Here is a 53,429-nt window from a genome sequence, read left to right as displayed (position 1 = left end):
GGTCGCTCTGGGCGGCAACGGGCCGGTGTTCGCGCAAGAGGCAACCCCCGCGACCGCGACGGCCTCGGGGATCGATTACGAGGCGTGGGAGTCCGAGGCGACCCGCATCGAGAACCTGCTCGAGGCCGGGACGGCCTCGACCTCGTTCTTCGAGAACCTGCGCGAGACGCTCGTCAATTGGCGCGCCCGCTTTCTTGACGCGGAAAGCGCGAATTCGACGCGGATCAACACCTTGCAGGCACAGATCGATGCCCTGGGCGCACCGCCGGCCGAAGGCGAAACCGAACCTGATGCCATTGCCGAACGGCGCGCGACGCTGAACACGCAACTCCAGGAAGCGCAGGTGCCCCGCGTCGAGGCCAGCCAGGCCTATACCCGTGCCGACGGGCTGATCACCGAGATCGACAACCTGCTGAGCGCACGCCAGCAGCAACAGTTGCTCGAGCTTGCGCCGAGCCCGGCAAACCCGGTGAACTGGCCACCGACCCTGACGGGATTGACCGCGCTGGCCGGGTCTTTGCAATCGGATTTCATGGGCCGCTTGAACAACCCGGCGCAGCGCGAGCAATTCCTGCAAAGCGCGCCGGTGCTGGTGGTGATGCTGCTGGTGGCGCTGGTGGCCCTGCTGCGCGGTCGGCTATGGACGCATCGCCTGACCGACCGGCTGGAGGCGCACACGCGCGAGCGCGGACGACCGACGCTGGTCTTCTTCGTGTCGCTCTTGCAGATGCTGATCCCCCTGGTCGGCCTGATCCTCGTGCTCGGGGCCTTTGTCGCCTCGGGGCTGATCGGCCCATCGGCGCAATCGCTCCTGGAGGCGCTCGCGGCGCTGATGACCGCGTCCTATTTCGCGCTCTGGCTGGGGGGGCGGCTGTTCCCGGACGGCGATCTGCCGATGGGGGTGCTTGAGCTGGATGGCACTCAGCGTGCCCGAGCGCGGCGCATTTTCTTCATCATCGGCTTCTTCGTTGGCCTTGCAGTGGTGATGCAAACCATCGCCGCGATGGACGAGGTGCCGCCCGCGGCGCAAGGCGTGCTGCAACTGCCCGTCTATGCCGGCCTTGCGCTGTTTTTCTGGCGCGCCTCGCGTCTGCTGCAAAGCGGGCGCACCGAAACGGGCGAGGACGAGTCGCCCGGGTTCATGCGGCGTATCCTCAGCCTTGTGCAGCGGCTGCTGATCCTCGTGGCGGTCGCGGGCCCGGCGCTGGCGGTCGTGGGCTACGTGAACATGGCAGAGTCGCTGATGGTGCCCACGGCGCTCAGCCTTGCGATCTTCGGCGTTCTGGTGGCCTTGCAGCCGGTGGTGCGCGATCTCTACGCGATCGCTTTCCGCACGACCCACGATTCCGCCTCCGAGGCGCTGCTGCCGATCGTCGTCAATTTCCTGCTCGCCTTCGGAGCCTTTCCGTTCTTCGCGCTGACCTGGGGCGTCCGCCCCGAGCAACTGGCCGAGGTCTATGCCCGGTTCTGGGAAGGCTTCACCATTGGCGAGGCGCGCATCACGCCGGGCAATATCTTTGCCGTCGTCCTGTTCTTCGCCCTGGGCTATGTGGCGACGCGGCTTTTGCAGGGCGCCCTGCGGTCGACCGTTCTGCCGCGCACCAAGCTCGACACCGGCGCGCGCAATGCCGTGACCTCGGGCGTGGGCTACGTGGGGATCGGCCTTGCGGCCGTGATCGCCATCACCGCGGGCGGCATCGACCTGACGGCGCTTGGCTTCGTTCTGGGTGCGCTGTCGGTCGGGATCGGCTTTGGCCTTCAGAACGTGGTCAACAACTTCGTCTCGGGCATCATCCTGCTGATCGAGCGCCCGATCTCCGAAGGCGACTGGATCGAGGTCGGCTCTTACATGGGCATCGTCAAGCGCATCTCGGTGCGCTCGACCCGGATCGAGACCTTCGACAAGACCGACGTGATCGTGCCCAACGCCGATTTCATCGCCGGTACGGTGACGAACTGGACACGGGGCAACACGATCGGGCGGGCGGTCATCACCGTGGGCGTGGCCTATGGCACCGACACCCGCAAGGTCGAGAAGATCCTGATGGAGATCGTGCGCGAAAACCCTGTCGTCGCGGCCTTTCCCGAACCCGGCGTGGACTTTCTCGGCTTCGGGGCGGATTCGCTCGATTTCCGCATCCGCGCGATCCTGCGTGACGTGAACCAGATGCTGTCGGTCAAGACCGAGATCCACCATCGCATCGCGGAACGCTTTGCCGAGGAAGGCATCGAGATCCCCTTCGCGCAGCGCGATATCTGGTTGCGCAATCCCGAGGCTTTGCGCCCGACCCCCAGGACGGTCGGGCAGGATGACGAGGAGATCGACCTGGAAGCCGAGCAGCCCCAGATCGAAGAGGCCATGACGCAGGACGACGCCACACCCGATGGCCCCGAGGACACCTGACCATGACAGAGATGTTGTTTCGCACCGACCCCTACCGGAAATCGGCCACCGCCACGGTGACCGGCCTGACGGACGAGGGGGGCATCCTTCTTGACCGCACCGTGTTCTACCCGCGCGGCGGCGGCCAGCCGGGGGATTCCGGGCGACTGGTCTGGGAGGGCGGCAAGCTGACCATCGCCACCGCCGTGAAGGGCGAGGGCGAGGACATCATCCTTGTCCCCTCCGAGCCCGGCGCCTTGCCGCCCGTCGGCGCCGAGATCGACCAGCACCTCGATTGGGAGCGCCGTCACGGCCACATGCGCATCCACACCGCCCTGCATCTTCTGTCGGTCGTGATCCCGCTGCCCGTGACCGGGGGGGCCATCGGCGCCGACAAGGGGCGGCTGGATTTCGACATGCCCGACGCGCCGGGTGACAAGGCCATTCTGGAAGGCCAGCTGAATACGCTCGTCACCCGCGACCTGCCCGTGACCGAGGACTGGATCACCGAGGCGGAGCTCGACGCCAACCCGGCGCTGGTCAAGACGCTGTCTGTGCAACCACCGCGCGGGGCAGGGCGCATCCGCCTCGTGCGGATCGGCGAGGGCAAGGACCAGATCGACCTGCAACCCTGCGGCGGCACCCATGTCGGGCGCACGGGCGAGATCGGCAAACTGACCATCACGAAGATCGAGAAAAAGGGGCGACAGAACCGCCGCGTGACGCTCGCGCTCACCTGACCGGGACAGCGCGTTCGTTTGCTTGCAACGCCTGCTTTCTTGCGGCGGTCTTTGCGGGTTGTTGCGCGGCAAACACCGGTCCAGCGCGCTTTCTCCGGCTGGTTCCCGGCCTTCTGCCAGGGCGCGTGATTTTCCATCCTTCTAAGGCTTGCACAGACCGCGCTCGGGCGCTATCCCGGCGCGCACGGAGAGGTGGCCGAGTGGTCGAAGGCGCACGCCTGGAACGCGTGTAGGCGGGAAACCGTCTCCAGGGTTCGAATCCCTGTCTCTCCGCCACTTTACTCCAATATTATTGTGTTATTTTAATGATCTAAGCGGCACTTCGTTCGGGGCGATTTTTCGCTACCCACAGTCTGTCCACAGGCGGCTTTAGTTCATTTGCCTTTCGCGGCCTTCTGCCCGGCCTTGAACGCCCATTCCATCGCCCGTGCGATTTCACCGTTCGTGTCGGAGTTGAAGCCATACTTCGTTCGCTCTGCACGACCGCCCATGATGTGCTTTGCGACCCGACGAAACGCGGCCCTGCGGTCCTTGTCTTCGGCTTTCTCTACTGGCGTGTCGCCCAAGACCCATGCTGCAACCTCTTTCGGCGGCAGTTGCTTCATACGGATGTAAAACGGGTGATCTTTGATGCTGACCATGTACTGTTGTTCCCTCGCGCTGCGACACCATATATAGTGCAATGCGACCGGGTATGCGACAGTGAGTTTCGATGGACATAACCAAATACTTAGCAATATATGCCGCCGTCCTTTCTACAGCCGTTTTCGTTTGGAACGTCGCCCGTGCTAGGCCCAAGTTTGACGTCAAGCTAGTGCTTGGCTTGGATGAAACAGACGGCGAATACACTTCGGGCGTCTACGTCTCTTTGCAGAATCCGTCTGCCCACACCGTGCATATCTCGAACGTTTCGTTCCTCTATCGCTACGAAGAAACCGGCTTGATTGACCGTGTGAAACACGCTTGGGAGTTCAAACGTCTAATGCGGCGTGTAGGTTGGGTACACAATTCGATGATCTTTGACGGAATCGAAACTGGCTTGCCCGTTTCCCTAGAGCCGGGAAAATCTCATATGATTTTCGTGCCCTACGACACGATCGACGACATGCTTGAGCGTGGGATTGATCGCAAGATAATTGCGGGTGCGCAGGATGCGCTATGGCGAAACAAATACTCTGCGGTCTTCGACTTTCCGGTGATGCGTGACCCGGACCAGGACGAAGACGACGGCGGCGAAGACAACGGCGTGTACATTGCCCGCCCTGAAACCAAACAGATCGAACAAAAAGAGGCCGCGCCCGAAAACGCGGCCTAATCGGCGCTGGTCCATGCCAGCGCCTATGCGGTGGGGCGTTGCCGCAGAGAGCGCCGCGCCACCACAATGCGGAGAACGCTACGGATACCGGCACAGTTCCGCGATGGTCGCGCGGTCTTCGGCGGGAAGCGTCCAGATCGGCACGGCCAAGATCGCAACGGCGTCGAGGTCAAGCCCGACCAAGCCTTCGGCGGCAGGCACGTCGCTAATCGAGGTTGCCGGATTGGCGATTGCGAGGGTCCAGACGTCGGGCAGATCGCCGCCAAACTTGAACGTGAACACGTGCCGGATACGTTCGACCAAGACCGGGTGGCCTTCGGGCTTCATGTCCAAGTGCGGCACCGAAACTTTGACGAGCTGCGATGTGGGCACGAAAAACACCGCGCCCCCTTCTGCGAGGTCCGCGACGTCGGGATAGTCCGTCGTATACGGGTCGGTTGGCAAGATCGTAGCATACGGCCCAAACGCGATTTCACCGGACATGGGCGCTTTCTTGAAACGCGACGCTTGGGCCAGCCAACCGGCAATGGCGGCGATATCGGTCTGCGGACCCGAGCCGACCTTGCGACTTGGTACATGAACGCCCGCTTTCGGATTTCGAGGTCAACTCTTCGAACCAGCCGCGCCAAGCAAATGGGGACCGGACCCAAGCTCAGACAGCCGGTCGCCCGCATTGGCCAATGGGCATTCATCGACGCTTAGGCAGCCGCAGCCGATGCACCCGGTCAACTCGTCCCTTAAGCTGGTCAGTAGCGCGATACGTGCGGTCAAATCATCCCGCCAAACGGTAGAAACCCGAGCCCAATCCTTGGCCGAGATCGCACGATCGTCGGGAAGGGTGTCAAGCGCACGCGCAATCTCGGCCAGTGAAAGGCCTGCGCGTTGTGCGATCTGAATAACCGTGACTCGGCGGATGATATTGCGCGGGTAGACCCGGTGATTTGAGGCGGTCCGCTTCGGTTTAATGAGGTTCTTTCGCTCATAAAAATGAAGGGCGGATACAGACACTCCCGTTCTTTTGGCGACTTCGCCTACCGATAGCTCACTCATCTCGGAACCTCTTCATTCGACCCTTGACCTCAACTTAAGTTGAGGGGGTATCACATCAGGAAAGACGTCGATTTGGAAGGGCAACAATGTGAGCGAGACGGCCAAAACAGGCACAGGGCCGAGCCGGCAAAGTGGGCGCTTCGTGCGCTTTGGGTCTGCTGTGGGACTTGCCAATCTTGGGGACGGGATTGCCGTGGTCGCCTGGGCATGGACGGCCTCCCTGTTGACGCGCGACCCGCTTTGGATTGCCCTTCTCCCGGCTGCGTTCCGTGTGCCATGGGTGCTCTTCGCGTTGCCGTCCGGCATTATGGCGGACCGTGCAGATCGCAAGCGACTGATAGTGCTGTGTGATGTCATCCGCGCTTGTGCCTACGCAGTCGCTGGCCTGCTCATACTGATGAGCCTGCCGCTTTCAGACCCTTCACAGAATGGCGTGGAAAACATGTCGCTCTATGCGGCGCTGCTCTGTCTCGGCTTTGCCATTGGCTGTGCGGAGGTCGCGCGAGACAATGCCGCTCAAGCCATGCTTCCGGCAATCGTGCCTCCTGAAGGACTGGAACGGGCGAATGGTATCCTCGGCAGCATCGAGACAGTCGGAAACGAGATGGCGGGCCCTGCGGTAGGAGCGTTCCTGATCGCGTTTTTTCTGCCGTCGCCTTTTCTTGTCATTGCTCTCGCCCTGTCCGGCGCAGCACTTCTCACAGCTTCCCTTTCCGGGTCATTCAAAGCCGCAGCAAGGCAGGAACGGGCCAAGAGCTGGCGCGTCGAATTGGCAGAAGGCCTGCGGTTTGTCATCGGCCACCCGATGCTGCGTGTGTTGGTCCTGGTCACCGGTTTCTGGAACCTCTTCGCCGAAATGGCGATTATCGCGCTTGTTCTGCACGTTCAGGAAAATCTCAATTCCGGCGCAACGTCCTATGGGCTGATACTGGCGGTTGGAGCTGTCGGGGGGGTGGTCGGTGGGATGGTCGTGACCCCACTGCTGAAAGTATTCTCCAAAGGCACCCTGGCCAAGTGGATGAATCTGGCGGCAGCGCCGCTGTTTCTGCTCATTGCCCTGGCGCCTGGGCCAATCTTGGTCGCAGGGGCGATGTTCTTTTTCTACCTCACAGGTATCGTATGGGACACGGTCTCGGTCTCCTATCGCCAGCGCGTCGTACCAGACGGGATCAGAGGTCGCGTGAACAGCGTCTATCGGCTGTTTGCATGGGGCATGATGCCCCTTGGGCTTGTCGCATCTGGTGCCATCGTAAACCTGACGACGGACATGCTCGGGCGCCCGACCGCCTTGACCACGCCGTTCTTCATTGCAGCTGCCGGAGTTTTCATTGTGGCTTGCTTGTCGTGGCGACCGCTGAGCAGAGGATTTCAGTAAAGGCGCGGATCGTCAAAGCTGGCTTTCGTCGATCGTGCAGCATCAATCAAGGTGAGCCCACCGTGGCTATGAAGCCGTTGCACCCCCCTGACGCATGGAGGGGGCCATCACAATGGGACTGGCGGGACCAGGCGTGCACGACAGAAGGAACCCGGTCAGTGCGAACAGGGCTATGTTATCAAAGCTCGCGACGGGGTTCGGGACGAAGCAACCCCAGGAAGCGGAATGGACCGTTCCAGGACAAGCGTCTTTTCAGCCAACTTTAAGCAGACGCCGCCAATCCCCACCCGCGTCCGCGCATCATGTCGTCTGTCAGACACTCGCAGAAGCGTTCCAGGTTTCCTCCCGGATCATGGTCGGGATTGACCTCTGTCACCGTGAGGGCCGCAAGCTTCGGGGCCGACAGGAGCAATCCGAGTGCCGTCATGGCGGCATCAAAGGTCAATGCCTGTTTCCGCCGTAGGTTCTCCGATAGCGGGAAGTCCTCGAAATCGATCAGGTCGACGTCGAAGTGCAGAACCAGGGCATCAAATCCAAGCGCCCAGTCCAGAGCTTCGCGAGCGGCGGCTTCTGGATTCTGCGCCACCCGCTCGCTGCCGATAGTCCGGAGCTGCAGCGACCTGATCCGTTCGTGCTCGGCTGGCGTGATGTTGCCCGCACCGAACAGCAGCACATCCGAAGGCCGTAGCAAGGGTCGTCGCGATCCAAGTGCGGCCAACGCGTCGTCGCTGTTCGCCAGATCGAGCATGTGCGCAACACCCATCCAATCCAGCGCACCATCGTCCGTCGTATCGGGCGTCTGAAGGTCGGTGTCATAATCAGCGTAGATAAGCCCGAGCCTTCGCTCCACCTGAGCCAGTCCAGCGACGGTTCCAATACCAACCGTACAGTCACCTCCGAGCACGACGGCGAAGCGACCCTCGCTCGCTGCGGACGCGACGGAGGAGGCGACACGCGACGCGGTGTGAATAACTGCTTGAGCATTCATCGCATTGGGACGTTGGCGATCGGGGCGCCAGCGAAAAGTTTCAATGTCGGTGATCTCGTCATAGTCGCTCACCGCAGCGCGCAAGCGCTCGTGGAACCCCGCCTCACGCATGGCCATCGGTGCCTTCTCTTGGCCAGGCGCGTAAGCGCCGGCGCTCGACGGTGCGTCAACGATTGTAAGCGGCGTCATGGGTTGGTCTCGATTGCTGTAACCACTATTGGCGTATAGGGCGTTGCACCCGGATCAATCTGTAGGGTCCGATGGTCACGCGGAAGCGAGACATCCGTTTCGGCGGACAAGAGATCGAAGGAGTCTTCCGGTTCGAATTGACCGGCGGCGCGCTGACGCCCGATTTCGTCAAAACGCCGGATAAACCCAGGGGCTTCTCGACGCGAGTCGAGGCGCGAACCGCCGCGACATGTTCGTGGGCGGAAGCCGAGCCACGGTGCACCGACAGGGAGCCAGGTAACCGATCTCATCCGACTTTGCCGATCAGTGAGCATTCTCGCCGACACTCCCCGCACTCAGAATGGAAGCCGTCAGCGCGAAGACCGCCGCGAGCGCGAACATGACCTGCCAAGAAACACCCGCCGCCATCCCGGCCAAAACTGCGCCAAGGGCTCCAACCCCATCCATCAGAACAAAAGCCAGGCCCAGGATCGTACCTTCGCTCCGTTCTGAGTGATCGACAGCGCTGGCCAGCATCGCCGCCCGGATCGCATCGAGCGACGCAACGCCGATAGCCATCGCCGGGATCACAAACCAAAAGGGCGGATTGACGGCCAGGAGAGCTACAAAAAGCGCCGCGATACCGTTGCCGACTACGAGGACCGGACTGCGCCCTGCGCGATCAGACATCGCTCCGACCCACGGCTGTGCGAGCGCCCCGGTGATCAGCAAGGCCGCGAAGATGATGCCGATGCTGGCTGGCTTGAGGTCGTGGACCGTCGCGAGGTAGAGCGGGATCATGCTGAGGAGCGCGACCAACGCCATGTTGTAGAGGCAGATCATCGCGACTATGCGCAGACCGCGACCTGTCCGCCATGCACGGATCAAGCCTTTGAGGTCGTCCCGGTTCGCCTTCCTGGCTTCGATTGCCGGGACAGAACGCGCCACCCACAGAAAACACAGCCCACACAGGATCGTGGGAACAACGGAGATGGCCAAAGCACCGCGCCAGTCGACGACCGAGAGAAGAAACCCGACCGATAAGGGGGCCAGCACCTCGGCGAAAGACCCGCCTATGGCGTGAATGCCCAAAGCCTTGGCGCGACCGTCTTTGTTGTCGCGGGTCAGCACGCCGGTCGCAATCGGATGCCAGGCTGCGTTGCCCATTCCGGCAACGGCCAGGAGTACGGCGAGGCTCCAGAACCCGGGTGCAAGGGCGGCCAACCCATACCCGATCGCCACCCACCAGAAGGTGACGACCAGCAGACCCCCGCGGTTCGAGACATGATCCGCCATACGCCCGGCCGGAATGTAGGCCAACGCGCCGCCCAGGTTGAACAAGGTGAAGAGCAGGCCAACCTCTACGGGCGACAAGCCCATGGAATGCCCGGCGGCAGGCGCAATCAACCAAAGCGCGGCAATCGGCCAGTCATTGGCGAGATGGCCCACAGCGAACCATGTCATGAGCGCGCGTTTGTTCATCTTTCGCTGCCAACCGAAGCAAGGAACCGGACCCGCCGTCCGGTCTTCTGGCGGACGTTACTCTTTCACGGTATGTCTTTCAGTCGAAGGTCGGACAAATAGTATCGAGAATTCGTCACCCATGAACATCAACCAATATCGAACGAAGCGCCCACGGTACCTTGGGGACATCGAAAGCCAGGAAGCGGGAGAAAATTCCGATTGGCATTCGCACGAGTTCGGCCAGCTCATCTCGGCTGATTCAGGTTCGATGTATGTCGGAACGCCTGACCGCATTCTGCTCCTGAGCCCGGCCATGGCAGTCTGGATTCCGCCAAATGCGCAGCACTGGTTGCGCTTCGGGTCCGAGAACGTGATGCGCTACGTCGATGTCAGTCGGGATGAGGCAGAACGGCTTGGGAGTACCTGCCGTGTCTTCGCCATGACGCCGCTTCTGGGCGCGCTGTTCAGGGCGACCATGCCCGACGGGCTCACGGCCCGAACGACGAGACATATCAGCGCTCTATATGCGCTCCTTCGCCTCGAGATCCAATCGGCGCAGGATGTCCCGCTGTCCCTGGTAATGCCGCAAGACAAACGCATTCGGGGTTTCGCCGAAGCAGCGCTTGATGATCCGGGGAATATTCGCTCGGTCAATGCATGGCTCTCGGACGCCCCCGCGAGCCGGAAGACAATCGAACGACTGTTTATCTCCGAAACAGGAATGCCGCCGTCACGATGGCTGCGTCATGCCCGCGTCTTTCATGCGGTATCGCTGTTGGCGAGCGGTCAGAAGGTGACGACCGTTGCCTTGGACATGGGATACGAGTCGACCAGTGCGTTCAGTTATATGTTTCGCCAAACCCTCGGCGTGAGCCCACGCGAGTTCGTCGCGAAGCCGGCTTTCGCTACACTCTGACGAATGTACAAGCCGGGCTCGGAGCACCAGTTCGACGCGCCGAGTAAGAAGCCGGACGTGATGGACCGGCGTCGTCGACAGCAGGCGCAGCGGCACTCCGCCCCTCGACGCCAGTCGCGACATTCAGGCGAGGTCGAGAATGGCTTTGGCAAAGGCGTCGGGGGCCTCCTGAGGCGGATTGTGTCCCGCCGCCTCGACGATCCGTCGCTCGTAGAAGTTCGTGAAATGGACAGCGTCAGCGTCATCGGAAGCAGGCGGGTCTACACCATCGTCTGCGCCTTGCAGCACAATAGCCGGTACGCCGATGTCGGGCTGCCTGGCCAGTGTTCGCTCGATCTGGTCAAGCGCAGGATCGCCGGGGGTTTCACCGAAACGGTGACGGTAGGAGTGGACGACAATGTCGACGAAATCGGGGTTCTCGAAGGACACGGCCGTGCGAGCGAAAGTGTCTTCATCGAAGGCCCAACTCGGCGACCAGAGAGACCAGATGTGGCGACATAAATCGTTTCGGTTCTCCGCCAGACCAGCGCGGCCTCGCTCCATGTTGAAATAGAACATGTACCAGTAGCGGGCTTCTTCTATGGCCGGTGCGGGCCGCCGGGCGCTGGCGATGTCCTGAATGTTGTAGCCTTGCCCGCAGCTTACGAGACCGAGAACGCGTTCGGGCCAGAGTGCGGCGACGATGCATGCAGCCCGACCGCCCCAATCGAAACCGCCGAGAAAAGCTCGATCGATATGCAAGGCATCCATCAGCGCGATCAGGTCAGCACCAAGCGCAGCCTGTTGACCGGACCGTATTGTAGCCGAGGAGAGAAATCGCGTTGCACCAAAGCCCCTGAGATAAGGGACGATGCACCTGAAACCACGGGCAGACAGTCTGGTGGAGACCGCATCGAAGGCAAGGGCGTCGTAGGGAAAACCGTGAAGCATGATGACGGGTTTGCCGTCTTCCGGACCGCTCTCTTCGTAGCAAATTTCGAGTGCTCCGGCTCTCGTGGCCTTCACTTGAACAGGTCCTCCTTTTTCAGGCTTGCCAGCCGGCTGCATTCACGCATCGGCATAGCGCCTCAAGCGGTCTTCGAGAGTGCCGCTGTGCAATTCAAACAGGTGATTGTCGTGATCATGGAAATAGATCGAGTGGCCCTCGCCCGCGACGCGTGACCGGCCTTCCCGAACGTCGAGACCAAGGGATACGATCCGTTGCAGCCTGTCGTCGTAGTCGTCCGGCGACATCTTGAAGGCGACGTGGTTGTAGGTCCTGGTCGGGAGCGGGTCGCCCTCCATCGTCGCGACCCAGATGCCGCCAATGTCGAAAAAGCGCTCCTTCGACAGCGAAAAGGTCTTCTCGCCGCTGTCGTAGATCTTCCTCGCATCGAGAACCTGCGTGAGCACCTCTTCCATCTTGTCGAGGTCTCTCACAATGAAAGTCATATGGCTCAATCCCTGGATCACGGTGTCTCCTCTTCAGAATTCAGTGGCGCCGGCAAAACCTGTCCAGGCATAGACCGGCGGATCTTTCGCTCTTGGCGTTTCGATTGGATATCGGGCGCTGTGGGGCTCATGGGGCGGCGTTCGTGTCGGGGTGTGGCTTCGAGATGGCCGCTGCAGCGCCCGAGAGCGAGACGAGGGAGCCGCCAAAGAAGACGATGAGACCGGCCGAGGTCAGCAGCGATACATCGACCCGGCCCTCGATCATCTGCAGGACGAAGATCAGAAGGGGGGCCGTCGATGCGACGGCGGCAATCGTCAGGGAGGTCGTCAGCGAGATGGCCTTCTGAACGGCGTAGATCGGGAAGGCAAGAAGCAGCATGCCAAAGGCATAGGCGACGAGCAGGTCCTGCCAGGTGACAGGCCCCTTGGCGTCGAGTCCCAGCATGTACCCCACGAAGGTCGCCCCGAGGAAAAGCGGAAAGCGAAGCCCGAACTGCGTCGTGGGGCCGAGGCCCTTGCGATGCAGTCGCTGCCCATAGAGCAGCATGCCGGTGATGAACACGCCGCCGACGAAGGACGCGATCAGACCCGAGATCGCGGCCGTCTCTTCGCCGCGGACAAAACCGCTGAACCCGAGCAACGTTATGCCCGCGAGAAACACGAGAGCCGACGTGATGATGCCCAGCCCGACCCACTCGGACCTGTTTCGCGGTGCCTCGGCTTCGGCCACCCCGAGGTAGGACAGCGCGACCGTCGCGACGGGGATGGCGCCGGAGAAGAGCGTAAAGGCCACGGCCGGCTCGATAAGCTGGACGCCGAAGAAGTAGAGGAGCCAGCCGAAGGTAACGGTAAGATTGAGCCCGAGGACGTCCTGCCACTCGGCGCACGCAAGCCTCAGCTGGTGTGGGGTACGGATCGCGGACCAGCACAGGCAGAACACCGCCGCCGAGCCGAAGACGAGGCCCCCAAGAAGGAAGCTGTCGATCTCCTGCAGATACGCGCCGAGATAGACCGCCTGACAGGCGTCGAGAACGACGAAGATCAGGCACCAGATGATCCCCTCATATGCATTGGACCCTCGCAGTGCTCTCATCCCGCAGCGACCGTGGTGATCGCAGTTACCGCGACGATGCAAGCCATAGCGAGTGAAATCAGGCGTGCGTGCGCGCCATTCAACATCAGCCGCTTGACGGCGTTTCCGGCGAGCAGCCACGGTGCGATGCAGATGGGCGCTACAGCCAGAAAGGTGAGCGTCATCACTGCCGCCCGCTGCACGGGCTCCGACGACAGGCCGGAAAACGCGGCGCTGGCGCCGACGATCATCGTCCAGGCCTTCGGGTTCACCCACTGAAACAGCGCCGCCTGCATGGCGGTCATCGGTCGTGCGTCTGCGGGTGGCTCCGCTACCGATGCGGCCCGCGACGGCCTCTGCAGCGCCGGTTGCGCGAGCCGCCAGGCAAGCCAGAGTAGCCAAGCCGCACCTGCGTAGCGCATGACGTCCAGCGCGTTCGGGTTTTGCCCCAGAAGCGTGCCCAGACCGAGCGTTACCGCCGCAACCATGATGGTGAAGCCCAGCAGCGTGCCGACGATATGCGGGAGCGTTCGCTGCCAGCCGAAGGCGGCGCCCGACGCGAGGATCATAAGGTTGTTGGGCCCGGGCGTGATCGAACTGACGAAGGCGAAGGTCAGGAAGGCAGCATAGGTGGCAGATGTCTCGGGCACGTCGGCCGGCCCTCCATGGCGTGATGTTGCAGGACTGGCGGATGGCGCAATCGCGCCCGCACACTCGACCGAAGACTAACGAGCTTTCAAACCTGCCTGAACGCGGTATCGTGCAGGAAGAAACTGCACCGATGCCGAAATGAACCGTGAGCGACTGCCTTGGGACGATCTGAAACTGCTGCTTGCGGCGGATCGAGCCGGTTCGCTCAATGCGCTGGCCGACCTACTCGCCATGGACCCGACAACAGCCAGTCGCCGGATGAAAGCGCTGGAAAAATCGGTCGGCCTGTCCTTGTTCGTGCGGGCGCATGGCGCGCTCAGGCTGACCGGAGAGGGTCTGCAGTTGCTGGACCATGCGCGCGCGATGGAAGACGCGGAGCGCGCCTTCCGGATATCGGTCGAAGCTCTCAAGGACACTCCCGGCGGCGTCGTCCGGATCAGTGCGCCGCCAACCATCGCCCGCTTCGTGATCGCGCCCGGCATCGGCGCCTTGCAGGCGACGGCGCCGAACATTGCGATCGAGATGGACACCGAGCCGGCAAATGTGCGGCTCGAGAACTGGGAGACCGACATCGCCGTCCGGCTCGGCGCACCGCAGAATGTCACGGACATGCTTCTCGTCCGCCGGGTCGGGGTCGCTCCTTATGCCGTGTTCGAGCCCAGGCAGGCTCGGCCCGAACTTGGCTGGGTCACCTATTCCAAACGGTTTTCACATGTCCCGGAGGCCGCCTACGTCGAAGAGGCGCTCGCGGGGGCTGAGCCGGTTCTGCGGTCGAACGATCCGATGGCCATGGCGCTGGCGGTCGCGGCCGGGGCCGGCCGCGCCGTTCTTCCAGTCGAACTGGGGAAATCGGTTGCAGGGATCGTCCAGTCCGGGGCGCCGGTCCTGAAGCGCGAGATCTGGGTGCTCCGCCACCCTGAAACCGGAGAGACATCCGCGGTTCGCACCGCATACGAATGGCTCGTCGGCCTGTTCGACGCACACTCGTAGAGACGAATTCCGGCTCATCACGTCGCCCGTCTCGTCGTTGCAAGGATCCCTGCGAGAGCGATCAACACACCACCACAGCAGCGCTCGAGGAGCATCACACGGGCGGGCGCGAGAAACTTCACTATCCCCACACCGACGCTTGCATAGGTCGCCATCACCAGCAGATCGATGCACACGAAGATGATCGCCAACGTCACGTACTGCGGTGCGAGCGGCGCCGCCTGGTCGATGAATTGGGGCAGCAGCGCGGCGACGAACAAGTATCCTTTGGGATTGGTGACGGCCACTAGAAAGCTCTTGCGAAAGAGAGCATGTGGCGCGGCGACCGTCGCCGGTTTCCCCTGCGCCGCGCCATGCAATTCGACCCCGAGTTCCCCTCGTGCCCTGAGCAACTGGAACCCAAGCCAAGCGAGATAGCCAACACCAACCCACTTCACGACATTGAACCAGAAAGCCGATGCGGCAAGCACTGCTCCGAGCCCCAGGGCTGCGGCGGAAATAAGCACGAGATCCGAAGCGGCGGCACCAAGCATGCCAAAGGCGGCGCGCGGAACCCCGAAGCGCGACCCGTTGGTCAGAGCAAGCAGGACCGTTGGACCTGGCGTCGCCGCAGTGACGAAGACGACGAGCGCAAATGATAGGTAGAGCAGTTCCATTACGTGGTCTTCTTTTTGCCTGGTGGTGTGGAGAGAGCGGTCGTATGTCGCGGGCGGGCGACGCCCCTTGTCGGCAAGTCGCCCGCAGTTCGGGTGGCGCAGTTGCCTGTTTCAGCTTTCGCCTGCGCCGAGATCATCGGCGACAAAGTCGATATTCGTGATGCTCCCGGTCCAGAACGGATATCGGACACCATCCGCCATCCGCGAGACTTCGAAGCTTATCGGGATCCGGACACCATCCACGAGGCGATAATCGCCGCGTGATACGTGTTCGCCTGACCCGTGATAGGGGGTGGTGAGGTCTCCGTCCTGCTCGGCATGCAAACTCACGAGCGCGCCGCGTGCGTCGAATGTTGCAACGAGACTTGCGCTGTAGCCATGGGCTTCGACGACCGCGCGCGCCTCATCGTCATTCATCGCCTCCCAGCGCACGAGGCCGCCTGGCAGAAGCGTATAAGGATTCACCGGCGTTTCCAGAAGCCATCGGCGCAGCGATATGCGGTCGAGCTCCGGTGAACTCGTTTCGTGCATGACGGAGACAGTCGAGAGGAGCCGAGCCCCCATCTCCATCTGGCCGCCAATGAAAGCGTCATAGGCCGTTGCCCAGATCGGCCCCCAGAGTGGAGTGTCAGCAGAAAAAACGAGGTCCGGAGCCGCGGTGGCGATCACCTGCCTTGCAGTTGTGGGTTGAAAGCCCTCCGTCCGCGGTCGCCGGAAATCGCCCGCCTGCTCGAAAGTCACCCACCTCGGCGCCGCTCCGATCCCGTCGGGAAACACGAAAGCGAAATACCGCTGCACCGGCGCAGGCAGTTCAGCGAGCGCATTGTCAGAAATCCCGGCGACGGCCGGTGGCGCTGCCTCCATCACGGCAGCCTCCAATTCGCGGATCTCGGCCTCGGTGGCGCGCGTCGAGTAAGCCACGTATCCAGCGGTCGCCAGAACGACCGCTGCCGTTGCGACAAGCGTCTTCTTCAACTTCATCTTTCGGGTCCCTCGGTTTTGTTGATCTCGGATATCGAACGGCCGAGGCTTCCCGTGTCCTCGCTTCTGATCAGAGCCATGGCGAGATCCACGCATCTGTGGGCGTCGCGCCAGGCATCGGCTTTCTGCCCTTCGGCGCTGTCGAGAGCGAGCAGCGCTGCGCCATGAACCATTGACCACAGCAGGCGTGCCATTTCTTCTGGCGCATGCTTCGTGGCATAGCCCTCGGCCTGACAGGCCGCTACACCGCGCGCGAGCGCGGTCAATGCCGGACGGGAGGCTGCTTCGGTCGCCTTTTCGGGCTTCGGCGTCCGGCAATAGATCAACCGATAAATCGCCGGCGCGCGCGCCGCGTTGTCGAGATACGCATGGCCGCCGTCGGCGAGGTTCTCGAGGGCGCTTTTCGTCGGGCTTTCGTAGCGTCGCTTTTTTTCGGCGGTTTGCCGCTCCAGCACTGCTTGTCGAACAGTGTCGAGCAAGTCGTCCTTGTCTGCGAAATGCGCATAAAGCGCCGGCGCCGAACAGCCGATCATCCGTGCCACTTCTGCCATCGATAGATCCGGCGACTGCCGCTCTGTCAGCAACGAGATCGCGGCATCGATCGCTAGCAGCCTGAGATCCCTGGCGTCTTGCTTCCTGGGGCGCGCCATCAGGTCAACTTTCCTCGATGCACCAGAGGGCTGGTGGCGAAGGCGCTGGATCGGATGTGTTCCGTCATACTGGCTCCATAACTTATGATCAATAAATTAATGGCATTAAATTAATGAGTCAAGGAGGATGAAGGTCGCTCAGGCGGGGCCGACGACCCGCGCCGACCCGCAGCAGCGCTCGATGATCCGAGGAGACGAGTGCTTTGAAGACACAGGCGCCGACGTCGCGTCTCATCGGCGGGGCGGTCGCCTGAATGTCAGCCGAATTCTGCGCAAATGCAGTTTTATTCTGCGAAGAACGGTATTTCGGGGCAGCGGCGCAAAGCGCTTATCGGGCTGATGCGTTTGTCAGGCCAAGTCCAAGCCATTGGAACTCCGAGGTCCGTCAATGCTCGGCACGATTGAAGACCGGATCGATACAGCCTTGGGGCGCGGCTTCGTACCCGATGTGGGGCTCAGAACCACGTCGCCTGCAAGCCTGCCCGCGTGGTTTGCGGTCTCCGGCCTTGCCGTTGCGAGCGTGGGCGCCGCAGCCCCCTGAGCCTTCGTGGATCGTGCCTCAGGCCGCGCTGCGCAGTCCGAGGATCTCGCGCGCCTCGGCGGGGGTGGCCACGCTGCGGCCGACCTTTTCGACGATCTCCACCGCGCGCTTGACCAGCGCCGCGTTCGACGGTGCCAGCGTGTCGCGGTCGAGGCGGATATTGTCTTCAAGCCCGGTGCGCAGATGGCCCCCGGCCTCGGCCGCCCATTCGTTCAGATCGGCCTGGTGCCGCCCGATCCCGGCGGCGCACCACGGGGCGTCGTCACCGAACAGGCGATGGACCGTTTCGACATAGAAATCGAAGACGCGCCGGTCGACGGGCATCGCGTTTTTCACGCCCATGACGAATTGCACGTAAGGGGTGCCTTCCAGCTCGCCACGCTCCTGCATCAGCTTGGCCTGAAAGATGTGGCTGAGGTCGAAGGCCTCGATCTCGGGCTTCACGCCGTATTTGCGCATCTCGGAGGCCAACCATTGCACCAGCGCGGGGTCGTTTTCATAGACGCGCGTCGGGAAGTTGTTCGACCCCACCGAGAGCGACGCCATGTCGGGCGCCAGCGGGAGCATGCCCCCCCGGTCGCGCCCCGCGCCCGAGCGGCCACCGGTGGAGAGTTGCACGATCATGCCGGGGCAATGCGCCTCGATCCCTTCCTTGAGCTTGGCGAAACGCTCCGGGTCCGAGGTGGGTTTGCCCGCGTCGTCGCGCACGTGGCAATGGGCGATGGACGCGCCGGCCTCGAACGCCGCGTGGGTGGATTCAACCTGCTCGGCGATGGTGACCGGGACCGCCGGGTTGTCTGCCTTGGTGGGCACCGAGCCAGTGATCGCGACACAGATGATGGCTGGGTTGGTCATGGTTTCCTCCCGCATTTTTTTCCGGAGATACCCGGTTCAGCCCTGCAACAACAGGGGCAATCCAAGGGTGAGCCACGGGAAGGCAATCAGGATGCCCACCCGCACGATCTCGGAGGCGAAGAACGGGGCCACGCCCCGGAACGTGGTCGACATCGGCACATCGCGCGCCAGCGAGGAGATGACGAAGACGTTCATCCCAACCGGCGGCGTGATCAGGCCCAGTTCCACCACGACCAGCGCCAATATCCCGAACCAGATCTTCAGGTGCTCGGTCGACATGCCATAGCCCGCGCCCTCGGCAGGCTGGTAATCGCCGCCGTTCATCGCCACCAGCACCGGCCAGAAGAAGGGCAGCACCAGAAGGATCATCGACAGCGAGTCCATCAGGCAGCCCAGCAGGATCAGCGCTAGAAGAAGGATCAGCAGCACCATCATCGGCGTGAGCCCCGAGTTCACCGCCCAATCGGCGGCGAATTGCGGAACGCCCGCGCGCGACATGAAGATCTTGAGCAGTTCCGCACCCAGCAGGATCAGGAAGATCATGCCGGTGGTCGAGGCCGTTTCGCGCAGCGAATCGAGGATGCTGCGCCAGCTGAGTTGCTTCTTGACCATCCCGAAGACGAACACGACGAAGACGCCGATCGCCGCCGCCGGGGTCGGGGTGTAGAGGCCGGCATAGATGCCGCCGATGACGATGCCGAAAACGATCAGGACAGGGATCATGCCGCGCGTCGCGGCCATGAACTCCGCCCGGCTGCCCGCGCCATGGGCGGGGCCCGCGTCGGGCCGGATCCGCACGTAGATGGCGATGGTCAGCAGGAACAGGATCACGGCGAGGATGCCGGGGATCAGCGCCGCCATGAACATGGTGACGACATTGGCCTCGACGATGATGGCGTAGATCACCAGCACGACGGAGGGCGGGATCAGGATGCCCAGTACACCGCCCGCCGCGATGGAGCCGGTGGCGAGGGCAGGGGAGTAGTTGTAGCGCCGCAACTCGGGAAGGGCGACCTTGCCCATGGTCGAGGCGGTGGCCAGCGACGAGCCGCAGACCGCGCCAAAGCCCGCACAGGCCGCGATCGAGGCCATGGCCGTGCCGCCGCGCATCCAGCCGAACCACGCGTTCGCGGCGCGGAAAAGGTCCTTGCTCAGTCCCGTTTTCACCGCCAGCGCGCCCATCAGGACGAACATCGGCACGACCGACAGGTCGTAGATCGAGAACTGCCCATAGGCCAGTGTCTTGAGCTGCGCGAGCAGGATGTTCGGCCCGCTCAGCATCGTGGTGCCGATCGCGCCGACAAGGATCATCGCGTAGGCGATGGGGATGCGCAGGACGAGCAGAAGGATAAGGGCGGCGAGGCCCAACGCGCCAAGCGTGATCGGGTCCATCACTGTTCCCCTTGAATATCTTCGAAAAGGGTCATGGCCGCGGCCAGGATCAACAGGCCGAGCGAGACGAGGATCGGAACATAGACCCACCACATCGGAATTTGCAGGATGGTGCTGGAGTAGCTGTAGGTCATCTGGTCCACGAGGCCGAAATACATCCGCCAGAGCAGCAGCGCCGCAAAGCCGAGCGCGATGGCGGAGCCGATGCTGTCGAGCGTCCGGCGCAGGCCCGGTCCGGCCTTCTCGGTGAAGAGGTCCGCGCGCACGTTCTGCCGGTGCAACTGGCAGAAGGGGAGAAAGGCGAAGGCGGCGGCCGCCACGCCCATTTCCGTCAGTTCCACGTCACCGGCAAAGGCGATGCCCAAGGCGCCGCCCAAGACCGACCAGACGTTCACGAAAACGAGGACGACGAGCACGAGCCCGCCGAGCAGGGCCCAGGTGTCGATGGCGCGTGCCAGCCCCCGCCAGAGCGGTGTACCCGTCGTCCCCATCGGTTCAGTTCCCCGCCGCGTCGATGGCGGCGCGGGCGGCCTCGACCAAGGCGGCGCCGTCCACGCCGGAACCCGAGACTTCCTCGATCCAGCGGTCGACGACGCCGGCCAGCGGCGCCATCATGGCCTCGGTTTCTTCCTCGGACAGCACGATATGCGTGTTGCCGGCCTCGGTCGCCATGTTGATGCCGAAGTCATCGGCCGCGCGCCAGATATCGCCGACCTCTTGCAGCCATGCCTCGTTCGACGCCTCGCGGAAGGCGGCCTGGATATCCTCGGGCAGGCCGTCCCAGGTGGCCTGGTTCATCGAGACCTGGAAGATCGAGGTGCCGAACCGCGCCATGTCGGCCCCTTCGACCTGGTACTCGGTCTGCTCCTGCAGCCGCAGCGGCGGGATGATTTCCCACGGGATCAGGGCGCCATCGACCGTGCCGCGCGACAGCGCCTGCGGCAGTTCCGGCACCGGCATGGCGACGGGGTTGGCCCCAAGGGCTTCGATCACCCATGCGCCGCTGCGCGACGGGGTGCGCAGGTTCATGCCCTCGAGATCCGCGGGGCTGCGCACCTCGTCATCGACCATGTGAAAGGCGTTGCCGGCATGGGCGTGCAGGAACATGACTTCGAGGCCTGCATAATCCTCGGCGAGGTAGTCGTCGAACATCGCGCGCATGGCGAAGTTGGCCGCCGCCGGATCGTTCAGGAACACGGTCGGCAGCTCGAACACCTCGGTGCGCGGGAAAAGGCCCGGCGTGTAGCCGTTCAGGGTCCAGATCATGTCCACCACGCCATCACGGGCCTGCGCGGCCAGTTCCGGCGGACGGCCGCCGAGCGTCATCGAGGGATAGACCTCGATATCGACGGCGCCGCCGCTGAGTTCCTCGACCCGTTCTGCCCAGGGCACAAGCATCTGACGATGGGCGGGCGAGCGTTCGCCGAGGAAATGGTGGAGCGTCAGGGTATAGTCCTGCGCGGCGGCCGGGCTGGCCATCGCGGCGGCCAGTGCCAGGGCCGAAAGCGTCGTCTTGGTCTTCATGTCATCCTCCCTTGGATTCTCAGACGTCTGCCGGGCCTAGAAAGGCAGCCCGATGTAGTTTTCCGCAAGTCCCTTTCGGGCGGTTTCCGAGCGCACAAGGTCGTCGAACTCGGCCTTTTGCATCCGCTTCTCGAAAGGGCCGAGTTGCGGGAAATCATGCATCATCTGGGTCAACGACCACGAGAACCGTTCACTCTTCCAGACGCGGGCAAGCGCCGTCTCGGAATAGCTGTCGATGCCATCTGCCGCACCGGTGTTGAAGAACCGGTCCAATGCCCGGTGCAGGTAATACACGTCCGAGACCGCGAGGTTGAGGCCCTTGGCCCCGGTTGGCGGCACGATATGGGCCGCGTCGCCCGCCAGAAACAGCGATCCGTGGCGCATCGGTTCGGACACGAAGGACCGCAGCGGCGCGACGGACATTTCCAGCACCTCGCCCTCGGTCACCATGCCGTCGGCCACGTCGGCGGGGATACGGCGGCGCAATTCGTCCCAGAAACGGTCGGGCGTCCAATCCTCGACCTTTTCCTCGACCGGCACCTGCACGTAGTAGCGGCTGACCTCGTCGGAGCGCATGGAGCACAGGGCAAAGCCGCGCTCATGGGCGGCATAGATCAATTCGGGTGCGGCGGGCGGTGTCTTTGACAGCAGGCCCAGCCAGCCGAACGGGTAGGCGCGTTCGAATTCCTGCCGCACACCATCCGGCATGGCCTTGCGCGACGGGCCGTGGAAGCCGTCACACCCCGCGACGAAGCGCGCCTCAAGCCGGTGTTCCGCGCCGTTCTGCCGGTACACCACGACGGGCGCATCCGTCTCGACCCCTTCGATGCGCAGCACCTCGGCCTCGTGGATCACCTCTGCCCCGCGGGCATCCAGCGCGGCATAAAGGTCGCGCGTCACTTCGGTCTGGCCGTAGACGGTGACGGTGGTCCCGGTCAGCGCCGCGAGGTCGATGCGCAGGCGTTCGTCATGCCAGCTGAATTCGACCCCGTCATGCGGCTGACCCTCGGCGGCAAGGCGGTCGCCCACGCCCGCCTCGGTCAGAACCTTCACGCTGCCCGATTCCAGCACGCCTGCGCGGATACGGCCCAGCACGTAGTCCCGCGAGCGGCGTTCCAGAACGACCGAGTCGATCCCGCTGAGGTGCAGAAGTTGCGACAGCAGCAGCCCGGCCGGACCGCCGCCGATGATGGCGACCTGTGTCTTCACGTCGTTGGTCCTCTTGATGTGGAGAAAGCTCGGGCCAGCCGCGGCGCGTGGCCTGCGGCGGCCAACGGGTCCATCGCGTCGGTCCAGTTGAGTTCGGGATACGCGGCGCGCAGCGCTGCGACGGGGTCATCGGTGGCCAGCGCCCGGGCCATTGCGTCGCGCGCATCGCTGCGTGGCATTTGGGCGGCAAGCAGGTAGCTCAGCCGTTCCGAGAACGGGCCGATGCCGGCGTTGGCGAGGTTTTGCGCCATCGCCGCGCGGTTCGGCTGCAACCCGTCGAGCGCGCGGGCGATGTTGTCGAGGGCCGCCGCCGAGGCCCCGCAGAGCGGCCGCAGCGAGAGCCATTCGAGCCCCCAGGCCGCGCCGTCGCGCTGGCTGACATGGAGCGCGGCCTCGGTCACCGCGCCCTGAAGATGCGCCGCGAAACGGGCAAGCGACTGCGCCGCTTCGGCGCGCACCGGGTTCACCTTGTGCGGCATGGCCGACGATCCGCCACCCGAGAGGCGCAGTTCCGCGATGCCCGTTGCCGCGAGAAGGGCGAGGTCGGCCCCGATCCGTCCGGCCTGCATCGCGATGGCGGCGGATGCGGCAGCGAAATCGGAGATGCGGGTGCGCTGACGGTGCCACGGGGTCGGGTTGGCCTTCAGTCCAAGCCGTCCAGCCATATCATCGCGGATCGCGTCGGCCCGGGCCCCGAGGGCGCCATCGGTTCCGGCGGCCCCATGCAGGGACAGGTCGCACAGGCGCGCGGCGGCTTCGGTCAGACGTTCCTTGGCGTCGGCCAATCCCATCCCCCAATCGGCGACCACGGCGCCGAAGGTGGTGGGCACGGCCCCTTGTGTCCGGGTGCGGGCCAGCATCACCGTCTCCGCCTCGGCGCCGGCAAGCTCGGCGAGACGGTCCAGCACGGCGTCGGCCTCGGTGCCCATCCGGGCCGCGAAGTCGCGCAGGCAGAGCACGGTCGCGCTGTCCACGATATCCTGAGACGTAGCACCCCAATGGAGCGCGTCGGCCGCCTGCGCGTCGAGCCGCGCGCGCAGCGCGGCCAAAAGGGCAGGGATCGGCACACCGTCCCGCGCGGCCCCCTCGGCCAGGTCGGCGGGCGAAAGGGGGGCGTCCGACAGCGCCGAGGCGATCCGTGCGCCGCTTCCCTCCGGTGTGAGGCCTTGCGCCTCACAGGCCTCGGCCAAGGCCACCTCGACACGGATCATGGCGGCGACGAGCGCGTCGTCGCCGAGGCAGTCGCGGGCCATCGCGCTGCCGAACAGATCCTGCCACATCGGGCTGTCGAGGGGGGAAAGGGACATCGCGCCAGGTCGCCTTACATGTCCAGGAACACGGTTTCGGCCGGCCCTTGCAGGCGAATGTCGAACCGATAGCGGCCATCGCCCTGCGGCTTGGCGATCAGGGTCTCGACCCGGTCGCGCTGTTCGATCCGCGACAGGACCGGGTCGGCATCGCGGTCGGCATCCTCGAAATAGATGCGGGTCTGAAGGCCCATGTTGATCCCGCGCGCCACGATCCAGAGCGCGATATGGGGCGATTGAACCCGGCCATCGGGCAGGCTGACCGCGCCGGGCTTGACCGTGCGCAGGGTGAATTCCGCGCTCTCGGGGTCGATGGCGAAGCGGCAGAAGCCGCTGACAGCCGGATCGGCCCCGTCGGTTCCGGGGAAGCGGCCCTCTGCGTCGGCCTGCCAGCTTTCGATCAGCGCGTCACGCAGCGGCCAGCCGGTGCCGTCCAGCACCTGACCGGCGATCTCGATGATCTCGCCCTTTGCGCCCTCGGCAATCGGGCTTTGGCCGAGTTCCTTTTCATACGCCCCGGCATTGCCCGCCCAGGTCGGCATCAGGCCAAGATGGACGTAGGGACCAGCGGTCTGCGACGGCGTTTCGCGCCATTGGGTCAGTTTCTGCACCATGTCACATCCCCTCCGGACGGTTTTCGAACCACGCCTGACGCCGCCCGCGCAGGACAATGTCGAAGCGATAGGCGAGGTGATCGAGCGGGCGCGCCTGGCTCATGTCCAGCGGCGCCACGAGGCTGTCGAGTTGCCCGCGGTCCTTGACCGTGGCCGCGATGGGGCAGCGATGGATCAGCGGGTCTCCCTCGAAATACATCTGGGTGATCAGACGCTGGCCGAAACACGGGCCCGACAGCGCGAAATGGATATGCGCAGGCCGCCAGTCATTGCCACGGTTGGGCCAGGGGTAGGCGCCCGGTTTGATCGTGAAGAAGGCATAGGCGCCCGTCTCGTCGGACAGGCAGCGTCCGGCGCCGCCGAAATTCGGGTCGAGCGGCGCGAGGTAGCCGTCCTTCTTGTGGCGGTAGCGGCCGCCCGCATTGGCCTGCCAGACCTCGACCAATGCGCCGGGAATGCCGCGCCCGGTTTCATCCGTCACGCGGCCATGCACGAGAATGCGCTCGCCGATGGCTTCGGCCTTGCCCTTTGTCCAGTTGCGGATCAGGTCGTGGTCCAGCGCGCCGAGATCGGAATGGCCGAAGCGCGGGCCGGTTTCCTCGGTCGGCGTGGACTCCAGCGACAACAGGGGCAGGGAGGGCGAGCGGGTGACGCTCGTCTTGTATTGGGGATCGTAGGCGACCGGATGCGCCGAGCGGTCCCGCGGGATCAGTCTTCCTTGCGACATTCGGCTGCCTCCATGTCATCGTAGGTTGCCTTGGCGAGTTTCAGGGCGTGGTTCGCGCGGGGCACGCCGGCATAGATCGCAACATGCTGGAGCGCCTCGGCGATATCGCGCGGCGTGGCGCCGGTGCGGGCCGTGGCGCGCACATGCATCGGGATCTCTTCGAAATTCCCCATTGCCGCCAGAAGCGCGATGGTCAGCATCGAGCGTTCGCGGTCGCTGATCCCGTCCGATGCCCAGACATGGCCCCAAGCGGCCTCGGTGATCAGGCTCTGGAACTGGGCGTCGAACGCACTGGTGCGCGCCTCGGCGCGGTCGACATGATCGTCGCCGAGCACGCGCCGCCGCACCTTCATTCCGGTGTCGTGTCTTTGGTTCATCGGCGCGGTCTCCGGTGTTGTCCCTCGGCGCAGAGGTCGCACAAAGCTTTGCGACAGGTCTTGCGCGCCGCTGCGCTCGTCACTGCTTGCATGCGTGAAAATCCTTCCAAGGGCAGGTATGACGTGACCAATTCGTGATTGAAAATAGAAATATCGGCGCTACCCATAACAAATGGTTATACCTCACGCCTTGAGCCTGCGTCATGTCCGCGTCTTTCTCGCAATCGCCGAGGCGGGAACGGTCAGCGCCGCCGCGCGCCGGCTGCATGTGTCGCAGCCTGCCTTGTCCAAGACGCTCGCCGATATCGAGCGCATCGTCGGCCACCCGCTGTTCGACCGCACGGGGCGCAAGATGACCCTGACCGTGCCGGGCACCCTGTTTCGACGCCACGCGCTTGACGCGGTGCACAGTCTTGAAAGCGGCCTTCAGGCGATTTCGGGCGACGGGGCGACCGAGACATTGTCCGTTGGGCTTCTGCCCACGGTCGCGGCGAGCCTTTTTCCCGATGTCGCGCGGCGCTATGCGCATGATCGCCCTGCCAGCGTGATCTCGGTCACCACCGGGCCGCATGGTTACCTGCTGGATCGGCTGAGGCGGGGGGATATAGACCTGATGGTGGGGCGCATGCCCGAACCCTCCGAGATGGCGGGATTGCGCTTTGCGTTTCTCTACGAGGATTCCATCGAGCTGGTGGCCAGGGCGGGACATCCCGGCCTGAAGACCGACGTGGCCGAGGCCGTTCGCGCCAACCCGGTCATTCTGCCGACGCGCGAGTCGATCATCCGCAAGATCGTGGACGGGTTCCTTGCGGCGCAAGGCCTCGCCGATCTGCGCCCGATCCTTGAAACCGTGTCGCCGAACCTGGCGCTGCCCTTGCTGCTGGATACGGACATGCTGTGGTTCATCTCGCGCGGCGTGGTGGCGCGTGAACTGTCTTCGGGCAACCTTTCCACCTTCGACCTTGGCGCGGGGTACATGTCCGGCGCGGTGGGCATCACCTTGCGGCAGGGGGCCGAGACGACCGCCAATGCCGACTATCTGATCGAACTGCTCCACGCGGCCGCATCAAACTAAACCGGCCTAACAGCAGCGCCGCGGCCCAAGCGTGTCGCAGGCGCAGTCGTAATCCAACGCGCGCTCGTCCACGTTGACGAGATCGGCCAGAAGCGGATTTCCGGTCATCTCGCGCTGCACGAAGGCGAAGATATCGGCCTCGCGCCGCGCGCCCGGCGTGCCTTCGGGGGTCAGTGCGCCGATGATCCCGTCGCCCTTGCGGTCCAGCACGGCGATGCGGTCGGCGACCCGCGCCGCCTCGGACAGGTCGTGGGTGATGAACAGCCCGCCAAAGCCGAAACGCGCGCTCAGGTCGATCACGAGGTCCTGCATCCGCCGTCGCAGGGCCGGGTCCAGCGCCGCGAAAGGTTCATCGAAGATCAGGAAGTCCGGCGCGACCGCAAGGGCCCGGGCAATCGCGACCCGCGCCCGCATCCCGCCCGACAACTGGTCGGGCATCTTGTCGAGGTCGCTGGGCAGCAGCGCCACCGCCAAGGCGGCCTCTTCGGCGCGGGCGGTCGCCTCCGCCTTGTTCATCCCGTCCATGAGCAACGGAAAGGCGATATTGCCGCGCGCGGTTTCCCAAGGCAGCAGGCGGGATTGCTGAAACACCATCCCGTGCCGCTGGTAGAGCCGCATCACCCGGCCCGATTGCGGGCGCAGGATGCCTGCCGCAATCGCCGCCAGGGTGCTTTTCCCGCTGCCCGAGGGGCCGACCAGCGCCACCATTTCGCCCGGCTGGGTGACCAGCGACACGTCGCGCAGCACGGTGCGCCCGTCGAAAGCGTGGGTGACCGTCACAAGCACCAGCTTGCTCATATCAGGCCCCCGCGTTTCCACTGCCCGACGCGGCGCTGGAACGGGCGGATCAACCCGTACTCGACCGCCAACAGGGCCGCGACCGTCAGCGCGACATAGGCAAGCCCCCGGTCGATATCCATATGTGCGCGCGCCGTGGCCAGGGCCCCGCCCAACCCGGCGACATTGGCCACCAGTTCCGCCATGATCGCCACCTTGAACCCGAGCGCCAGGGTGATCCCCGTCACCGGGGCCAAGGTGGCAAGGATCTGGCGCAGGGCGACGTTGGAAAACCGCCGCCATGGCCCGGCGCCGAACGCGGCGGCCATATCCTCCAGCCGGCGGTCGCGGGTCAGGACCGCGTCGACCGTCCCGATATAGAGGAGCGGGGTCGTCACCATGGCTATGGTAAAGACGATCGAGGCATGGGACGGCCCGAACCAGATCATCGTCAGGATGACCCAGGCCGTGGCCGGCATGCCCAGCAGAATGGTCGAGACCGGCGCCAGCATCCCGCGCAGCAGCCGGGCATACCCCGATGCCAGGCCCAGCCCCACGCCGAAGAGCGCCGCGAAACCGAGGGCCAGCCCCACACGCGCCACCGTTCCCGCGATCAGGCCCCAGCCCTCGGGCGAGGACAGAACGCCGAGAATGGCGCGGCCCGTTTCAAGCGGCGAGGGGAGGATGAAGCTGCCATAGGCGCGGTTCCCCAACTGCCATAGGCCAAGGAACAGCGCGACACCGATGATCCCGGGCCCCACTCGCCACAGCCAGCGGCCCAGCAGGACAAGCCCGGTTTCCACCAGTTCCTCGGGCGGGACACGCAGGCGGTCGGCCCGCGCGCCAAGGGCTTTGAGGCCCGCCCGCATCAGATCGCGTAGAACCCGTCATCGGGCATGGCATTGTTCAGGATGCCGGGGTCGGCGTCCAGAAGGGCCTGGTACAGGGCCTCGATCACCGGCCGCGCCTCGGATGCGCGGATCGCGGTGATGTTGCAGTAGGGAATGGCGGTCTCGAGGATCGGCGCCGGCCGGTCGAGGCGCGGGGCGGCATTGGCGGCGGCCGTGGCCGGATCGGCGTTCAACGAGGTCGCGGCGGCAGAAAGCCCTTCGTAGAGCGCCTCGGCCAGCCCCGGATGGTCGGCGGCAAAATCCGATCGGATCGCCAGCGCGGCCTGCGGCAGCGCGGCGCGCAATCCGGTGATCTCGCCCAATTCGTCACGCATCTGCCGGCCGCGATACAGGGTCTGCCCGTCCGCGGCGCCGCGTGCCAGCACGGCGCTGGCACCGGGTTCGGCCAGCAGCGCCGCATCGGCACGCCCCGCGAGAAAGACCTGCCCCGCCTCCATCTGGGTCGTGGCCGGGATCAGCTCCACCTCGTCCAAGCCCACGCCGTGATGGGCCAGCGCGAGGCGCATCATGTGCCCCGTGAAATCGTTGAAGGCCGGAACGACGACGCGCAGTCCGCGCAGGTCGGGTACTTGCGGGTTCTCGACATCGCGCGCGACGAGGCCGCAATGCCCATCGGTCAGCGTGCAGATAAGCTGAACGCCGAACCCCCGGTTATAGAGGCTGCCGCCACCCTGCGTCGGCACCACGGTGACCGGCACGTCCCCCGACACGAGGTTCGCACGCATCTCGTCGCCCGTGCGCCACAGGCTGAACTCCACCTCGTCGGCCACGTCTTCGAAGGCGCCGATGGCCAGGGCGTGGGAGATCAGGATGCCGGGGCCGGACCCGGGCGCCTGCATGGCAAGGCGGGGCAGGCGGGCGCCCGTCGCGTGCAGCAGCGCAGGCGCGGCGAGCGTCAGGCCCGCCGCACCGGCGGTGGTTTTCATGAACTGGCGGCGGGTGGTCGTCATGGCGCTCTCCTCAGGGATGTCGGTTCGTCTTTATGATGATTGCGGGTGAAGATGGTTGACGCAGATCAACAAACATTCCAGCGCGGGAATGTTTTTCAATGCAGGATGTAATCGCCGGACACGACGCCGCGTCTCTGGCCTATCCGCAATCCGGCCTTGCAGACCTGTTGACTCACACCACGTAGAATGGGGCAGGGGCCTCTTGCTCCGGGGCTTTGAAGTGTTTTTGCAAATCATTCGCAATTTCCTTGACCAATGTGAGAATGGTTCTCATATTCATCTCGACGGCGGTGACGCGCGCTCCGATCTCGGGCGGCGTCCTTCGTGAAAAGGTCTGACTGACGATGCTAAGAAGAACGTTCTTCGGGTTTGTGGCGGCCTGTGCCGCCAGTTTCCCATTCGGTGCCGCCGCACAAGAGCGGCTGAACGTGGTCGCGACCACGGGAATGATCGCCGATGTCGCCCGCGTTGTCGGCGGCGACGTGGTCGAGGTCAGCGCGCTGATGGGGCCGGGTGTCGACCCCCATGCCTATCGCCAGACGCGCTCGGATATCGTCGCGCTCAGCCGCGCCGACCTGATCCTCTGGAACGGGCTCTACCTCGAAGCGCAGCTTGAGCAGCTTTTGCTCGATCTGGCCGAACGCCAGCCGGTCGTTGCGGTGGGCGAAGGCGTCCCGGTCGAGATGCGCCTTGCCAATGAAGACTATGCCGACCGGTTCGACCCGCATGTCTGGATGGACCCGGCGCGATGGTCCTACGTGGTCGAGACGGTGGCCGCGGCCCTGACCGAGGCCAGCCCGGACCATGCCGGGGAGTTCGACCGCAACGCGGACGCCTATCTCGAGCAACTCGCGGCCCTCGGCGAATATTCGGAAGATGTGCTCGGGTCGGTGCCCGAAGCGTCGCGGGTCCTGATCTCGGCCCATGACGCCTTCAGCTATTTCGGCGAGGCGTATGGCTTCGACGTGGTCGGGATTCAGGGGATTTCGACCGAAAGCGAGGCAGGCTTGCAGCGGATTGCCGAACTGGTCGACATGATCGTCGCGCGTGAGGTCGGCGCGGTTTTCGTCGAAACCTCCGTCTCGGATCGCAACATCCGCGCCCTGATCGAAGGGGCCGCCGCGCAAGGGCACGAGGTCGTCATCGGCGGCGAGCTGTTCTCCGACGCCATGGGCGAGCCGGGCACCTACGAGGGCACGTGGCTGGGCATGATCGACCATAACGTCACGACGATTGCCCGCGCCCTGGGCGGCAGCGCGCCCGATGCCGGGTTCGCAGGCCATTTGGGCATGAACTGAAAAGGATCGAGCCGGACATGACAGCATCTGACCAAAGCGGCGCCGAGGGCGGCCTCGATCCCCGCAGCCCCCTCGCGGTGCGCGGGCTGACGGTGACCTACGGCGAGAAACCCGCCTTGTTCTCCCTCGATGCGACCTTTCCGGCCGGTCGGATGTCGGCGATTGTCGGTCCCAACGGGGCCGGCAAATCCACGTTCCTCAAGGCGGCGCTGGATCTCATCCCGCGCGTCTCGGGCGAGGTGACGGTCTTTGGACGCCCCGTCGACCAGGTGCGCGATCGCATCGCCTATGTCCCGCAGCGGGCGAGTGTGGACTGGGATTTCCCGACCACCGCCATCGACGTGGTCCTGATGGGCCTTTATGGCCGGTTGGGCCTTTGGCGGCGCATCACGGGCGGGCATCGCGACCAGGCGCGCGCCTGCCTCGACCGGGTCGGCATGGCCGATTTCGCGGATCGCCAGATCGGGCAATTGTCGGGCGGTCAGCAGCAGCGGGTGTTCCTTGCCCGGGCCTTGGCGCAGGAGGCCGACCTGTACCTGCTGGACGAGCCCTTTGCCGGGGTCGATGCCGCCACCGAGCGTGCGATCATCGATGTGCTCAAGTCATTGAAGGACGAGGGTCGGTCCGTCATCGCGGTGCACCACGACCTGTCGACCGTGCCGCAATATTTCGATCACGTCCTGCTGATCAATCTGCGCCGGGTGGCCGAGGGGCCGATTGCCGAGGCCTTCACGCCCGAAACCCTGACCAAGGCCTATGGCGGGCGGCTTGCGGCGACACAGCTTGACCGCCTCGCGCTTTCGGCAAGCTGAGGCAGCGGGATGCAGGGCATCTGGGCCGCACTGACCTTGCAAGCCGGTTACAATGCCGGGCTGGTGGCGATCGGGGCGACCTTGCTGGGCTTCGCGGCGGGGGCCGCCGGGGCCTTCCTGTTCCTCCGCAAGCGCGCGCTGGTCTCTGACGCGGTGGCCCATGCGACCCTGCCGGGTGTTGGCCTTGCCTTTATCACCATGGTCTTGATGGGTGGCGACGGGCGCAGCCTCCTTGGCTTGCTGCTTGGCTCTGCCATCAGCGCCTGGCTGGGGCTACTGGCCGTCGAGTGGATCAGCCGCAAGACGCGCCTGCCCGAGGATGCGGCCATCGGGGCGGTGCTGTCCTCCTTCTTTGGCCTCGGGATCGTTCTCTTGACGATAATCCAGAGCATGAGCGCGGGCCGCCAGGCCGGGTTGGAGAGCTTCCTGCTCGGCTCGACCGCGGGGATGCTGCGACAGGACGCGATCCTGATCGCGGTGGCGGGCAGCGTCGTGGTGGGGCTGGTCTGGCTTTTGCGGCGGCCCATGACGCTGGTGGCCTTCGACGCACAATATGCAGCGGCGCGCGGCGTGAACCTACGCCGCGTCGACCTTGCGATGATGGGGCTGGTCATGGCGGTGACGGTGATCGGCCTCAAGCTGGTGGGGCTGATCCTGATCGTGGCGATGCTGATCATCCCGCCGGTCACGGCCCGGTTCTGGACCGAGCGCGCGGACCGCGTGGTGTGGCTTGCCGGAGGGGTGGGCGCCGTGGCGGGCTATGTCGGCGCGGCGCTGTCCGCCTCGGCCCCGGATCTGCCGACCGGGCCGATCATCGTGCTGGTGTCTGCCGCGCTCTTTGTTCTGTCGCTTTTCTTCTCGCCGGCGCGCGGCGTGGCGGCCGCCGTGCAGGCGCGGCGGCGGTTCCAGACCCGAGTGCACCGCCGCCAGGGCCTGCTGTCGCTGTCTCGGTCCGAGCCGATCCATGACCCGCTGACCTTGCGCATCCTGAAGGGAGAGGGGCTGATCCGCCCCGATGGCGTCGCCACCGACGAAGGCCTCGCCCAGGCCGCAAAGATCGCCCGTGACGAAAGACGGTGGGAGGTGGCGCGCGCCGTGCATCATGATACGGCCCTGACCGGGCGGTATGACGGCCTGACCCCGATCGAAGACGTGTTCACGCCGGACGAGATCGAGGATTTCGACAACCGGATCGGCGGGCTGCGCGTTGTCGGAGGGTCTGCATGATGGGGGCCGAATTCGTCCAATTGTCGCTGACGCCGATCCTGATCGGCATTCTGGCCTCGATCGCCTGCGCTCTGCCGGGGAATTTCCTGATCCTGCGGCGGCAGGCGCTGATCGGGGATGCGATCAGCCATGTGGTCCTGCCGGGGATCGTCGCGGCGTTCCTCGTGACCGGAACGGTGGCGGCCATGCCGATGATGATCGGGGCCGCGGTGGCGGCGCTGGTCGCGGTGATCCTGATCGAGGCGATCCGCAGGCTTGGCCGGATCGAACCCGGCGCGGCGATGGGCGTGACCTTCACCTCGCTTTTCGCGGGCGGGGTGTTGCTGTTGGAGCAATCCGATACCTCTGCCGTCCATCTCGACGTGGAACACGCGCTGATGGGCAACCTCGAGTCGCTGATCTGGCTGGACGCGAGCGGCTGGTCCTCCCTGATGGATGCCGCGGCGCTTGCCGGATTGCCGCCCGAGTTGCCGCGCATCGCGCTGGTGGCGGCGCTCATCTCTCTGCTGACGTGGCTGTTCTGGCGTCCGCTCAAGCTGACCAGTTTCGACGAGGGGTTTGCCCGCTCTCTCGGCATGCCGGTGTCGATCATCGGCCTGGCGCTGGTCTCGACCGCGGCCATCGCGGCGGTGGCGGCCTTCGACGCCGTGGGGTCCATCATCGTGATCGCGATGTTCATCTGCCCACCCGCGGCCGCGCGGCTGATGACGAATTCGCTCGGCGCGCAGGTGGGGTGGAGCCTGGTCTTCGCCACCGTTTCGGCGGCGCTGGGATATGTGCTGGCGGGCTACGGGCCGATCTGGCTGGGCTTTTCGGCCTCGGTCAGCGCGGCGGGCATGATCGCAACGGTCTCGGGCCTGATCCTTGCGGTGGCCTGCATCGCCGGTCCGATGCGGGCCCGGGTCGGGCAGGGCGCTACGGGCTGACTACCCGAGGCAGCGCGCCCGCAGATCGGCAACCGCCGTTTGCAGGGCGTTCGACGGCCCGCGTTCCAGGCGATCCAACGCATGGTCCCAGGCCTTGCGGGCCAACGCGTCGTCCTTGGCATAGACCCAGGCCGCGCCAAAGGTCTCTTGCAGCAGGATGTCCCAATCCAACACCTCCACGCGGAGGCGCTCGCGGCTCTGGATGCCGAAGTGGTCGCCCTTCACCGCCCCGGCGGCCAATCCGGCGGCCATCCAGTTCATGCAATTGATCGCGGTATGCGGATCGTTCATGCCGGGTGAAAGCGCGCGGGCCAGCATCTCCACCTGTTGTTCGGCGAGGAAGACCAGGTTCTGATCTTCGGTCTTGGCAGGGCCAAGGGCGAAAGCCGAGCGAAGCGCTGCACGCGTCTCGTCGTCGACCGGGGCAGAAACGCGCAGCACCGGGTTGCCTGCATGCGCGAAGCCGCCCGGAAGCGCCAGAAGCTCTATCGTCAAGGATCTGTCCTTTGCGATGTCGTCCAATACGTCGAGGTCGAGGCGCTGCACGTACCCGACGCCGTGCAGCGTGATGTCCTCTCCTTCGCCCCGTGCGATGGGTGGGGGCGGTGCGGTGCCGTTATCGTGGGCGGTCGCCTCCATCGCCGCGCAAAACCGCCGCCCCAGCCCGGCGGCGATGTTGGAGACGTTGATCGTTTCCGGCACGTGATGGACGTAGAAAATCACCACGAAGACCGACAGCATCGCCAACCCCATCGCCAGCATGAGCGACAGTTGCGGCACGAACCCGTCGACGCCGCCATCCAAGCTGGCCTGAAGGCTGCGCAGGATGATCAGCGTGTAGACGAAGGTGGCGATCAGGATGCCAAGCGCCCACTGGTTGCCACGATCGCGCATGAAATTCCCGATCAGCCGCGGCCCGAAATTGCCCGAGGCGAAGGACACCGCGACCATCGTGATCGAGAACATCACGCCCGCCACGCCGATCACCGATTGCGCGATCACCGACAAGACGGTGCGCGCCCCGTCGATCTGCGTATCGGTCATGTCGCTTGGCATGAGGGTATCAAGGATCGCGGCATGCGTGTCGAGCCACAGCATCCCGCCCGCCAGCGCCGCCGCCCCAAGGACGAGGCAGGACGGCACGAACCAGTAGCTGGCCCGCATGTCGGACAGGGTTTTCAGGATCAAAGCGCGATAGGCCATGACGCCCCTTTGCAAGAGTGAACTGCCAACGCGTGGATCATCGCGCGGTTCCCCGGCAATGGGAACCGTGCGGGTGATGGCCGGGTTGATCGGAGGAACGCAACAGGTCTCCGGAGGATCAAATGGCAGAAACCACATCCAACCCCAGTATCAAGGACGAAGACACCTACGAGGCGCTGCGCGACAAGGGCATGTCCAAGGAAAAGGCGGCACGCATCGCCAATGCGCAGGCCAACGATCGGCAATCGCCCTCGGAAAAAGGCGGCAAGGCCCCGCCCTACGAGGACTGGACGAAGGACGACCTCATGGACCGTGCGCAGGAGATCGGGATCGAAGGCCGGTCGAAAATGGACAAGAACGAGTTGATCGAGGCGCTACGCTCTCACTGAGAAAAAAAGGAAAGGCCGGGGATTTGCCCCGGCCTTTCCGTGTCACTCTTCCTGAATGATGCGGTCGCTGGACACACCGCGCTTTTTCAGGTGGTCGACGACCGCCTCTTCCATCGGCGGCGGGCCGCACACGTAGAACCGCTGCTCCCAATCGCCGATCAGTTCGTCCAACGTATCCCCATCCGGCATTTGACCGGGGGAGCCATCCTCGGGCGCGCTGAGAAGGTAATCGACCTCAAGGTCTTTCAGTGTGTCCCAGTAGGGTTTCAGGATGATGTCGGCCTCGGTCTTGTTGGAGAAGATCAGGCGACAGTCTTTAAGCGTGCCGGACCGGGCGCGGTCGCCCAAGATGCCGAGAAACGGGGTGATGCCCGCACCGCCAGCGATGAACGTGCCCGGCCCGGCGTCATGGATCGCGCCCCATGGCTCTTCGATCAGGATGCGGTCGCCCGGTTGCAACTCCCATAAGCGCTTGGTGACGCCATCGTGGTCGGCATAACTCTTGATCGTGAAGGTCAGGACATTGGCCTCCGGGGCGCCGGTGAAGGTGAAGGGGCGCTGTTCCGCGCGCCAGCCGTCCCGATCAAGCGCCACATCGGTCGCCTGGCCGGGCGTGAACTCAAATTCCAGCGGTCGGCTGAACACGTAATAACGCGTATCGTGGGTCAGCGGCACAACCGCCTGCAGGGTAATCGCATGTGTCATCTGTAACCTCCTGTTCAGGTGGTCAAACGTGCGGCCTGCGCGCAGGTTCCCGCGGCGGTAATTTCACAAGGAACCAATCCGCCCGACTGGCGTTTGACAGTCATGACACAGAAAAACGAGCAGACAGACGCGGGCACGGCGGCGCGGACACGGCATATCGGACTCGAGCTTGAATTCGCCGGGTTGACCGAGGCCGAGGCCGCGCTGGTCTTTGCCGACGCGGTCGATGGCACGGCGCGTCAGTCAGATGCGCGCCGCTGGGTGTGCGAAACGCAAGAGTTCGGCGCGTGCGAGGTCTATCTGGACACGCGCTTTGACGACAAGATCGCAGAGTTGGGCAAGGCCGCCGAACACCTGATGCGCGAGGTCGTTCCGGTCGAACTGGTCACCGAACCGTTCGATCCCAGGCACCTGCCTCTTTTCAACGACGGCACCGCGGCGCTGCGCGATGCAGGCGCCATCGGGTCGCGCGACGGGATCCTGCTGGGCTTCGGCCTGCACCTCAATGTCGAGATCGCCGAGGAAACGGCGGATCACCTGGGGCGGGTGCTGACCTCCTACGCGTTGCTGGAAGAGCATTTTCGCGCGAAGGACCCGATCGACGTGTCGCGCCGCGTGCTGCCTTTCGTGCAGCCCTATCCCGACAGCCTTGTCGATGCCTTGGGAAGGGGCATCCCCGATACGCTCGATGGGTTGATCGACCTGTACCTCGATCATGCGCCGACGCGCGATCATGGTCTCGACATGCTGCCGATCTTCAAGGGGATCGACGCGGATAAGGTCAGCGACGCCGTTCATGGTTTGACTGCCGTCAAACCGCGTCCGGCCTATCATTTTCGCTTGCCCGACTGCCGCATCGACGAAGACGGCTGGTCGGTGATGCCGGCTTGGGATTGTTGGAACACCGTCGAGGCGGTCGCGTCCGACGCGCCGCTGTTGACCGCGCTGCGCAAGGCGCGCCGGGATTGGACCGGCCTGCCCAAACTCGGGCGCAAGCCGTGGCACAAGGAGGTTGCCACCATCCTCGACACCACCAGCGAGAGGGACGTCTCATGAATTCCCGACAGGACAAGCCGAGGATCGGCGTGACGGTGTCACGCCGGACCGGGTGGCGCATTTTCCCGCTGATGGCGCTGAATATCTGGCTGGCCGGTGGGCGCGCCGTGAAATGGCAGGCCGAGGATGACGTGGACCTGTCGAAGGTGGATGGTGTCCTGATCGGTGGCGGCGATGACATCGCGCCGACGCTCTATAAAGGGACTCTCACCGTCGAGGCGCGTCTCGACCCCGAGCGCGATGCCATGGAAAAACGCATTCTCGAAGACGCGCTGGAGGAGAAATGCCCCGTGATGGGGATCTGCCGCGGGGCCCAGATGCTGAACGTCGTGCTGGGCGGCACGCTGCATCAGGATGCCTATGCCGAATACCCGTCGCGCCGCTACAAGACGATTCTGCCACGCCGCGAGGTCCATATCGACTCCGGCAGCCGGCTGGCCCGGATCACGGGAACCTCGCCCATGCGCGTGAACGCGCTTCACCGGCAGTCGGTCCGCGCCTTGGGACGCGGCCTGCGTGTGAGCGCGCGTGACAGTGGCGGCATGGTTCAGGCCATCGAACGGACCCGCGACCCGTTTGCCCTCGGCGTGCAGTGGCACCCCGAGCATATCTTTTATGCCCATCGTCACCGGGCGCTGTTTTCGGCGCTGGTGGCCGCCGCCGAAGGCTGCCGGAGCGGGCAGGGCCAGATCGCCACGGTCGAGCGCCGTGTCAATCGCATGGTGTGGTGAAAAAACTGGGGAACCACAGCGCTTTGGCGGCGTTCTTTCAACAACAAGGCGAAGCAGATCTGTCCCCGATTTTCCAGCTTCGTTTTGCCCCCGGGCGCGGTGCCCGTCCTGTCCCCGAATTAGAGGCGCCGCGCCCGACCATTGTTCCCTCGACTGAGCCGCCATGCCTTTGCATGGCGGCTTCTTTCTTTGTGGACCGGGTTTCTCAGACCATCTCGTCGGGCACGCCGGGGATCGGGCGGGCAAGCTCCCGGTCGCGGCTGCGATCATAGGGCACGAGGAAGTGGCGCCGGTCCTGCGGCGATTGCGCCGCGTTCTGATCCAGCATCCGGCGCAAACGCGCGACGAAGGCCGGGCCGTCCGAAAGCTCCGCCTCGGTCGGGGCCTCTGCGCCCAGCCAATGGGCCAGCGCGCGGTGGCGCGTGTCTGCCACCCGGTCCGCGAGGGTCAGGTGCAAGCCCGCCTCGGTATCCCAGCGCAGGCTGCGGCCATTCAGATTGGCCGAGGACAGGATCGCTTCGCGCGTGTCGAAGATCGACAGCTTGGAATGGACGTAGACGATGGGCGCGCCCGCGATGGCGTCCGGCGCATCAGGGGCCTGCGCCGGGCGCGGCTGCACCGGTGAGGCTATGGCCACGCGGTCCCCGAACCCGTCTGTCAGCAGGTCCAGCGCCTCGCAGGTTTTCTGCGCGCCCAAGGCGGCATCTGCGCGGCGGTTGCCGTCGAAGGCCACGTCCTCGGGTGCGCCGGGCATGACCAGCACACAGGCAAGCCCGGGTTTTTCGCGCGCGGCATCGGCCAGCGCCTGCGCCAGCGGCTTGTGCCGGAAGAACTGGGTTTCGAGGTAGATGAGCGACTGTGCCCGCCCGATTGCGTCGAGATGCGCCTGCTCGATCTCGGCCAGCACGGTTTGCGGCGCGATGTGGACCAACTCTACCGCGCGCTTGGCCGACAGCGTCCGCAGGAACCCTGGCGCGGGCGGGGGCGGATCGGCCCGCCCTTCGGTCACGGCGCGGAAACCGCGCAGATGCGCCTCGGCCGCTGCAACGACCGGGCCACGCACGATGGCCTGCATGTCCTGCCACGTGTCTTCCGACGGGCGATCATGCTGCGTGTCGTCGAAGCGGCGCTCGTTCAGGTCGAGGCCGCCGATATAAAGCTGTTCCCCGTCGATCACGGCCAGTTTCTGGTGATGGGTGGCCGGCACGAGCGAGAGCTTCCCGCTCTCCGCCTTGCGCGCGAGATGCGGGGTCAGGGGATCGGGGTCCTTCTCCTGCAATTCGTTGCCGATCTTGGGATTGAACAGGCTGCGCGGCACCAGCCCCACGCGCGCGGGATGCATGGCGATCTGGAAACGCAAGCTCCCGCCATCGGCCAATTCGTTGACCGCCGCCAGTTGCCGCGCGCTCGACCAGCTGCGGCGGTGATCGTCCGTGGCAAGGATCGGGTCGAAATCCGTCACGACGATCTCGACATCCACGCCCTTGTTCAAAACGTGCAGCAAGAGGTCGACCCAGGTTTCGCCGATCTCGCGCGCCTCGTGGCTGCGCAAGGCGGTGGTCAGGTCGAAAACCCGGAAACACGCCCGGATCGAGCGCTGCGCGCCAAGGCAAAGCCGCTCGAAGGCGGGCCATGCCTCGGCCGCTGTCAGCAACAGCTCGAACTCCGTGATCGGGGCCACCGCCGGGTCTGTCCCTGTGTTGTCCTGGTCGGTCGGGTCGAGCATCTGCGGTGGTCCCTTTCTTGCGGAACGATCAGGCGGCGCTGTCCTCCCGTTCCGTGGCCGGGTCGGGGTCGGACTCATCGGCGTCGGCGGTGCCATCCTCCTGATCCGGCCGGAACTTGATGAAACTTATCTCGACCCTGTAACGCTCATCCGTCTCGGTCAGGTCCATCTCGCCGCCCAATTGCGCGACGAAGCCTTCGATCAGCCGCGCCCCAAGGCCCGTGCCATCGCTGCCCTCGACCTCCTGCACCGGCTCTCCAACGGTGTTTTCCACCACGAGATGCACCTGAAAGCCTTCGGTCCGATACATGCGCACCTCGATCTCGGGGCGTCCAGATGCGGGCCGCCCAAGATACTTGGTGGCATTCGTCACCATCTCGTTGGCCAATAGCGCCAGTGGCACGGCCTGGTCGGGAACAAGCTGGATATCGTCCGAGGTGAAGCTGGTCCTGATCTGCTGTCCGGAGGGAACCCCGACATTGAAGGCGGCTTGAACGACCTCCTGCAACAGGCGGTCGGCCCGGACCGTGGACATCTGCGTGCCGGTATAGAGCGCCTTGTGGATCGTCGCGAGGCTCATCACCCGCGCCTGAACGCGGCGCAGCACCTTGTGCGCGATCCCGTCGGGCACGCTGCGCAACTGCATGTTCAGGATCGACGCGATGAGCTGGAGGTTGTTCTTCACGCGGTGGTGCACCTCGCGCAGGAGCAACTCCTTTTCGCGCAGGTTTTCCTTCATCTCGGCCCGGTCGGCCAAGAGACGGTCGACCATCCGGTTATAGGTCCCGGCGATCTGCCCGATCTCGGCGGGCGGGCGGTCGAGAATGGCGAAACTGTCGGACGGGTCGTCGATCGAGAACCCCGCCATGCGGCGGCGCAACTCGGTCAGATGGCGCAGGACCATCCGGTCGATGGCCATCACCGCCACGACAAGCGCCACCACCCAGATCAGGATCGGGACGGTTGCCGCCGCCTCTCCGAAGAGGGGCAGGCTGTATTCGGCGCGCGCCGATGTCCAAAGCCCCAGCACATAGATGCGATCCGCGATCAGGGGAACCAGCGCGGCAAGGCGTTCGGTCCCGTCCTCAAGTTCGATGGTGAAGGTGGTGCCGTCATTCGCAGGTCCGTACTCCATCGGGCGCACGTTGAGGTTCTCGAAAACGCCCACGTCGTCGATGCCGGTACTGGCCGACAGGACATTGCCCTCGTTGTCGATCAGCGCAAGCATGACATCGTCCACGCCCGCTTGCAGCAAGGTATCGGTCAGGCTGTGGGGCAGGGACACATAGGCCGCGCCCTGAAAATCGTCGGTTTCGGGGTCGATGATCGGCATGGTGACAACCACCACCGACTGCCCCGAAAACGGGCCTTCGCGGTTGACCGACACCCTTGGTTCGGGGCGTTCCACGAGGTCGAGCCACGCGGTTTCCTCCGAGATGTCCATCGAACCGCCGCTGGTGCAGGACAACAGGCCATCGGCATTGGCAACACCGGCAAAGCTGAACGCGGCGGAGGAGTCGACAAAGCGGCGCATGAGCGCATCGCAGGCGGCGTCATCCTCGGTCAGTTCCATCGCGGCAAGGCCCAGGGCATGCGCAGCCCCGTAGGCGCGGCGGAGCAAGGCCTGTTCCGCCCCCGCGGCGCTGCCTGTGCGCAACAGGATGTCCTGTTCCTCAAGCTCCCGGGCGTCGGAAATGACGGCCCGGGTCTGCTGCACGGCCAGCAGGCCGAGCGGCAGGATCGCAAGGCTGAGCACGACGACAAGGCGCGTGCGCAGGCTCCGGAAGCGGCGCGTGCGCCGCGTACTGGTCGCGTTCATGCAGCGGGCCGACCGTTCACGACGGCCATCGTCGCGGCATCCGTCATTTCGAGCGCGTCGCCGTCTTCGAGCTTCATCACCTCGGCCAGGCGTTTGCGGGCGCGATTGGCGCGGCTCTTGATCGTGCCGACGGCACAACCGCACATCTCGGCCGCTTCCTCGTAGGAAAAGCCCGATGCGCCGACGAGAAGAAGCACTTCGCGCTGCTCGTCGGTCAGGGTCGCGAAGGCCTCGGCGAATTCCCCAAGCGCGAGGCGTCCGTCATGGGCCGGTTTCTCTGACAACTGGCCGGCGATTTCACCGTCCACATCCGCGACTTCGCGCGAGCGTTTGCGGTGCAGCGAATAGTAGGTGTTGCGCAGGATCGTGAACAGCCAGGCGCGCATGTTGGTGCCGGGTTTGAACTTGTCGATATTCGACCATGCCTTGACGATCGTGTCCTGCACGAGGTCGTCCGCCGTCGCGGGATTGCGCGCGAGCGAGCGTGCAAACGCCCGCAGAGCACCAAGATGTTCGACGATCTCGTCGCGGGGATCATTGCCCTTGCTGGTCTCACTTTCCATTCTCGGCCCCCCCATCGGCGCTTTCCTTCGCCTTCAACTGAGAGATCAGATCGAGAAATTTTTCCGGAAGTTCCTCGTTCAGCGTCTGATCGAAGACGCGCTTGAGGTTCTCGTCTATCTGCTTGTCGATGCTCGACTTTTTCTGCTGTTGTGCCATGGCGTCCGTCGATTGTCCAAAAATCCGTCTTTGCATGGAACCAACTCGGGCCCAGTTGGTTCCATAAAAAATGCCTGGACAGGAGAACATACATGACCACCGCATCGTCTACCCCGGATGTCAGCAGCCAGCTTGTGGCCGAATTGCCCTATCTGCGCCGCTATGCGCGCGCCCTGACCGGGCAGCAGGACACCGGGGATCGCTACGCGCTTGCCGCGCTTGAAGTCATCGTCGCGGATCCCGGCCTGCTGAAGACCGCGCCGTCGGTGAAGGTGGGGCTCTTTCACACTTTCCACGGTCTCTGGTCGAGCTCCGGCGCGCCGGTCGAGGGCGATCTGGCGGGCGAGGCGACGCCCGGCGACCCGCGCGAGGCGCGCGCGCATGAACGGCTGAGCCGCCTGACCGCCAACAGCCGCGAAGCGCTCCTTCTGCACTCGGTCGAAGGTTTCGGGTATGACGCCATCGGCGCGATCATGGACGTGTCGACGGACGAGGCCGAAGATCTTGTCTCTCGGGCCATGGAGGAAATGGGCGACTTGGTGACAGGTGACATCCTGATCATCGAGGACGAAGGCATCATCGCGATGGACCTCAAGTCGATCGTCACCGGCATGGGCCACAACGTGACCGACACGGCCCGCACCCGTGACGACGCGATCGCCAAGGGCAAGGCCAGGGTGCCGGACCTGATCCTTGCCGATATCCAGCTTGCCGATAAATCCTCGGGGATCGACGCGGTGAACACGCTGCTGGCGGACTTGGGGGACCGTCCGGTCATCTTCATCACCGCTTTCCCCGAACGTCTGCTGACGGGCGAGCGGCCCGAACCGGCTTTCCTGATCACCAAGCCCTATTCGGAACAACAGGTGCGCGCCGCCGTCAGCCAGGCGATGTTCTTCGCCTCGACCGAGAAGATGGACGTCGCGATCTGATCCACCTGTCACCGCGCAGGAGGCCCCGGTGTCACAGCCGGGGCCTTTTTCATTCCGACAGGCCGCCTGCATCGGGAACACCCATCACAGCCGGCGCGTTTGCAGACGGGTAACGGAGAAAGACTTTGGAAACAGAACAAGCCATTCGCGAGGCGACGCGCCTCAACTCCAAGATGATCTACGAAGTGGTCCGTCGTGACGGCGATGAAGAGCTGGAACGGCCCACGAAATCGCTGATCTGGTCGGGTTTGGCGGCGGGTATCCTGATCTCGTTCTCCGTCTTGGCCGAGGCCGTGTTCCGCAGCCATTTGCCGGATACAAGCTGGCGCCCATTGGTCGAGAACCTCGGATACAGTTTCGGTTTCCTGATGGTCATCCTGGGCCGGATGCAGCTGTTTACCGAGAACACCATCACCACCATTCTGCCCCTGGTCGCCGAACGCTCGAAGCGCTGCGTGGTTCTCGTTCTGCGGCTGTGGGGGATCGTCCTTGTGGCCAACGTGGCCGGCGCTGCGCTGGCCGGTGCGTTTTTCGTGCATGCCGAGGCGTTCTCGCCCGAACTGCGTGCCGCCATTTTCGACCTGTCGGCCCATGCCACGGGCTTTCCGCCGCTCGAAGCCTTTCTGCGCGCCATTCCTGCGGGTGTGCTTGTGGCGGGCATCGTCTGGATGATGCCGGGCCAGAGCGGCAACGAGGTCTGGATTATTGTCCTGTTCACGTGGCTGATCGCGGCGGGTGACTTCACCCACGTCATCGCGGGCGCGGTCGAGGTGTGGGTCATGCTGCTGGATGGCCGGTTGATGATCGGCGAGGCGATTGGCGATGTGTTCCTGCCCATCCTGGCCGGGAACATCTTTGGCGGCACGCTGGTCTTCGCCTTGCTCGCCTGGGGGCAGGTCAAGGCCGAGGTGGAGCCGCCCCCGGACGAAAACAGTCACGGCGCGAAATAGGTCGGTTTCGATCCTTGCCGGAGGGCAGGGAACCTCGATGGCCCTGCCACGTTGGGGTCGTGAACGGAGGTTACGATGAACTATGGTAGCAAACCCGACCCCGCCGACACGCCGCAGATCGCGCTCCGCCGTATCGCGTTCGGCAGTTTCGTGGCTGTCTCGGCCCTGTGCCTGATGGCGTTCGTGTCGCTCGGCATGGCGGGCATCACGCATGCTGAAACGGAGTGTATCGACCCCTCGCAGGTCTGCGTCATGCCGATCGACGAGGTGTCGCCATGAGGTTTTCCACCGGTGAGCGCGTGAAATGGACCTGGGGTACTGGTGAAGGAACAGGCGAAATCGTCGAACGCTTCGACAGCGACGTGACCCGCCGGATCAAGGGTTCAGAGGTGTCGCGCAACACGTCGAAGGACGAACCCGCCTTCATGATCGAACAGGCTGATGGAGATCGCGTCCTGAAGTCCTGCACGGAACTCGAACAAGCAAGTTGAAGAGGAGACAGACATGATGGAATTGACGGGAATCGGTGGCTTCATCCTCCTTATCCTCGACCTTTGGGCGCTGATCTCGGTGATCGGATCTTCGGTCTCGACCGGGAAAAAGGTTCTGTGGGCCTTGCTCATCATCCTGTTGCCGCTTCTGGGCTTCATCCTGTGGTTGATCCTTGGTCCCCGGGCCAACAAGCAATCGGTATAGACCCAACCTGCAACCCTTGGAAAACATTGAACGCCCGGGAAGTTGCCCGGGCGTTTTCGCGTTTCCGCGCGCGATGCACCCCCGCAACCCCATCGAGCAAAAGAATTGTCAGCGTCACTTGTGTTTCCACGCATGTCAGGCAGTATCGCCTCGCGGCAGGAGCGCCGTATCCCGAGGCAACACTTAACTAACCGGGCACAGCGTGCCCTCCTGTGTCAGGCGTTCGATGACGTACCAGTCCACCCTAGAGCCGTGCTGCTTGATCGTGCATCCCGACCCCTTCGTGGCGCAGGATCTTCAGGATATCCTGATCTCCGCCGGTGCGACGAAGGTCGATGTCGTCCCCGCTTTGGCAGATGAGGTGCGTGGCAATATCCGGATTGCCTTTGTCGCGGGGCGCGTCCCCGACATTTTGTCGGCGGACCATGTCCGTGCCTGGGCGGATGGCGGTGTTCCGGTGGTGGTGTTCGACGGTGATGGTACGCTGACGGGACCGGGCGCGGAAAACGCGGTCGCGACGTGCGGCGTGCATGTCCTGGCGCAACCGTTCCGCACCGAAGACGTGACGCGGCTACTCAGGGAACTGGCGGTTTTCTAGGTTTTCCGGGAACCACCGGCACCGGTCCGGGTTATCTCCTCAGTAGCTGAACAGGAGATAATCCAATGCTTGGTTGGGCACTTACCTTTCTCGTTATCGCGCTTGTCGCCGCTCTGTTTGGGTTTGGCGGTATCGCCAGCGCGTCGGCTGGCATCGCGCAGATCCTCTTCTTCATCTTCATCGCGCTGTTCGTGATCGCGATGGTCGCCCGGGCGATCCGCGGCCGCACGCCGTAAACGAAAATACTGCATCAGGGGCGAGTGGTCCTATCGGCCGCTCGCCCCTTTTTCATGCGCGACTGTCGGAATTGGAGACAAGACAACATGGCGAACCGCGAGCATTTGCTGAAAGGCTACATGGACCACGTCGAAGCCCTCAGCCCCGGTGAAACCGAGTTCCACCAAGCCGTTGCGCATGTGGCGGGCGACGTCATCACCATCGAGAAGGCCAATTCGGAGTTCGCCAATGCCCGCGTTCTGGACCGTCTCGCCCTGCCGGATCGGGTGATCGGGTTCCGGGTGGTCTGGCAGAACGATGCCGGTGAGGTCGAGGTCAACCGGGGTTGGCGGGTGCAGTATTCCAACGCCATCGGACCCTACAAGGGCGGGCTGCGGTTCCACCCGACAGTCAACCCGTCGATCCTGAAATTCCTCGGGTTCGAGCAGGTCTTCAAGAACGCGCTGACGGGCCTGCCGCTGGGGGGCGGCAAGGGGGGCGCGGATTTCAACCCGACGGGCCGCAGCGATGCCGAGATCATGCGCTTCTGCCAGGCCTTCATGCGCGAGCTGGCCCACCATATCGGCCCGGACCGCGATGTTCCCGCGGGCGACATCAATGTCGGCACGCGCGAGATCGGGTGGCTTTTCGCGGCCTACAAGGCGCAAGATGGCGAGTTCACCGGCGCCTTGACCGGCAAGGGCCAGAGTTTCGGCGGCTCCGCCATGCGCACCGAAGCGACGGGCTATGGCCTTGTCTATTTCGTCGAGGCGATGCTGGCCGAACAGGGCCAGGAGATTGGCGGCAAGCGCATCGCGATCTCGGGCAAGGGCAACGTCGCGACCCATGCGGCGGAGAAGGCGGTCGCCCTGGGCGGCAAGGTCATGACGCTTTCGGATACCTCGGGCAGCCTCGTGGCCGAGGATGGCCTGACGGCAGACACAATCGACTGGGTGCGCCAGCGCAAGCAGGAAGGCCGCGACATCGCCGATCCGCCAAAAGGCTGCGGTGCGCGGTTCGTGGAAGGCCGTGCCCCGTGGGATCACGAGGCCGATATCGCGCTGCCCTGTGCCACCCAGAACGAGGTGGATGAGGAGATGGCAAAACGCATCGTCGACAACGGTGCGAAGATCCTGGCCGAAGGCGCCAACATGCCGCTGACCGCCGTCGCGCGGGAGGTGATCGAGAACGCCGACCTGCACCACGCGCCGGGCAAGGCATCGAATGCGGGGGGCGTGGCCGTCTCGGGGCTGGAGATGAGCCAGAACAGCCATCGCCGCTTTTCCACCGCCGCGGAGGTCAATGGCGAGTTGAAGCAGATCATGCGGGGCATCCATGACCGCGTCGCCGCCGAAGGCAGGCAGAGTGGCCGGATCGACTATGCCCGCGCGGCCAACATCGCCGGGTTCCGCAAGGTCGCGCAGGCCATCGCCGCGATGGGCGCGATCTGAGGGGGCAGGTGATGACAGGTGCAGAGCTTTTCGTCGAATGCCTTGTCGCGGGCGGGATCGACACGGTCTACGCGCTTCCCGGCGAGGAAACGACCGACCTGATGGACGCGCTGGCGGCGTCGAAGATCGACATCGTGTTATGCCGCCACGAACAGGGGGCCACCTTCATGGCCGCCTGACGGGGCGGCCCGCGGCCTGTCTGGCCACGCTCGGGCCCGGGGCGTCGAACCTTGTTACCGGGCTGGCCGATGCCACGCTCGATCATGCGCCCGTTTTGGCGATCACGGGGCAGGGCGGCGGATGACCTGGCGGCCCTGTTGCAGGGCACCGGGATGCCGATGGCAAGCAGCTTCAAGGCCAAGGGCATCTTGCCCGCGCATCACCCTCAGAACCTCGGGGCCTTCGGCCTTCCGGCCGAAGATTAGGTGGATCATGCCATCCACAGTGCCGATCTGCTTGTCTGTATCGGGCTGGACCCGGTGGAATACCCCTTGGGCAAGCTGACGGATGAGGCCCGGATCGACGCGCTCTCCTTGTCAGACACAAGCGTGCCGCGCGATGCCGGGTGGCATCTGGGGGCCGAGGCCGTCGGGGACCTTGCCGCCGGATTGCGACACACGGCATGCGAAACGGATGACGACCTGGCGAAGCATTGCGGCGACCGCCCTGCAAGGCAGCTCATCACGGTGCCGGTCAAATACAGCGGAACCTTCGCGTGACCCCTGCCCGTCGGGAACCTTTGACGGGGCATCCGTGTTGAGTGTCCAGAACCGCAACACAGGAGCTAAGCCATGAAAACCGCACCTATTCTTGGTATCGCTGTCGCCGCAATCGTCGCCATCGGCGCCGCCGTCTACCTTGTCGATATCGACCAGACCGAAGAGGCCGCGCTGCCGGAAATCTCGGTCGAAGGCGGCAACATGCCCGAGTTCGAGGCCGAGACCGGGGATATCGAGGTCGGCGAGACCGAAGTGACCGTTCCCACGCTCGAGATCGAGCCGCCGGAAGAAGACACCGATCTCGCCCAGAACCAGTAATCAAGTCTTACCGCTGATAGGAGAATGACGATGAACCGCGACCAGATCGAAGGCAAATGGACCGAGATCAAGGGCCAGCTGCGTGAACACTACGGCGAGCTGACCGACAACGATCTCGAAGAAGCCAAGGGCGACCGCGAACAGATGGAAGGCGTGCTTCAGCAGAAGCTGGGCCAATCCAAGGAAGAGGTTCGCAAGACGGTCGACGATATTCTGGCCAAGGTCTGATTGACCTGCAGACCCACCACAAGACGCCCTGCGTGAAATCGCGGGGCGTTTTGAGTCTGAGAAAGGACCAAAGACCGGCGTCCACTCACCTTGCCGATTTGGACCCAGAGGGATCTTGCCGCTGTCCGGACGATCCGCAAACGCACGTGCGGACAGATGCGCAAACAACCTGCCTGAGACGGTCCGCGTCGATGCGCGGCAGCCTGTCATACCGGACGGCGAGGAGAAACAGAGGTTTCACGACGGTTATCCGGTGTTGTCCGCTTACGTCTCAAGAAAGGCCGCCAATCATTCGGGTCGAGGGCATGTTCGGCTCCATTCTTTGCAATGGAACCGGAGGTTGGCGAACTTTACGGTCTTCCGGGCGAATAAGTACGCGATCTCACCCCCTTGGTTGGCGGTATCGGAGGTGCAACAGACGGCAGCGCACACGTATTTTTTGTTGCAGCAAGAGGATGCGGAGGTGGACTTCATGCTGGGCGGCAGGGCCCCAAGCCCCACCGCCGCGTTGTGGTTCAGTGGTCCTCTTGCCAGATCTCATCCATTACGACCGCGTCCAATGGCAGGCGTTGGCGCCAGCCCTTGAGGGCCAGTTCGGGCGCGGGATAGAAGTCATCCACAAACCCGACACACAGGTAGGCCACGATCGCCACGTGGTCGGGCAGCGCGAGGATCCGGCGCAGGTCGGGCTCGTTGTAGATGCTGACCCAACCCACGCCGACATTCTCGGCGCGCGCGGCAAGCCACAGGTTCTGAACCGCGCAAACCGAGGAATAGAGATCCATCTCGGGGTTGTGGGTACGGCCCAGAACCACCGGCCCGCAGCGGTCGCGGTCGCAGGTGACGGCGATGTTCAGCGGCGCTTTCAGGATGCCTTCGAGCTTGAGGCCGCGATAGGTGCTGCGGATACCCTCTGGGAACATCGCCTCGGCCTCGGCATTCGCGGCCTCGAAGACGCGATGCACGGCGCGGCGACGCTCGAGGTCACGGATGAGAATGAAATTCCACGGTTGCATGAACCCCACGGACGGCGCGTGATGGGCGGCGTCGAGGATGCGCCGCAGGACGTCGTCGGGGATCGGGTCGGGGCGGAACTCGTCGCGCACGTCTCGGCGGTTGCGGATCAGGTCGTGGATCGTGTCGCGGTCTTCTGGGGTAAAGCGGCGCGCGGATGCGGGCGCCGCCGGGGCGGTGTCGGGCATGGTGGCCCTCCTGGTTTGACAGCGCCGCCTCGGGTTCCACGCGGGGCGGCCATCTTGCCGGGCCGGTCTTCTGGCTTCGGGTCATCTGCGCGCAGGCGCCTTCCCGGATCGCTCCAGTGGCATCGTGCCTGCGGCATCCCCGTCACAGCGGCGGGCCCGCGCCGGTATTGCACCGACTTCCCGATTCTCCCCGGCTTGGCGGGGCACCCGGCGGACGCTGCATAAGCGGGCGAGCGGCGGCAGGCAAGATGCGCGCGATATCGCAAAGCCCCATCAGTCCGTGACCTTAACGAAGTAACGGACGAAGGTCGAAATCCTATTCACCCGGCTACACCACAAGCCGGCTTCGAAGCAGTTGCGCTTGCGTGGCCCATCGGCGCAAACGATAAAGTGCCGCGCGCTGCCGCCGCCACGGCCCTCCTCAAACTGGCCAAGATGGTTTCCGCACCTCAGAAGCCGTCAACGGTCTGACATCAAGGGCCTTCACGCCGTTGTTCCCGGTTGCCTCAACACCGAAGCGGACATTCCGCCAAAATCACCCAGTTGAGCCATACGTGGTCTACATAGGGGGCGGAAAGCGGAAGTTCGCTGCGGTGAAGATTGTGCCACACAGCCAAGCTAGAAGCCGACATCCAGAGCAGACCAAGATCAAAGCGTACCGGAATGACACAGGTCCCGAGTGAAGTCGCGGTACTTCGCATGAGAAGCGGGAAGAAGTGCGGCTGGGCGAAACTGCTGTGCGCCGCAATACGTTTCCCATCCGAGGCTCGTCTGGGCCCTCGGCATGATGTACCTCGATCATGAAGGCGACCAGCGGCTTTGCCTGCTCAGCCTGAGCATCGATCCGCTTGCGCTCGCGACCGGGCTGGAGAACCGCGATGCCGTGACCCGGTTCGCCAAGGGCCTCTATCGCAACCCCACCGGCATCATCGAACGCGCCATGCAGGCTGCCGCGAACGGGCGGAAGGGATACCGGCTCGTCACCCGTGAGAAGATCAGGGGTCGAACCTTGGCCGGAAGCTTCGATTGCCCCTCACCGATGCTTGTGAGCGAGGCGCGGGATCGACGCACCCTCCCCGATGCGCAGGAGCCCGGCCCAGAAGAGGGCAAGACCTCCTTCTTCGACCCCGATATCCGCAAGGCGATCCTGAAGATCGACGAGAGCAGATCCATCCGCAAGCCGCGCTACGAGAGCGAGGAGGAGCGCGCCGAGAAAGAGCGGGACATGATGGAGCGCATGCATATCGAGACCGGTCCGGCCAGCGCGATGATCCTGCGCGATCTCTTCGGTTACGAAAGCGGGTTCCGCGTTCTTGGCGACATGATGCCCGACGAGGAGCCAGAACACCCTGCCTTTTGACGACGCAAACCGGCAACACCCGTGTCCAATCGGGGCCGACCTCCAGGCGCAAGCCTTTCAGATCGGCAACGCGGAGACAAAAATTGCCCGTGACAACCATGAGGAACGACAACATGAATGACGATCGACAAGACGGCGCCCTGCCGGCCACCCGGTCGGCCGACGCACCGCCAACCGCACCACCCCACCCCCTGGATGGCCAGTGGTTCATGCGCGTCGATGGGCGCGACTACGGCCCCTATACCGGCCACCAGCTCAAGGCCTTTGCCGAGGATGGCCGTCTTGAGCCGGACACGGAGATCCGCCGGGAGGCCAGCGCGGAATGGGTTGCTGCCGAGATGGATGTCGCGATCCGGAAGTTTTTCCAGCCGGCGCCTGTGCCCCAGCCCGGGCCGGAGCCGCAGGTCGCGACCGCAAGCGATCGCAGTACGGTCGTCCAGGTCACCAATACCTTTCAACAGCCCGCGGCGCTGGTGGATCCGGGCGCAAACAAGTCGCCCGGGCTGGCGCTCTTGCTGTCCTTCCTTTTCGTCGGACTTGGCCAGTTCTATAACGGCGATGTCGGCAAGGGCTTCCTGATGATCCTGGGCTGCATTCTGCTCTGGCTCGTCTTCCTCGGTTGGATCATCAACATCTGGTCGATGATCGACGCCTACACCAAGGCCAAGGAGCTCCGCGATCGCCACCAGGCCTACATTGCGGCACAGACGCGGCCGGCATGACCCGCCAGGGGAAGCGAACCTGCCCGACCTGCCTTGGCCTGGGTCTCGCACGGGAGCGGTGCCCGACCTGCGGACGTGCTGCGGCCGGCCAAGCGATCGGAAGCCTGAGGCTGCCCCCGTGGCTCGACAGAAGGTTGACGTCCTGGCTTGTCGATCGGGAGATCCACGAGATCGCTCTCGTTCCGGCCCTCATCCCCCTTCTGCCGCCCATGCCGGTTCTCGCCCTGGCCGCTTTCGGACTGAAGGCGCGCTCAGCCGACCTGCGCGCGCATCTGTGGACCTGGCGTTTCGTCCTCGTCGCAGCCATCGTGAACCTGATCCTGTCGGTCTGGCTTCTGTCCGAGATCTCCGAAACGGTATGGGGCCTCATTCTCGGTTTCTGGAGCACGCTTCCTGATCTGCTCCGGGAACCGGCGGAAGGGACGAGATCGATCCCGGTGGCAGCCTGACAGTAAAGGGCCGCCTGAAAGAGCGGCTTACTGCCTTGGGATCCTTAACGCTAAAAGCTCGCGCGCATCGACATCCCTTGTCGCCTTAACTCGTCCCGGGCAGCGCTCGTCATTGACCTCATGGCCCGCATCCCGAAAGACAGATCGGATTTCCAGGAAATCGCCCGGGTGCGACGCAACCTCGGCGACGTGAAGGCACCCTATGCGACCGCGGCCCTTATCGAGGAGCTGCGCCAATGGGAACTGGCTTTCATGGATACGCAGGAGCGGCCGAAGATGGTCATCTTCGCGCACCACAAGTCGGTGATCGAGACGATAAAGGCCCAGATCGAAGCCGTTTTCCCGGGATCCGTCTTGACGTTCGACGGCTCCACAAAGTCGAGAAAATGTCAGCCGACTGTCGACGCCCTCCAGCAGGACGAGAGCAAGCGGGTAATGATCCTGTCACGCTCGGGCATCAAAGGGATCACGCTCATCCGCGCCAACGTGATGCGCACCGTCGAGCCTGACTGGAACCCCGCTGACATGATCCAGCTTGAAGACCGGATGTGGCGGACCGGCCATACGCAGAACTGCGATGTCGGCTACATGTTCATTCCCGGCACGCTCGATGGTCGCATGGGCAAGTCGATCCTCACGAAGATGGAGAGCGACGAGCGCACCATGAACAAGCCGAAGCTGACACTGGAGGCAGAGCAGGCGACGCCGGCCGAACCCGAGGTTGCTCCGGACGGGGCGGATCTTCCGCTCTTCGCAAGCGCGTGAAGAAGGCCCGGCCCGGAACGACCGCAAGGATGTCGATCATCACCAGGTTGAAGATGCCGCAGGCGGCCACGAGCAGGGGAATGATGCCGGCAGCCGGATCCAGGGTGGCGGCGGACGGGCCGAAGACCACGATCACGACCTGGGACGCGAGCCAGCCGATGAACAGGGCTTCGGCAAGCGCGGTGTCCTGGAACCTGCGGCAGAACACGGCGAAGTAGGCTGCGAAAGAGAGGAAAAAGACCCCGAGAAAGCCGAAGAAGACGAGGTAAGGATTGCCGGAGATCGTGAAATCGGCAGGCATGAAGAGACCGATGGAGACCACGATCGAGGTGATCGCGTAGACCAGGATGAACTCGAGCCGCCCCGCGGGGCTCTCGAATGACAAAAGACGCTGCAAGATCGACACGGTCATCTCCTCGGTCTGACTATGGTCCTGGTTCGCTCGAGCCTGGTCGATGGGCGATGATACCACCTTCACATCCCAAAGCGGTGATGTCGACACCCGGTCCGAATGAATCTCCACTGTCCGGCATGGAAGAAGGCTCCAGGCGGGCTATGGCCCTCAGGGTTCAAGCACGTCCTCGACGTCATGCTGGCGAATCCTAGCCTGACTTCAGAACTGCCGCATCCTATAGGTCGTAGAGAAAAGATCGCACTTCGCAGCGTGATTCAGGCCCTTGCGGATATGGGCCTCTTAAAGCTCGTCCCAGACCTGGATCATCTCTGGCTAGGCCGTTTCTTCCCGCTTGCCCCGAGCCGCGAGGACCTGCTCGCGTAATTTCGAGATATTCTCCCGAAGGCGAAAGCAGCGCCAAAACCCCGTCGGGTCGCTCGGGTGACAGTATCCGAATGACGGCACCGGAAGGCAAAGCGCGGTCGCGACGAGCAGACAGGGCGCCAAGCGCTTCGAGACTTGGGCACGGTCCATGCGTGAAGGCCCAGCTCACCATACTCTTCTGCGGTCCAGCCGCCAAAACATGGGCTGGACAGCCGAGTGCTCTGCTCCCTGAAAATTGGATCGGTTGAAGCTGGAGTTTTCCGCTAAGTTTCCCAGGCTGGGAGAGGAGCGGAATCGCATGAAGGCATCGAAGTTCACGGAGGCGCAGAAGGCGTTCATCCTGA

At 64.2% G+C, this 53,429-nt stretch carries 61 protein-coding genes, 1 tRNA gene, 1 pseudogene and 1 riboswitch (1 of these 64 running past the window's edge); of the genes and pseudogenes, 32 read left to right on the top strand and 31 right to left on the bottom strand.

The features are described from left to right. From ABD923_RS17650 to ABD923_RS17640, 3 genes are all read left to right on the top strand, one after another. Positions 1-2,404, top strand: the 3' portion of a protein-coding gene (locus tag ABD923_RS17650) for a DUF3772 domain-containing protein (RefSeq protein ID WP_259554175.1). 56 nt of this gene lie to the left of the window's left edge; the window shows 2,404 of its 2,460 coding nt (coding positions 57-2,460); its start codon lies off the left edge, out of view; the stop codon is at positions 2,402-2,404. A 2-nt stretch (positions 2,405-2,406) separates the two neighbouring features. Beyond that, positions 2,407-3,123 carry an alanyl-tRNA editing protein gene (locus ABD923_RS17645; protein WP_259554176.1) on the top strand — a complete coding sequence of 239 codons (717 nt, stop codon included), beginning with the start codon at positions 2,407-2,409 and terminating at the stop codon, positions 3,121-3,123. Positions 3,124-3,309: 186 nt separating this feature from the next. After that, positions 3,310-3,399, top strand: a tRNA-Ser gene (locus ABD923_RS17640). Between the two features lie 98 nt (positions 3,400-3,497). Here the strand turns inward: ABD923_RS17640 and ABD923_RS17635 are convergent. Then, entirely contained in the window at positions 3,498-3,764 is a 267-nt protein-coding gene (locus ABD923_RS17635) for a hypothetical protein (RefSeq protein ID WP_259554177.1), read from the bottom strand. A 182-nt stretch (positions 3,765-3,946) separates the two neighbouring features. On the opposite strand from ABD923_RS17635, the gene ABD923_RS17630 reads away from it, so the two are divergent. After that, complete coding sequence (locus ABD923_RS17630; RefSeq protein WP_259554178.1) at positions 3,947-4,438, top strand: hypothetical protein; 492 nt, start codon at positions 3,947-3,949, stop codon at positions 4,436-4,438. Between the two features lie 78 nt (positions 4,439-4,516). Here the strand turns inward: ABD923_RS17630 and ABD923_RS17625 are convergent, their stop codons facing one another. Continuing rightward, entirely contained in the window at positions 4,517-4,921 is a 405-nt protein-coding gene (locus ABD923_RS17625) for a hypothetical protein (RefSeq protein WP_259554179.1), read from the bottom strand. Between the two features lie 120 nt (positions 4,922-5,041). Beyond that, positions 5,042-5,488, bottom strand: coding sequence for a redox-sensitive transcriptional activator SoxR (gene soxR / locus ABD923_RS17620; protein WP_259554180.1), 447 nt, complete (start codon positions 5,486-5,488; stop codon positions 5,042-5,044). A gap of 88 nt (positions 5,489-5,576) precedes the next feature. On the opposite strand from soxR, the gene ABD923_RS17615 reads away from it, so the two are divergent. After that, entirely contained in the window at positions 5,577-6,863 is a 1,287-nt protein-coding gene (locus tag ABD923_RS17615; protein WP_259554182.1) for an MFS transporter, read from the top strand. Positions 6,864-7,125: 262 nt separating this feature from the next. On the opposite strand, the gene ABD923_RS17610 is transcribed toward ABD923_RS17615, so the two are convergent. Next, on the bottom strand, positions 7,126-8,040 hold the full coding sequence (locus ABD923_RS17610) for an arginase family protein (RefSeq protein ID WP_259554184.1): 915 nt from the start codon (positions 8,038-8,040) through the stop codon (positions 7,126-7,128). A 303-nt stretch (positions 8,041-8,343) separates the two neighbouring features. After that, positions 8,344-9,501 carry an MFS transporter gene (locus tag ABD923_RS17605; RefSeq protein WP_259554185.1) on the bottom strand — a complete coding sequence of 386 codons (1,158 nt, stop codon included), beginning with the start codon at positions 9,499-9,501 and terminating at the stop codon, positions 8,344-8,346. Between the two features lie 121 nt (positions 9,502-9,622). On the opposite strand from ABD923_RS17605, the gene ABD923_RS17600 reads away from it, so the two are divergent. Next, the gene (locus tag ABD923_RS17600) at positions 9,623-10,399 is read left to right on the top strand and encodes an AraC family transcriptional regulator (protein ID WP_259554186.1); all 777 of its coding nucleotides are present in this window, start codon (positions 9,623-9,625) and stop codon (positions 10,397-10,399) included. Positions 10,400-10,522: 123 nt separating this feature from the next. On the opposite strand, the gene ABD923_RS17595 is transcribed toward ABD923_RS17600, so the two are convergent. The 4 genes from ABD923_RS17595 to ABD923_RS17580 all read right to left on the bottom strand — a co-directional run bounded on the left by ABD923_RS17595 (position 10,523) and on the right by ABD923_RS17580 (position 13,552). Further along, positions 10,523-11,404, bottom strand: a complete 882-nt coding sequence (locus ABD923_RS17595) for an alpha/beta fold hydrolase (protein ID WP_259554187.1) — start codon at positions 11,402-11,404, stop codon at positions 10,523-10,525. Between the two features lie 42 nt (positions 11,405-11,446). After that, positions 11,447-11,851, bottom strand: coding sequence for a FosX/FosE/FosI family fosfomycin resistance hydrolase (gene fosX, locus ABD923_RS17590; RefSeq protein ID WP_259554189.1), 405 nt, complete (start codon positions 11,849-11,851; stop codon positions 11,447-11,449). Between the two features lie 106 nt (positions 11,852-11,957). Further along, positions 11,958-12,923, bottom strand: a complete 966-nt coding sequence (locus ABD923_RS17585; RefSeq protein ID WP_259554190.1) for an EamA family transporter — start codon at positions 12,921-12,923, stop codon at positions 11,958-11,960. After that, positions 12,920-13,552 (bottom strand): LysE family translocator, encoded by a 633-nt coding sequence (locus ABD923_RS17580; RefSeq protein WP_259554191.1) that lies wholly within the window; start codon positions 13,550-13,552, stop codon positions 12,920-12,922. The genes ABD923_RS17585 and ABD923_RS17580 overlap by 4 nt, the downstream gene beginning before the upstream one ends. Positions 13,553-13,691: 139 nt before the next feature. Here ABD923_RS17580 and ABD923_RS17575 point away from each other — a divergent pair, with 139 nt between their 5' ends. Further along, entirely contained in the window at positions 13,692-14,543 is an 852-nt protein-coding gene (locus ABD923_RS17575) for a LysR family transcriptional regulator (protein ID WP_259554192.1), read from the top strand. Between the two features lie 17 nt (positions 14,544-14,560). On the opposite strand, the gene ABD923_RS17570 is transcribed toward ABD923_RS17575, so the two are convergent. The 12 genes from ABD923_RS17570 to pcaC form a co-directional block, all read right to left on the bottom strand. After that, positions 14,561-15,199, bottom strand: a complete 639-nt coding sequence (locus tag ABD923_RS17570; RefSeq protein WP_259554193.1) for a LysE family translocator — start codon at positions 15,197-15,199, stop codon at positions 14,561-14,563. A 111-nt stretch (positions 15,200-15,310) separates the two neighbouring features. Then, positions 15,311-16,180, bottom strand: a complete 870-nt coding sequence (locus tag ABD923_RS17565) for a DUF6920 family protein (RefSeq protein WP_259554194.1) — start codon at positions 16,178-16,180, stop codon at positions 15,311-15,313. Continuing rightward, positions 16,177-16,830, bottom strand: coding sequence for a TetR/AcrR family transcriptional regulator (locus tag ABD923_RS17560; RefSeq protein WP_259554195.1), 654 nt, complete (start codon positions 16,828-16,830; stop codon positions 16,177-16,179). The genes ABD923_RS17565 and ABD923_RS17560 overlap by 4 nt, the downstream gene beginning before the upstream one ends. A gap of 559 nt (positions 16,831-17,389) precedes the next feature. Further along, positions 17,390-18,226, bottom strand: a complete 837-nt coding sequence (locus tag ABD923_RS17555; protein WP_259554196.1) for a 3-oxoadipate:acetyl-CoA acetyltransferase — start codon at positions 18,224-18,226, stop codon at positions 17,390-17,392. A 36-nt stretch (positions 18,227-18,262) separates the two neighbouring features. After that, positions 18,263-19,618 (bottom strand): TRAP transporter large permease, encoded by a 1,356-nt coding sequence (locus ABD923_RS17550; RefSeq protein ID WP_259554197.1) that lies wholly within the window; start codon positions 19,616-19,618, stop codon positions 18,263-18,265. Next, positions 19,618-20,109, bottom strand: a complete 492-nt coding sequence (locus ABD923_RS17545) for a TRAP transporter small permease (RefSeq protein ID WP_259554198.1) — start codon at positions 20,107-20,109, stop codon at positions 19,618-19,620. Before ABD923_RS17545 ends, ABD923_RS17550 begins: the two co-directional genes overlap by 1 nt. Positions 20,110-20,113: 4 nt before the next feature. Continuing rightward, entirely contained in the window at positions 20,114-21,142 is a 1,029-nt protein-coding gene (locus ABD923_RS17540; RefSeq protein ID WP_259554199.1) for a TRAP transporter substrate-binding protein, read from the bottom strand. A gap of 36 nt (positions 21,143-21,178) precedes the next feature. Beyond that, positions 21,179-22,351, bottom strand: coding sequence for a 4-hydroxybenzoate 3-monooxygenase (pobA, locus tag ABD923_RS17535; RefSeq protein WP_259554200.1), 1,173 nt, complete (start codon positions 22,349-22,351; stop codon positions 21,179-21,181). After that, positions 22,348-23,658 (bottom strand): lyase family protein, encoded by a 1,311-nt coding sequence (locus ABD923_RS17530; protein WP_259554201.1) that lies wholly within the window; start codon positions 23,656-23,658, stop codon positions 22,348-22,350. Before ABD923_RS17530 ends, pobA begins: the two co-directional genes overlap by 4 nt. A 14-nt stretch (positions 23,659-23,672) precedes the next feature. Continuing rightward, complete coding sequence (gene pcaG / locus ABD923_RS17525; protein ID WP_259554202.1) at positions 23,673-24,272, bottom strand: protocatechuate 3,4-dioxygenase subunit alpha; 600 nt, start codon at positions 24,270-24,272, stop codon at positions 23,673-23,675. 1 nt (position 24,273) lies between these two features. Then, entirely contained in the window at positions 24,274-24,999 is a 726-nt protein-coding gene (pcaH, locus tag ABD923_RS17520) for a protocatechuate 3,4-dioxygenase subunit beta (RefSeq protein ID WP_259554203.1), read from the bottom strand. Further along, a complete protein-coding gene (gene pcaC / locus ABD923_RS17515) occupies positions 24,981-25,376 on the bottom strand; it encodes a 4-carboxymuconolactone decarboxylase (protein WP_222187238.1) in 396 nt (131 codons plus the stop codon). The genes pcaH and pcaC overlap by 19 nt, the downstream gene beginning before the upstream one ends. Positions 25,377-25,566: 190 nt before the next feature. Between pcaC and ABD923_RS17510 the strand changes: the two genes are divergently transcribed. Next, a complete protein-coding gene (locus tag ABD923_RS17510; protein ID WP_259554204.1) occupies positions 25,567-26,451 on the top strand; it encodes a LysR substrate-binding domain-containing protein in 885 nt (294 codons plus the stop codon). A 6-nt stretch (positions 26,452-26,457) separates the two neighbouring features. On the opposite strand, the gene ABD923_RS17505 is transcribed toward ABD923_RS17510, so the two are convergent. The 3 genes from ABD923_RS17505 to ABD923_RS17495 are packed head-to-tail and all read right to left on the bottom strand — an operon-like array spanning position 26,458 to position 29,089. Beyond that, positions 26,458-27,249: an ABC transporter ATP-binding protein gene (locus tag ABD923_RS17505; RefSeq protein WP_259554206.1), complete on the bottom strand. Its 792-nt coding sequence runs from the start codon at positions 27,247-27,249 to the stop codon at positions 26,458-26,460. After that, entirely contained in the window at positions 27,246-28,097 is an 852-nt protein-coding gene (locus ABD923_RS17500; RefSeq protein WP_259554208.1) for an ABC transporter permease, read from the bottom strand. The genes ABD923_RS17505 and ABD923_RS17500 overlap by 4 nt, the downstream gene beginning before the upstream one ends. Continuing rightward, entirely contained in the window at positions 28,097-29,089 is a 993-nt protein-coding gene (locus ABD923_RS17495; RefSeq protein ID WP_259554210.1) for an ABC transporter substrate-binding protein, read from the bottom strand. Before ABD923_RS17495 ends, ABD923_RS17500 begins: the two co-directional genes overlap by 1 nt. Before the next feature lie 344 nt (positions 29,090-29,433). On the opposite strand from ABD923_RS17495, the gene ABD923_RS17490 reads away from it, so the two are divergent. The 4 genes from ABD923_RS17490 to ABD923_RS17475 are packed head-to-tail and all read left to right on the top strand — an operon-like array spanning position 29,434 to position 33,352. Further along, positions 29,434-30,387, top strand: coding sequence for a metal ABC transporter solute-binding protein, Zn/Mn family (locus ABD923_RS17490; RefSeq protein WP_259554212.1), 954 nt, complete (start codon positions 29,434-29,436; stop codon positions 30,385-30,387). A 17-nt stretch (positions 30,388-30,404) separates the two neighbouring features. Next, positions 30,405-31,199: a metal ABC transporter ATP-binding protein gene (locus ABD923_RS17485; RefSeq protein ID WP_259554213.1), complete on the top strand. Its 795-nt coding sequence runs from the start codon at positions 30,405-30,407 to the stop codon at positions 31,197-31,199. A gap of 9 nt (positions 31,200-31,208) precedes the next feature. Further along, on the top strand, positions 31,209-32,426 hold the full coding sequence (locus tag ABD923_RS17480) for a metal ABC transporter permease (protein ID WP_259554214.1): 1,218 nt from the start codon (positions 31,209-31,211) through the stop codon (positions 32,424-32,426). Then, complete coding sequence (locus tag ABD923_RS17475; protein WP_259554215.1) at positions 32,423-33,352, top strand: metal ABC transporter permease; 930 nt, start codon at positions 32,423-32,425, stop codon at positions 33,350-33,352. The genes ABD923_RS17480 and ABD923_RS17475 overlap by 4 nt, the downstream gene beginning before the upstream one ends. Here the strand turns inward: ABD923_RS17475 and ABD923_RS17470 are convergent, their stop codons facing one another. Then, positions 33,353-34,555: a DUF2254 domain-containing protein gene (locus ABD923_RS17470; RefSeq protein ID WP_259554216.1), complete on the bottom strand. Its 1,203-nt coding sequence runs from the start codon at positions 34,553-34,555 to the stop codon at positions 33,353-33,355. Between the two features lie 122 nt (positions 34,556-34,677). Between ABD923_RS17470 and ABD923_RS17465 the strand changes: the two genes are divergently transcribed. Beyond that, positions 34,678-34,944: a DUF7218 family protein gene (locus tag ABD923_RS17465; protein WP_259554217.1), complete on the top strand. Its 267-nt coding sequence runs from the start codon at positions 34,678-34,680 to the stop codon at positions 34,942-34,944. A gap of 42 nt (positions 34,945-34,986) precedes the next feature. Here the strand turns inward: ABD923_RS17465 and ABD923_RS17460 are convergent, their stop codons facing one another. Further along, complete coding sequence (locus ABD923_RS17460) at positions 34,987-35,649, bottom strand: ferredoxin reductase domain-containing protein (protein WP_259554218.1); 663 nt, start codon at positions 35,647-35,649, stop codon at positions 34,987-34,989. Positions 35,650-35,751: 102 nt separating this feature from the next. On the opposite strand from ABD923_RS17460, the gene ABD923_RS17455 reads away from it, so the two are divergent. Next, positions 35,752-36,705, top strand: coding sequence for an amidoligase family protein (locus tag ABD923_RS17455; RefSeq protein ID WP_345229558.1), 954 nt, complete (start codon positions 35,752-35,754; stop codon positions 36,703-36,705). Continuing rightward, entirely contained in the window at positions 36,702-37,436 is a 735-nt protein-coding gene (locus tag ABD923_RS17450; protein WP_259554220.1) for a gamma-glutamyl-gamma-aminobutyrate hydrolase family protein, read from the top strand. The genes ABD923_RS17455 and ABD923_RS17450 overlap by 4 nt, the downstream gene beginning before the upstream one ends. 205 nt (positions 37,437-37,641) lie before the next feature. On the opposite strand, the gene ABD923_RS17445 is transcribed toward ABD923_RS17450, so the two are convergent. The 4 genes from ABD923_RS17445 to ABD923_RS17430 are packed head-to-tail and all read right to left on the bottom strand — an operon-like array spanning position 37,642 to position 41,701. Then, entirely contained in the window at positions 37,642-39,162 is a 1,521-nt protein-coding gene (locus tag ABD923_RS17445; protein WP_259554221.1) for a phospholipase D family protein, read from the bottom strand. A gap of 28 nt (positions 39,163-39,190) precedes the next feature. Continuing rightward, positions 39,191-40,981 (bottom strand): sensor histidine kinase, encoded by a 1,791-nt coding sequence (locus ABD923_RS17440; protein ID WP_259554222.1) that lies wholly within the window; start codon positions 40,979-40,981, stop codon positions 39,191-39,193. Continuing rightward, the gene (locus ABD923_RS17435) at positions 40,978-41,544 is read right to left on the bottom strand and encodes an RNA polymerase sigma factor (protein ID WP_259554223.1); all 567 of its coding nucleotides are present in this window, start codon (positions 41,542-41,544) and stop codon (positions 40,978-40,980) included. The genes ABD923_RS17440 and ABD923_RS17435 overlap by 4 nt, the downstream gene beginning before the upstream one ends. After that, complete coding sequence (locus ABD923_RS17430) at positions 41,534-41,701, bottom strand: NepR family anti-sigma factor (RefSeq protein ID WP_222187254.1); 168 nt, start codon at positions 41,699-41,701, stop codon at positions 41,534-41,536. The genes ABD923_RS17435 and ABD923_RS17430 overlap by 11 nt, the downstream gene beginning before the upstream one ends. A 92-nt stretch (positions 41,702-41,793) precedes the next feature. Between ABD923_RS17430 and ABD923_RS17425 the strand changes: the two genes are divergently transcribed. The 13 genes and pseudogenes from ABD923_RS17425 to ABD923_RS17365 all read left to right on the top strand — a co-directional run bounded on the left by ABD923_RS17425 (position 41,794) and on the right by ABD923_RS17365 (position 47,809). Continuing rightward, positions 41,794-42,633, top strand: a complete 840-nt coding sequence (locus ABD923_RS17425; protein ID WP_259554225.1) for a response regulator — start codon at positions 41,794-41,796, stop codon at positions 42,631-42,633. A gap of 125 nt (positions 42,634-42,758) precedes the next feature. Continuing rightward, complete coding sequence (locus ABD923_RS17420; RefSeq protein ID WP_259554226.1) at positions 42,759-43,583, top strand: formate/nitrite transporter family protein; 825 nt, start codon at positions 42,759-42,761, stop codon at positions 43,581-43,583. A 75-nt stretch (positions 43,584-43,658) separates the two neighbouring features. Further along, complete coding sequence (locus ABD923_RS17415; RefSeq protein ID WP_259554227.1) at positions 43,659-43,862, top strand: hypothetical protein; 204 nt, start codon at positions 43,659-43,661, stop codon at positions 43,860-43,862. Further along, positions 43,859-44,074: a hypervirulence associated TUDOR domain-containing protein gene (locus ABD923_RS17410; protein ID WP_259554228.1), complete on the top strand. Its 216-nt coding sequence runs from the start codon at positions 43,859-43,861 to the stop codon at positions 44,072-44,074. Before ABD923_RS17415 ends, ABD923_RS17410 begins: the two co-directional genes overlap by 4 nt. 13 nt (positions 44,075-44,087) lie before the next feature. Beyond that, the gene (locus ABD923_RS17405; RefSeq protein WP_259554229.1) at positions 44,088-44,279 is read left to right on the top strand and encodes a PLDc N-terminal domain-containing protein; all 192 of its coding nucleotides are present in this window, start codon (positions 44,088-44,090) and stop codon (positions 44,277-44,279) included. 226 nt (positions 44,280-44,505) lie between these two features. Next, positions 44,506-44,877 carry an ANTAR domain-containing protein gene (locus ABD923_RS17400; RefSeq protein WP_345229557.1) on the top strand — a complete coding sequence of 124 codons (372 nt, stop codon included), beginning with the start codon at positions 44,506-44,508 and terminating at the stop codon, positions 44,875-44,877. 65 nt (positions 44,878-44,942) lie between these two features. Beyond that, positions 44,943-45,113 carry a DUF1328 domain-containing protein gene (locus ABD923_RS17395; RefSeq protein WP_222187261.1) on the top strand — a complete coding sequence of 57 codons (171 nt, stop codon included), beginning with the start codon at positions 44,943-44,945 and terminating at the stop codon, positions 45,111-45,113. Between the two features lie 87 nt (positions 45,114-45,200). After that, on the top strand, positions 45,201-46,544 hold the full coding sequence (gene gdhA / locus ABD923_RS17390; protein WP_259554233.1) for an NADP-specific glutamate dehydrogenase: 1,344 nt from the start codon (positions 45,201-45,203) through the stop codon (positions 46,542-46,544). 11 nt (positions 46,545-46,555) lie between these two features. After that, a pseudogene (locus ABD923_RS19175) lies at positions 46,556-46,848 on the top strand (thiamine pyrophosphate-binding protein). Then, on the top strand, positions 46,808-46,969 hold the full coding sequence (locus ABD923_RS17380; RefSeq protein WP_259554247.1) for a hypothetical protein: 162 nt from the start codon (positions 46,808-46,810) through the stop codon (positions 46,967-46,969). Before ABD923_RS19175 ends, ABD923_RS17380 begins: the two are co-directional and overlap by 41 nt. Beyond that, positions 46,970-47,263 carry a hypothetical protein gene (locus ABD923_RS17375; protein WP_259554234.1) on the top strand — a complete coding sequence of 98 codons (294 nt, stop codon included), beginning with the start codon at positions 46,970-46,972 and terminating at the stop codon, positions 47,261-47,263. A gap of 72 nt (positions 47,264-47,335) precedes the next feature. Beyond that, positions 47,336-47,581 (top strand): hypothetical protein, encoded by a 246-nt coding sequence (locus ABD923_RS17370; RefSeq protein WP_259554235.1) that lies wholly within the window; start codon positions 47,336-47,338, stop codon positions 47,579-47,581. Positions 47,582-47,611: 30 nt separating this feature from the next. Then, positions 47,612-47,809 carry a CsbD family protein gene (locus ABD923_RS17365; protein ID WP_259554236.1) on the top strand — a complete coding sequence of 66 codons (198 nt, stop codon included), beginning with the start codon at positions 47,612-47,614 and terminating at the stop codon, positions 47,807-47,809. A gap of 515 nt (positions 47,810-48,324) precedes the next feature. Here ABD923_RS17365 and bluB read toward each other — a convergent pair. Next, positions 48,325-49,011, bottom strand: coding sequence for a 5,6-dimethylbenzimidazole synthase (gene bluB / locus ABD923_RS17360; protein WP_259554237.1), 687 nt, complete (start codon positions 49,009-49,011; stop codon positions 48,325-48,327). 43 nt (positions 49,012-49,054) lie between these two features. Beyond that, positions 49,055-49,236, bottom strand: a riboswitch (cobalamin riboswitch). A gap of 559 nt (positions 49,237-49,795) precedes the next feature. On the opposite strand from bluB, the gene ABD923_RS17355 reads away from it, so the two are divergent. The 4 genes from ABD923_RS17355 to ABD923_RS17340 all read left to right on the top strand — a co-directional run bounded on the left by ABD923_RS17355 (position 49,796) and on the right by ABD923_RS17340 (position 52,307). Next, the gene (locus ABD923_RS17355; protein WP_259554238.1) at positions 49,796-50,371 is read left to right on the top strand and encodes a hypothetical protein; all 576 of its coding nucleotides are present in this window, start codon (positions 49,796-49,798) and stop codon (positions 50,369-50,371) included. 113 nt (positions 50,372-50,484) lie between these two features. Continuing rightward, complete coding sequence (locus tag ABD923_RS17350) at positions 50,485-51,093, top strand: DUF4339 domain-containing protein (RefSeq protein WP_259554239.1); 609 nt, start codon at positions 50,485-50,487, stop codon at positions 51,091-51,093. Then, on the top strand, positions 51,090-51,542 hold the full coding sequence (locus ABD923_RS17345; protein WP_345229555.1) for a hypothetical protein: 453 nt from the start codon (positions 51,090-51,092) through the stop codon (positions 51,540-51,542). Before ABD923_RS17350 ends, ABD923_RS17345 begins: the two co-directional genes overlap by 4 nt. A 120-nt stretch (positions 51,543-51,662) precedes the next feature. Beyond that, complete coding sequence (locus ABD923_RS17340; RefSeq protein WP_259554241.1) at positions 51,663-52,307, top strand: C-terminal helicase domain-containing protein; 645 nt, start codon at positions 51,663-51,665, stop codon at positions 52,305-52,307. The last annotated feature ends 1,122 nt before the right edge of the window (positions 52,308-53,429 follow it).

It is taken from the genome of [Roseibacterium] beibuensis (assembly GCF_039542305.1).
GTDB lineage: Bacteria > Pseudomonadota > Alphaproteobacteria > Rhodobacterales > Rhodobacteraceae > Roseibacterium > Roseibacterium beibuensis.
This window is presented reverse-complemented; position numbering and strand designations above follow the sequence as displayed.

What these genes read in the sequence shown, in the direction of transcription:
- ABD923_RS17500 (WP_259554208.1), bottom strand. Translation starts at nt 28,097, where the DNA reads ATGCGGGCGGGCCTCAAAGCCCTTGGCGCGCGGGCCGACCGCCTGCGT.
- ABD923_RS17355 (WP_259554238.1), top strand. Translation starts at nt 49,796, where the DNA reads ATGATGTACCTCGATCATGAAGGCGACCAGCGGCTTTGCCTGCTCAGC.
- ABD923_RS17505 (WP_259554206.1), bottom strand. Translation starts at nt 27,249, where the DNA reads ATGAGCAAGCTGGTGCTTGTGACGGTCACCCACGCTTTCGACGGGCGC.
- bluB (WP_259554237.1), bottom strand. Translation starts at nt 49,011, where the DNA reads ATGCCCGACACCGCCCCGGCGGCGCCCGCATCCGCGCGCCGCTTTACC.
- ABD923_RS17430 (WP_222187254.1), bottom strand. Translation starts at nt 41,701, where the DNA reads ATGGCACAACAGCAGAAAAAGTCGAGCATCGACAAGCAGATAGACGAG.
- pcaG (WP_259554202.1), bottom strand. Translation starts at nt 24,272, where the DNA reads ATGGTGCAGAAACTGACCCAATGGCGCGAAACGCCGTCGCAGACCGCT.
- ABD923_RS17480 (WP_259554214.1), top strand. Translation starts at nt 31,209, where the DNA reads ATGCAGGGCATCTGGGCCGCACTGACCTTGCAAGCCGGTTACAATGCC.
- ABD923_RS17540 (WP_259554199.1), bottom strand. Translation starts at nt 21,142, where the DNA reads ATGAAGACCAAGACGACGCTTTCGGCCCTGGCACTGGCCGCCGCGATG.
- ABD923_RS17405 (WP_259554229.1), top strand. Translation starts at nt 44,088, where the DNA reads ATGATGGAATTGACGGGAATCGGTGGCTTCATCCTCCTTATCCTCGAC.
- ABD923_RS17410 (WP_259554228.1), top strand. Translation starts at nt 43,859, where the DNA reads ATGAGGTTTTCCACCGGTGAGCGCGTGAAATGGACCTGGGGTACTGGT.
- ABD923_RS17425 (WP_259554225.1), top strand. Translation starts at nt 41,794, where the DNA reads ATGACCACCGCATCGTCTACCCCGGATGTCAGCAGCCAGCTTGTGGCC.
- ABD923_RS17555 (WP_259554196.1), bottom strand. Translation starts at nt 18,226, where the DNA reads ATGACCAACCCAGCCATCATCTGTGTCGCGATCACTGGCTCGGTGCCC.
- ABD923_RS17450 (WP_259554220.1), top strand. Translation starts at nt 36,702, where the DNA reads ATGAATTCCCGACAGGACAAGCCGAGGATCGGCGTGACGGTGTCACGC.
- ABD923_RS17495 (WP_259554210.1), bottom strand. Translation starts at nt 29,089, where the DNA reads ATGACGACCACCCGCCGCCAGTTCATGAAAACCACCGCCGGTGCGGCG.
- ABD923_RS17610 (WP_259554184.1), bottom strand. Translation starts at nt 8,040, where the DNA reads ATGACGCCGCTTACAATCGTTGACGCACCGTCGAGCGCCGGCGCTTAC.
- ABD923_RS17380 (WP_259554247.1), top strand. Translation starts at nt 46,808, where the DNA reads ATGCGCCCGTTTTGGCGATCACGGGGCAGGGCGGCGGATGACCTGGCG.
- ABD923_RS17575 (WP_259554192.1), top strand. Translation starts at nt 13,692, where the DNA reads ATGAACCGTGAGCGACTGCCTTGGGACGATCTGAAACTGCTGCTTGCG.
- ABD923_RS17475 (WP_259554215.1), top strand. Translation starts at nt 32,423, where the DNA reads ATGATGGGGGCCGAATTCGTCCAATTGTCGCTGACGCCGATCCTGATC.
- ABD923_RS17560 (WP_259554195.1), bottom strand. Translation starts at nt 16,830, where the DNA reads ATGGCGCGCCCCAGGAAGCAAGACGCCAGGGATCTCAGGCTGCTAGCG.
- ABD923_RS17415 (WP_259554227.1), top strand. Translation starts at nt 43,659, where the DNA reads ATGAACTATGGTAGCAAACCCGACCCCGCCGACACGCCGCAGATCGCG.
- ABD923_RS17570 (WP_259554193.1), bottom strand. Translation starts at nt 15,199, where the DNA reads ATGGAACTGCTCTACCTATCATTTGCGCTCGTCGTCTTCGTCACTGCG.
- ABD923_RS17605 (WP_259554185.1), bottom strand. Translation starts at nt 9,501, where the DNA reads ATGAACAAACGCGCGCTCATGACATGGTTCGCTGTGGGCCATCTCGCC.
- ABD923_RS17350 (WP_259554239.1), top strand. Translation starts at nt 50,485, where the DNA reads ATGAATGACGATCGACAAGACGGCGCCCTGCCGGCCACCCGGTCGGCC.
- ABD923_RS17345 (WP_345229555.1), top strand. Translation starts at nt 51,090, where the DNA reads ATGACCCGCCAGGGGAAGCGAACCTGCCCGACCTGCCTTGGCCTGGGT.
- gdhA (WP_259554233.1), top strand. Translation starts at nt 45,201, where the DNA reads ATGGCGAACCGCGAGCATTTGCTGAAAGGCTACATGGACCACGTCGAA.
- ABD923_RS17365 (WP_259554236.1), top strand. Translation starts at nt 47,612, where the DNA reads ATGAACCGCGACCAGATCGAAGGCAAATGGACCGAGATCAAGGGCCAG.
- ABD923_RS17435 (WP_259554223.1), bottom strand. Translation starts at nt 41,544, where the DNA reads ATGGAAAGTGAGACCAGCAAGGGCAATGATCCCCGCGACGAGATCGTC.
- ABD923_RS17440 (WP_259554222.1), bottom strand. Translation starts at nt 40,981, where the DNA reads ATGAACGCGACCAGTACGCGGCGCACGCGCCGCTTCCGGAGCCTGCGC.
- ABD923_RS17395 (WP_222187261.1), top strand. Translation starts at nt 44,943, where the DNA reads ATGCTTGGTTGGGCACTTACCTTTCTCGTTATCGCGCTTGTCGCCGCT.
- ABD923_RS17635 (WP_259554177.1), bottom strand. Translation starts at nt 3,764, where the DNA reads ATGGTCAGCATCAAAGATCACCCGTTTTACATCCGTATGAAGCAACTG.
- pcaC (WP_222187238.1), bottom strand. Translation starts at nt 25,376, where the DNA reads ATGAACCAAAGACACGACACCGGAATGAAGGTGCGGCGGCGCGTGCTC.
- ABD923_RS17465 (WP_259554217.1), top strand. Translation starts at nt 34,678, where the DNA reads ATGGCAGAAACCACATCCAACCCCAGTATCAAGGACGAAGACACCTAC.
- ABD923_RS17470 (WP_259554216.1), bottom strand. Translation starts at nt 34,555, where the DNA reads ATGGCCTATCGCGCTTTGATCCTGAAAACCCTGTCCGACATGCGGGCC.
- ABD923_RS17340 (WP_259554241.1), top strand. Translation starts at nt 51,663, where the DNA reads ATGGCCCGCATCCCGAAAGACAGATCGGATTTCCAGGAAATCGCCCGG.
- pcaH (WP_259554203.1), bottom strand. Translation starts at nt 24,999, where the DNA reads ATGTCGCAAGGAAGACTGATCCCGCGGGACCGCTCGGCGCATCCGGTC.
- ABD923_RS17585 (WP_259554190.1), bottom strand. Translation starts at nt 12,923, where the DNA reads ATGAGAGCACTGCGAGGGTCCAATGCATATGAGGGGATCATCTGGTGC.
- ABD923_RS17400 (WP_345229557.1), top strand. Translation starts at nt 44,506, where the DNA reads ATGACGTACCAGTCCACCCTAGAGCCGTGCTGCTTGATCGTGCATCCC.
- ABD923_RS17370 (WP_259554235.1), top strand. Translation starts at nt 47,336, where the DNA reads ATGAAAACCGCACCTATTCTTGGTATCGCTGTCGCCGCAATCGTCGCC.
- ABD923_RS17565 (WP_259554194.1), bottom strand. Translation starts at nt 16,180, where the DNA reads ATGAAGTTGAAGAAGACGCTTGTCGCAACGGCAGCGGTCGTTCTGGCG.
- ABD923_RS17545 (WP_259554198.1), bottom strand. Translation starts at nt 20,109, where the DNA reads ATGGGGACGACGGGTACACCGCTCTGGCGGGGGCTGGCACGCGCCATC.
- ABD923_RS17460 (WP_259554218.1), bottom strand. Translation starts at nt 35,649, where the DNA reads ATGACACATGCGATTACCCTGCAGGCGGTTGTGCCGCTGACCCACGAT.
- ABD923_RS17600 (WP_259554186.1), top strand. Translation starts at nt 9,623, where the DNA reads ATGAACATCAACCAATATCGAACGAAGCGCCCACGGTACCTTGGGGAC.
- ABD923_RS17455 (WP_345229558.1), top strand. Translation starts at nt 35,752, where the DNA reads ATGACACAGAAAAACGAGCAGACAGACGCGGGCACGGCGGCGCGGACA.
- ABD923_RS17490 (WP_259554212.1), top strand. Translation starts at nt 29,434, where the DNA reads ATGCTAAGAAGAACGTTCTTCGGGTTTGTGGCGGCCTGTGCCGCCAGT.
- ABD923_RS17485 (WP_259554213.1), top strand. Translation starts at nt 30,405, where the DNA reads ATGACAGCATCTGACCAAAGCGGCGCCGAGGGCGGCCTCGATCCCCGC.
- ABD923_RS17550 (WP_259554197.1), bottom strand. Translation starts at nt 19,618, where the DNA reads ATGGACCCGATCACGCTTGGCGCGTTGGGCCTCGCCGCCCTTATCCTT.
- ABD923_RS17625 (WP_259554179.1), bottom strand. Translation starts at nt 4,921, where the DNA reads ATGTCCGGTGAAATCGCGTTTGGGCCGTATGCTACGATCTTGCCAACC.
- ABD923_RS17645 (WP_259554176.1), top strand. Translation starts at nt 2,407, where the DNA reads ATGACAGAGATGTTGTTTCGCACCGACCCCTACCGGAAATCGGCCACC.
- ABD923_RS17445 (WP_259554221.1), bottom strand. Translation starts at nt 39,162, where the DNA reads ATGCTCGACCCGACCGACCAGGACAACACAGGGACAGACCCGGCGGTG.
- soxR (WP_259554180.1), bottom strand. Translation starts at nt 5,488, where the DNA reads ATGAGTGAGCTATCGGTAGGCGAAGTCGCCAAAAGAACGGGAGTGTCT.
- ABD923_RS17530 (WP_259554201.1), bottom strand. Translation starts at nt 23,658, where the DNA reads ATGTCCCTTTCCCCCCTCGACAGCCCGATGTGGCAGGATCTGTTCGGC.